Origin of the sequence: uncultured Flavobacterium sp. (assembly GCF_963974175.1) — a bacterium.
In the GTDB taxonomy this organism is placed as follows: domain Bacteria; phylum Bacteroidota; class Bacteroidia; order Flavobacteriales; family Flavobacteriaceae; genus Flavobacterium.
The window spans coordinates 461372-519042 of record NZ_CAXBBR010000003.1 but is presented as its reverse complement, the minus strand read 5'-3'; the positions used below and the strand labels follow the sequence as shown (position 1 = coordinate 519042).

Sequence of the window (57671 nt, the reverse complement as noted above, 5' to 3'; positions counted from 1 at the left end):
TAAGTATAGACTAATGGTTAATTTCTTACTTTAAGAGAAGTAGGGAAAAGGGTAGTTGCAGCTTTTACATTAAAATTAGCTTTGGAAAATAAAAAAACGGATTCTCAAAAAATAGAGATGTTGGACGGAAAATTTGTACCTATGCTTTTCAAAATTAACATGATACAATTCTATTTATGTGATGTAGACTGCCTTTCAGGGAGATCTTTAATTTTATGGGGCAAAACAATGCGATCTTGATTACTGCTTAATATTGATTACCACAATGTTTTAAAATGGAATAATTATAAATCAAAAAGGCGTCTCCTGATAGGGAGACACCTTTTTGAAAAGTAGGTTTGTTGCTTATTAGATGTTAGAAATTGTATAAGTAACATCTGCATTGTATGTACCAGCTTTAAAATCAGTAAACTCACCAACTTGCTCCAAAGCATAATTTAATTGTACACCATGTGCACCATCTCCTGTGTAAACACTTCCAATAGTATTAACCAACGTTTTTGGAGCTAGGTTATCATTATTGAAAATAACGCCACCCGTTACAGAAACTCCTTTTGAAGCATCCCCACCACCAGCAACAATTACTGGTTGTTGAGGAGTAATTCTTAAATTTGCACCTGATGGCAAAGTTCCAGAGACACTAACATCAATATGATTTAAATCGGCTGCAGCAGCTGGAACAACACTTGTATAATTAATAAACAAACTGTTATAATCCATAGTAGTAAAATCATAAGTTCCAGCCTCAGTAGCGGTTCCGTGATCTGCGTTAAGCAATATAAAAGAAGGCTCGTGAATATTGCCATTTGTGTCAAAAATGTCCAAAATTGCAATTTGAGGTACAACGTAGCTTAAGGAGTGAGAGGCACTTGCTTGGTCATTAAAATCTTGTGCACTTAGTGTTTGAAATGTTCCAACAATTAGAACTGCGAATAATACATTTAAATTTTTCATAATATATGTGTTAAGGTTATGGTGTAAAAGTACTCAGCATATCAAGTTTTATTGAGATGTTTTCGACGGTTGACCATCATCTGTCGACCAATGAAAGGTGTTTAGCTTTAAGTATAATTTTTGCAATAAAAAGCACTTCAAGAATACTATGCAAAAAAGAGGAGTACTTATAGTACGAGAATCTATAGACGTTTAATATGATTACTATAAAACTAAAAAGTCCTTTTATTATTTAATATATCCAAATAGGACTTCTTTGCAGCAGAAGTTATAAATGGACTAATGATCGAAGTATTTTGGTTTTGAATATAAAAAAGCAGCTAAGTTATAGATATAACTTAGCCGCAATAAAAAAAATGGAATTAGATTTTAGCGAAAATATTAGTGTAGTATTTTTTTCCAGATTGAGGGCAGGCTTTTATAGAAATCCCAAAATGAGTATGATCACCAACAATGTTTTGTTTATGTCCAGGACTATTTAGCCAGGCCTTAAAAGCAGCTTGTGGAGATCTGAAATTGTAGGCAACGTTTTCACTTACGTTTTTCGCTCCAAGGACTTCTATAATATTTTCAGATCGTGCGACAAAACCATTATGATTAACAACTTTATTTTCAATCATATAATTAATATGCTCTTCAGATTTAAACGAGATATGGTCTTGTAATTCCAAAGCATTTAAACCTTCATTAAGTCTATAATCGTTTATTAAATTTAGGACCTCCTTTTCATCTGAATTATATATGTATGTTTTTGTAATCTTCGCTTTTAAATCTGGTGGCGTGCTTTGTTGATCATCTACAGAACATGAACTTATTGTAAAAATAGAAAAAAGCAATAATACGGTTTGGTAAATAGTAGTTTTCATAACAGGAGTATTTAAGGGTTAAAGAATCTTAAACGACCAAGACCAAATCCGGTTTCTCTAAAAATTCTTGTAATTTGATACTCAAAATTACCATCATTGCTGCTTGAGAATTTTCTTTTTCGATGAAATACCTTTTAGTTTAGATGAAGTGCGGTAAAGACAAAGAAAAAAATTGTTGTTTTTCTAATCGAATCTATTTATAATACCCTCTGTGCTCGTCTGCGACGAGTACCTACTTAAATTGGAATATAAAATGTAGCGTTTGCAACGCGGTTCATAAAAAAGCCCTTTTGATAAATTTCAAAAGGGCTTTTCAGTATGATTATTTTTGTTGGTTTTTAGAAACCGTAATTCACTCTATTAAAAATCAGCAATCGTTAATCAATACTATTTTTTACCACAAATAGGTAAAACAGTAAAGGTCTTGAAGTATTTTCGGGCTAAGTTGTGGTATTTGAAGTTGTTGTTGAATTTAGTAACAGTTAAATTTGTGTAAATGGAGAAACAAAACTATTTTTTTGGTAGTATCAAATGATAGTATCAACGAAGCCGCCTTATGACATTACAGCAAATATTTCAAAAGAGCTTTTCAGCACGCTTGATATTGTTGTTTTGTAGAAGTCATAATTTACTCCAATTCCAAAAAAAATCAACTTTCTGAAAGGCTTGTATTGAGTTGTCATGGTATATTATTCTCAAAGTCACGTTTGTCAAATATATTTGTTGGTTTTCATTGGGAACTTCAGCCCATTATGAAGAATATGGTGCATTGGAAATAATGGTTATAGACTTAGACTTTGTTATTTCTTATCATAAATCAAGTGTTTAAAATCTTATAGTTGGTAACTTTGTGTTCAATTAATTTTAGTTGTAATTTTTTAATGAAAGGTTTGACTTGTTCAACTTTGTGGGAACAGAATTCAATTCTGCACTATCCGCTCACGAGAGTATTTACTGCATATCCGAGCGATTGGGGTTTATTACATAACAAACCTCTATTTTCTGAAGATAATGAGAACCGTGGAATTATTGAGATAAAATCAGGAGAGGAGAAGTGGGGTATAATGATTGTTCAAAATTGCAATCCTGAAAATCAATCTATTGCAAACCCTACTTTCTCAAAAAACAAACATTTTGTTACTACCACTTATTCGCATTTTGGAAAACCATCGATGGAAAAAACGAAATCAGTGGAGTGGTATCGTATATGTTTTCCTGAAAACGCTACAGAAGAGTCCAGAAAAGTGGCTATTAAAACTTTGGTTTGTTTATTTTTCGGGATTGGGAGTATGTAGTTGTAAACTAGTTAATTTGTGTGGTTTTATAGAATCAATCTAAAGCATGTACAGTGATATAAATCAAGTTTAAATATTAGTTAGCCTAAAAAGGTATAATTCTATATTTCGAGAACCTCTAAATCGAGATCTAAAAGCTTTTATTTTGGCATTGAAATAATATTCGCATTTTTATTAATTTTTAAATGAGTTCATTAATTTCATTTAGCCGATGCATTTGTACTCCTAATTATTAAAATAATTTAATGTATTTTGGTTTATTATAGATCTTGAGATTTTATTGAAAGACTTAAAGCCAAATTGTTTTACCTTTTTATGGTGTCGAGTGCAGCCTGCCAAGTCCAATAAGTTTATCGGTTGTTTTTTCAAAGATGTTTCTCAAATCCTGATCTAAATCGTAGGTTTTTTGAATAGGAGGATACAATTGAAATAATATTGTAGTGTGTTCAGTTTGATTGCTAAATAAGTATATATACTTGAAAAAAAGCTAAGTGAGTAAGTTGGTTTTATAGCATGAACCTTAAAGCTATTATTTCTTTATTCTCAGCTGCATCGCATAATCATAGGTGTCAAGTAAGGTAAATGTTATTTTTTTGGGTTCAACAAAAGATAAGTAATCTAGCATTTTTTCTTCCGTAAAACGCTGGGACCAAAATCTTTCTTTGGTAGCCGTAAAACTGTCTTTTGCATCAGTTAGTATCGTCATACCCATCTTGTGATAGGAATGTTCTTGTTTTAATCTGGTTCTTTCATTGTCAATATAACAGGCGCCAATTAATATTTCCCCTGCAGGGTTCAATAACTGATACAAATTTGAAAATATAGTTTCAAATTTTTCATTTCTTGATAGATCAAACCGCTTCTCTGATGGATTATAGCTTTCAAAATTAAAATTATTGGGATAAAAGTTGCCAGCCGTAAACCAGGTGATAATAATTAAATCATATTTTTTCTTCCATTTATCTAAATTGATGGCGTCTTCAAGATATACCGTTACTTTATCATCAATTTTTAATTCTTTTGCCGTTTGTCTTGACAGTAGCACACAAGCTTCCGCATTATCAGTTCCGTCATAGGAACCAACCATATCCCAAATTTCAGTGATACCACTAAGATGTTTTGCTATTCTGGCATTTCCAATTCCGATATCCAGGATGGACAAAGGTGTTTTCTTTTTTTGGTATAATTCTGCAATGACCTTTTTAAGTTCGACAAATTCTGCCCATTGTGCTTGAATCAGTTCTTCGGACAAATAATTTTTATCCCAAGATTTATCAAAAACATCTTTGTTGTCGTACATTTCCATTATTAGTATTTTTAGATCGTTTATGCAATTTTAAATTTGTTTTAAAATTAAATCAATTTACTGTTGTTTTAAGATTTTTATTGGCTTGTTTTAGTACAAGTTAGGGTACAGTAGTTATGTTACCATTAATTTTCATTCTTAGAGGTTCCATCTTTAGGTTTTTTTGGAATCTATAATGTATTTTTGCTATTATAAAATTTTTATTATGAAAAAAATATTTTTGTTTTTGGCGTTTATTATTTTGTCAAATTTACAAGCACAAGAACGACCTAAATTGGTTGTAGGTATTGTGGTTGATCAAATGAAAATGGAATACTTGTATCGTTTTTCGGATGATTTTTCCCCTAACGGATTTAAAAGGTTGATGGGGAACGGTTATACCTTCCAAAATATGCATTTTAATTATATGCCGACCTATACGGGACCGGGTCATGCTTCTATTTATACTGGGACAACTCCCGCAACACATGGAATCGTAGGTAATGATTGGTTCAATAGGAGTACGGAAAAAAACAGGTATTGCACCGATGATAATGCTGTTAGTGGTTTAGGTAATGGAAGCGCAGAAGAAGGAAAAATGTCACCAGCAAATTTGCAAACCACTACCATCACAGATGAATTACGTATGGCTACAAATTATAAAGGGAAAGTGATTGGACTCAGTCTTAAAGATCGTGGTGCAATTTTGCCTGCAGGGCATTTTGCCAATTGGGCTTTTTGGTACAGCAGCGGCGGGGACTTTATATCAAGTTCTTTTTATGGCGCGGCTTTACCGGAATGGGTGACTCAATTCAATAAGGAGAAGCATTATATGCCATATATTAATAAAGGTTGGGATTTATTGAAACCTAAAAGTACTTATAATGAAAGCTTGGAGGATAACAATCCTTATGAAGGTAAATTATATGGTAGCGATGCAGCCGTTTTTCCCTATGATTTAAAGTCGATGTATAATAAAAATGATGCAGGGGTGATTCGTTCTACTCCGTTTGGTAATAATCTCTTGGCGGATTTTGCCATGAAAGCCATTGAAAATGAAAAATTGGGTAAAGATGATAGTACTGATTTTTTGACCGTGAGTTTTTCATCAACAGATTACGTAGGTCACTTAGTAGGTCCTCGTGCGATGGAATTGCAAGATACTTATTTGCGATTGGATCAGACGATTGCTGAGTTTTTAGTCTATCTGGATAAAACTGTTGGTAAAGATAATTACCTGCTTTTCTTGACTGCTGATCATGCGGGCGCTGAAAATGTCAATTACCTTAAAGATAATAAATATGATGTAAAAAGTGTTAACCCAAAAGAGTTGGTTAGTTCGTTAAGGGAGTTTTCCACAAATACTTTTGGAGCGGATTTAGTTTTAAATTATTCTAATTTTAATCTCTATTTCAATAGAGAAATCATCAAAACCAAAGGATTGGAATTGTCGAAAGTAAAGCAATCTTTCAAAGACTTTTTAATGACTCAAAAGCAAGTTAAAAGAGTGTTTACGGAAGAAGAAGTTCTTGCTTCATCAGGAAGTGATTACTTTTTGGATTGTATAGCAAAAGGCTATGATGTTACTCAGAATGGAGATTTAGTAGTTTTAGATAAACCCGGTTACATCGAATACCAGGGAACTGGTACTTCACACGGTACTCCTTACAGCTATGATACGCATGTGCCACTTATATTTTATGGCTGGCACATTAAGAAGGGTGAAACACACGATAGAAAGGTTATCACACAAATTGCTCCAACACTGGCTCAAAAGATTAAGATTCCTTTTCCTAATGGTACAGAAGCTCATGTATTGTTAGAGGTTTTAGAATAAAAATAGTGCCATACAAACTTGTTGCATAAAAAAATCCCGTCTCAAATATGATTGAGACGGGATTTGTATTTTAAACTGCTGCCAGTTCTGCAGGCAACGGTATTTGATTTTTTAATAAATCTTCAAAGGTTTCATGGGCACGGATTAAATGTCCTTTTCCATTCATCCATAAAACTTCGGCTGGTCTGTATCTGGAGTTGTAATTAGATGCCATAGAATAGCAATAAGCACCTGCATTTCTAAAACTTAGTATATCTCCTTCTTTAATTTCTGAAATCCTTCTGTTGTTTGCAAAAGTATCTGTCTCGCATATGTATCCTACAACAGAGTAGAAGCGCTCTTTTCCTTTTGGATTAGAGATGTTATCAATATGGTGTTGTGAGCCATATAACATTGGACGAATTAAATGGTTGAAACCACTATCAACTCCTGCAAAAACAGTAGAGGTAGTTTGTTTTATTACATTAACTTTTACTAAGAATGATCCTGCTTCACTCACTAAGAATTTACCTGGTTCGAATATTAAAGTTAAATCTTTACCGTATTCAACGCAGAAAGCGTTGAATCTTTTCGATAGTTTTTTACCTAACTCTTCAATATCGGTTTCGATATCGTCTTTTTTATATGGTACTTTAAATCCACTTCCGAAATCTAAGAATTCAAGGTTTTTGAAATTTTTGGCAGCATCAAATAATATTTCGGCAGCATATAAGAATACTTCGATATCTAAAATATCTGAACCTGTATGCATGTGAATACCTACGATGTTCATTTTTGTATTTTCAACAATTCGAACTAAATGAGGCAACTGATGGATTGATATTCCAAATTTACTATCGATATGTCCAACAGAAATATTGGTGTTTCCACCTGCCATTACGTGCGGGTTGATACGGATGCATACGGGTACATTAGGGTGTTTAGCTCCAAATTGCTCTAATATCGATAAATTATCAATATTGATTTGAACACCCAAGGCATGTACTTCCTCAATTTCTTCAAGAGATACTCCGTTTGGCGTATAAAATATTTTTTCTGGATCATATCCGGCATGAAGTCCTAATAGAACTTCTTGTATAGATACCGTATCTAAACCAGATCCCATTTCTTTTAGTAATTGAAGGATGGCTACATTAGACAATGCTTTCATTGCGTAATTTATACGCAGATTCTCTACTTTAGAAAATGCTTTAGTTAATCTATTGTATTGTGATTTTATTTTTTCGGCATCGTAAACGTATATTGGACTTCCAAATTGCTCGGCTAATTGAAGTAGATCTTTTGATTGCATCGTTATTATTTTTTAGCAAATTTATTATTCTTTATTGATATGACAAGGGAATATTTAATTTTTAACAATTTGTAACAAAAAGTTACAAATTAAACAAATGCGTATATTTTTAGTAGTGTTGTTCTTTTTTGGGTGAGGGATAGTAGCGAAAAGCCCACAGTTGCTGAAGCTTTTGCGAAATCGACGAGGACTTGTAGCGGATAGCCCGACCAAGCAGGAACGCTAGTGGAGGCATGGTCACCCCCAAATAAAAATGGCTGTCGGAAAAACTATTCTACACTGCCCCCAAAAAGTTAGACACTATTTGGGGGTATTTTTATGGAAAGAAAAGTCAAGTATGATTATGCATTTAAACTTGAATGTGTAGAATTAGTTATCAAAGAGCATTATTCTTATGAATCTGTAGCTAATAAAAAGATTGTTACCAAGTCAAATATTGAAAAATGGGTAAGATTCTACACTCAATATGGTGAAAATGGTTTAGTACCGAGAAAGAATCGTAGTTATAGTTCTGATTTTAAATTCAAGGTATTGCATTCCATCCAGAAAGAATCTTTATCACTTCTGGATAGTTGTGTAAAATTTAATATTCCTGATGCTGCTATTATTTTAAAATGGAAAAAAGATTTTATTAACTTTGGTTTTGAAGGATTAAAACCAAAGCCAAGAGGCAGACCCATGAGTATGAGTGATTCTAAACGTAAAAAACGAAAGTCTGACAAACCATTAACTAAAGTAGAAAAGCTATTGCAAGAAATAGAATTTCTACGTTGTGAGAATGATTTACTAAAAAAGTTCCATGCCTTAATTCAAGCCGAAGAGCGAGCCAAAAAGCGCAAGCCATAATGGAATTAAGGCATAAGTATGATTTGAATTTACTTTTAAATCAAACGAATATAGCACGAAGTAGTTTTTATTATTATGAAAAACGAAGTAAATTGATTGATAAATATTTTGAAATCAAAGAGTTTATAAAACATATTTACCACAAACACAAAGGTCGCTACGGTTATAGAAGAATTACCGACGAACTCAACAATCAAGGAGTAATAATAAATCATAAAACTATTTTAAGGTTAATGAAATCTCTAGGATTAAAAAGTCTTATTAGAGTTAAAAAATACAAATCATACAAAGGAGAACAAGGGAAAATAGCTCCTAATTTATTACAAAGAAATTTTAAAGCAGCAGCACCGAACCAGAAATGGGCAACCGATATTACCGAATTTAATGTCTCAGGTAAAAAGTTGTATTTATCTCCAATTATAGATTTGTTTAATCAAGAGATAATTAGCTACGAATTAAAGGAACGACCTGTGTTTGATCAAGTAAAAGTAATGTTAGAAAAAGCATTTAAAACAATACCTAACAATACGAGTTTAACCTTACACTCCGACCAGGGATGGCAATATCAAATGCGACAATATCAACAATTGTTAAAAGAAAAAGGAATTAAACAAAGTATGTCAAGAAAGGGAAATTGCTTAGATAATGCAATCATTGAAAACTTCTTTGGAATACTAAAATCTGAATTGTTTTATCTTAAAAAATATAATTCGATAAATCAGTTAAAACAAGAAATCAAAGAGTATATATTATACTATAATAACGAAAGAATTAAATCAAATTTAAACAAAATGAGCCCGATACAATACCGAGCTCATTTTTATCAAAATTAATTATAAATTTGTCTAAACTATTGGGTGCAGTCTATTCTGACAGCCATTTTTTAGTGTTATTATGATTTATAAACTAGGTAAATCTCCATTTCCCTTCGTTGGTAAATTTGTATATCCCATCAAATAGTTATCAACTTCTCTCGCCGCCTCACGACCTTCTGAGATGGCCCAAACGATTAATGATTGTCCTCTTCTCATATCACCAGCTGTGAAAATGTGCGGTACATTTGTTTGATAATTTGTTGCTTTATAATTGCTACGCATATCTGTTTCTAAACCCAATTGATCACTTAATGTTTTTTCAGGACCAGTGAAACCAAGTGCCAATAAAGCCAAATCACAAGGCCACGTTTTCTCAGAACCTTCTTTTTCGATTAATTCAGGTCTTTGTCCTGGTGTCATTTTCCAGGCTACTTCTACAGTTTTTAATCCTACCAATTCTCCTTTTTCATTAGAAATAAATTCTTTGGTATTGATCAACCAATTTCTGTCACAACCCTCTTCATGTGAAGAAGATGTTTTTAATTGCAAAGGCCAGAAAGGCCAAGGTGTTGTCTCGCTTCTTCCTACGGGTGGTTTAGGCATGATTTCAAAATTGGTAACCGATTTAGCTCCTTGTCTGTTAGAAGTTCCTACGCAGTCAGAACCCGTATCTCCACCACCAATAACAATTACGTCCTTGCCAGTAGCTAGTATTTGATTTGGAATTACTTCTCCGTATAGCGATTTTGTTTGTTGTGTCAAGAATGTCATAGCTTGAACTACACCCGCGCTTTCAATCCCTTTTGTAGGCAGACTTCTACTTGCTGTAGATCCCCCGCATAGTACAATTGAGTCAAATTCATTCAGTTGTTCTACACTATAGTTTACACCAACATTTACATTAGTTTTAAAAACAATTCCTTCTGCTTCTAGTATTAGTACGCGTCGGTCAATAATTCCTTTTTCTAATTTAAAGTTTGGAATTCCATATCTTAATAATCCCCCGATAGCATTATCTCTTTCGAAAACAGTTACAGTGTGCCCCGCTCTGTTTAATTGTTGAGCCGCTGCTAATCCTGCAGGTCCAGAACCTATTACAGCTACTGTTTTACCTGTTCTTACGGCTGGCGTTTGTGGTTTTATCCATCCCTCTGCAAATCCTCGTTCTATTATGTTTTTTTCAATATTTTCGATTGCTACAGGCTCTTCGATGATTCCCAGCACACATGATTTTTCACATGGGGCGGGGCATAAGCGACCTGTAAATTCTGGAAAGTTATTTGTTGATTGTAAAATCTCTAAAGCACTTTGCCATTCTTCTTGATGTACCATATCATTAAAGTCAGGAATCAAATTTCCTAATGGACACGCACTATGGCAAAATGGAATTCCACAGTCCATACATCTTGATCCTTGTTCTTTAATTTTATCTTTTGCTAAAGGAATAGTGAACTCACTATAATTTGATACACGTTCCTTTACTTCTACATTACTTTCGTCAGTTCTATTGTATTCTTTAAATCCACCTATCTTTCCCATGACTATGCTATTAGTTCTTCAATTTTCTTTTCTTCTGCTAATCGTTGTAATGCTATTTTGTAATCTTTTGGCATTACTTTGATGAAATGTTTCTGTTGGCTTTCCCAATCTTCCAATATTCTTGTCGCCAATGGACTGTTAGTATACATCGAATGATTTTTGATTAAACGTCTCAGTATTATCAAGTCATCTTCTTCCAAATTTTCTAAGGCTACCATTTCCATATTGCACAATCCATTTTCGAATTGTTTTTTCTCATCAAAAACATAAGCAACACCACCACTCATACCAGCAGCAAAATTTCTTCCTGTTTTACCTAATACCACTACAGTACCTCCGGTCATGTATTCACATCCATGATCTCCAATTCCTTCTACAACTGCTGTTGCTCCAGAATTTCTTACACCAAAACGTTCTCCAGCCATACCGTTTATATATGCCTCACCAGTAATAGCACCATACAATGCTACGTTACCAATAATTATGTTTTCTTCTGGTTTAAACGTTGCAGTAGGAGGGACTTTGATAATTAATTTTCCTCCTGAAAGACCTTTACCTAAATAATCATTACAATTTCCATGAATTTTAAATGACAACCCATTAGTTGCAAAAGCACCAAAACTTTGTCCCGCAGAACCTGTAAAATCTACTAGTATGGTGTCCTCGGGTAATCCTTGTGCACCATATATTTTTGAAATTTCATTACTCAGGATGGCACCAACGGAACGGTCCGTATTTTTAATATCAAACGTAACCCTAGTTTTTTCTTTTCTATAAATAGAAGGAATCGCGGCCTTTATAATTTCAAAATCCAGAACATTATCTAATGCGTGGTCTTGAGTTGTTGTATTATGATTCGGTACAGTTTTGGCTTTCTCAGGTTTGTACAAAATTGTAGACAAATCTAAACCACTTGCTTTATAATGCTTAATGGCTTTGTTGACATTCAGTTTTTGTGATTGCCCTACCATTTCTTTTAGCGTTCTAAACCCTAATTGAGCCATGATTTCTCTCAATTCTTCAGCAATAAAATACATGAAGTTGATGATGTGTTCTGGCGTTCCTTTGAAGTTTTTTCTTAGTTCAGGATCCTGAGTTGCAATTCCTACTGGACAAGTGTTCAAATGACAAGCTCTCATCATTATACAACCTGAAGCAACTAGGGGAGCAGTGGCGAAACCAAATTCTTCCGCTCCGAGTAAAGCAGCGATGGCTACATCACGTCCTGTTTTTAACTGTCCGTCACATTCTAATACTACACGACTTCTTAAGTCATTTAGAATTAAAGTTTGTTGTGCTTCGGCAAGTCCAAGTTCCCAAGGAATACCTGTATGTTGTAATGAAGTTAATGGTGCAGCACCAGTTCCTCCGTCGTAACCTGAAATCAAAATCACATCTGCTTTTGCTTTTGCAACACCGGCAGCGATTGTTCCAACCCCTACTTCAGAAACTAACTTAACATTTACACGGGCTTCACGATTGGCATTTTTTAAATCAAATATCAATTGTGATAAATCCTCAATAGAGTAAATATCGTGATGTGGAGGAGGAGAAATTAATCCTACATATGGAGTTGAATTTCTAACCTTTGCAATCCACGGCACTACTTTTTCACCAGGTAGTTGTCCACCTTCTCCCGGTTTAGCACCTTGTGCCATTTTAATTTGGATTTCTTTGGCACTTGTCAAATAATTGATAGATACACCAAAACGTCCAGAGGCAACTTGCTTAATCGCACTATTTTTTGAATCTCCATTTAATTCTTTTTGGAAACGTTTAGGATCTTCTCCACCTTCTCCAGAATTACTTTTTCCACCGATTCTATTCATGGCAATTGCCAAGTTTTCATGGGCTTCCTGACTGATCGATCCATAAGACATGGCTCCAGTTTTGAATTTTTTTACAATTTCTGTCCAAGGCTCTACTTCGTCAATTGAAATAGGATCCAAGTTGTTAAATTCAAATAACCCTCTAATTGTCATTAGGTTTTTACTTTGGTCGTTGACCATAGTGGAGTATTCTTTATAACTTTCTGGACTGTTTAAACGTACTGCTTGTTGCAGTTTAGCAATAGTAGTAGGGTTAAACATATGTTTTTCTCCGGTTCTTCTCCATCTGTAGATACCTCCAATTTCTAGAGATAATAAGCTGGCAACTTTCGAATTAGGAAATGCTTTTTGGTATCTTTTTTTAACCTCTTTTTCAATTTCCATCAAACCGATTCCTTCGATTCTAGAAGGGGTGTATGGAAAATATTTTGAGCTAAAAGTTTTGTTTAAACCTAGAATTTCAAAAATTTGAGCAGCTCTATAGGAATGTAAGGTAGAGATACCAATTTTATTCATGATTTTTAGAATCCCTTTTGCAATTGCTTTATTGTAATTTGCAATGGCATAATCTGGTTCTATTCCTGTTATGAAACCTTTGTCTACTTGATCACGAATAATTTCATTTACCAAATAAGGGTTTATAGCACTTGCACCGTATCCAAATAACAAGGCGAAATGATGGGGTTCACGAGGTTCTGCAGATTCAATAATGATTCCGAATTTAGAACGTACTTTTAAAATATTCATCGAATGATGGATATATGAACAAGCTAATAGCATCGGTATTGGGGCCATTTTTTCACTAACGCCTCTATCAGAAAGGATAATGATGTTGTGCCCTTCTTGTACTGCTTTAAAAGTTGCTTGAACACATTTTTCCAATGCACGCTCTAGTCCATTTGCTCCTTTTTCTATTTCATATAAGGTAGAGATAGATGCTGACTTGAAATCTGGATGGTCAATGTTTCTTATTTTATCTAGATCTTCTTTTGAAATTACTGGATTCTGAATTTTTAATTTCTTGCAATGTTTTGGGTCAATGTCAAAGATGTTAAAATCTCCACCAATTGCTAAACTAACATCCGTAATAATTTCTTCACGAATTCCATCCAATGGTGGATTGGTAACCTGAGCAAATAATTGTTTGAAATAATTATATAAAAGTTGCGGTCTATCAGATAATACAGCTAATGGAGTGTCGTTCCCCATTGAACTAATTACTTCAGTCCCTTTAGACCCCATTGGGTTTATTACCGTTTTTAAATCCTCAATAGTATATCCAAACAAACGCAATCTAGTTTCAAAATCTATATTTTCAGTAGGAGTGCTATTATTAGTATAAGGTACTTGAGATAAATGCAGTAAATTTTCATCTAACCACTTTCTGTAAGGACGTTTTGTTACAATTGCATTCTTAATCTCATCATCTTCAATAATTCGACCAGCATTCATGTCAACTAGGAACATTTTTCCAGGCTCTAAGCGGCCATGTTGAACTACATCTTCTGGTTTTATATCCAGAACACCTATTTCAGATGCCATGATTACAAATCCCTCTTTTGTAAGGGTGTAACGAGAAGGGCGCAAGCCGTTTCTGTCAAGAAGTGCTCCAATTACATTTCCATCCGTAAATGGAATAGAAGCAGGGCCATCCCAAGGCTCCATAATGCAAGCATTGTACTCGTAAAAGGCTTTTTTATCATCAGACATGGTTTGATGTTTTTCCCATGCTTCAGGAACGACCATCATCATAACTTCCGGTAATGAACGCCCTGTCATTAATAAAAGTTCGACAACCATATCCATAGAAGCAGAATCTGATTTTCCGTCTAGTATTATAGGGAACAATTTTTTGATATCATCGCCAAATACATCACTTTTCATCAATTCTTCACGGGCACGCATTCTGCTTACATTTCCACGAAGGGTATTGATTTCTCCATTATGACACATGTATCTAAATGGCTGTGCCAATTCCCAAGAAGGAAATGTATTAGTAGAAAATCGTTGATGAACTAAAGCTAATCTAGTGACTAAATCATCATCAGTTAAATCAGTATAGTATCTACTGATGTCTTCCGGCATCAATAGTCCTTTATATATTATAGTAGTAGTAGAGAGACTGGAGAAATAGAACATATGACTTTCTGAAATCTTAGAATTCAGGATAGTGTGTTCGGCTATTTTTCTGGCTGCAAATAATTTGGCGTTGAATTGTTGTTCGGTTAGTTCCAAACCATTCTTACCAATAAATATTTGTTTTACTGTTGGTTCTTTTTCGGCTGCTATTTGTCCAAGGTTGGATACATCCACAGGAACATCTCTCCATCCGATTATATTCAAATTTTGATTGCGTATGGCAGTTTCAAATGTAGATTTGCAAAAATCAACTTGGTTTTTCTTTTTTGGTAAGAAAACCATTCCCACTGCATATTCTCTCGTTTCTGGAATAGTGAAGTCACATACTTTTTTAAAAAAATCATGAGGAATGTCAAAAAGAATTCCCGCTCCATCTCCAGTTCGTCCATCTGCACTCACTGCACCACGATGCTCTAATTTTATTAAGATATCGAGTGCTTTATGAATAATGTCATTAGATTTAATTCCATTTAAATTACAAATAAATCCTGCGCCACAGTTGTCATGTTCAAATTCAGGCAAATAAAGGCCTTGTTCTTTAATTTTCATGCTTTATAATTTTTTTTATACAAAAATAGAGATTTCATTAAATATAATGTAGCGTATGTAGTTAAAACGGGTTATTTTTGCAGTAAAATTATAATAACGTTTAATAAATGATAATAATCATATTTAACCGTATGTGAATTACAAAATCGACAGCCTGATTTAGTTGTAATGACGATATATTAAGATATATAATGGGTATCATCAAATTTACGGATTTAATTTCAAACGTTATAGTAACTTTTACTCCAATGTTTTAATAGACTTTTACTTTTCTTGAAATTTAAATTTTCGTGTTATTTTAAATTTATTGTTTAACTTGTAATATAAGAAATTTAAATAGGGAAAAGATTTTTCTGTTAAGATGAATTTTGCTATTTTTGTGCCACTTATATTCTGAAATAAATTCAGGATCCAGACAAATTCTATATTATGAACATACACGAATATCAAGGAAAAGAGATTTTAGCTAGTTACGGAGTTCGCATTCAGCGTGGTATCGTTGCTAATAATGCAGTTGAAGCTGTTGCTGCTGCAAAACAATTAACTACTGAAACAGGAACAAGTTGGTTTGTAATTAAAGCACAAGTTCATGCAGGTGGACGTGGAAAAGGTGGGGGAGTAAAACTTGCCAAAAACTTACAACAAGTAGAAGAGATTTCAAGTCAAATTATTGGAATGCAATTGGTTACGCCTCAAACTTCTGCAGAAGGTAAAAAAGTACACAAGGTTTTAGTTGCTGAAGATGTTTATTATCCTGGTGAAAGTGAAACTTCGGAATTTTATGTATCTGTTTTATTGAATAGAGCAACTGGTCGTAATATGATCATGTATTCTACTGAAGGTGGAATGGATATTGAAGAAGTAGCAGAACATACTCCAGATTTAATTTTTACTGAAGAAGTTGACCCTTCTGTTGGACTTCAAGGTTTTCAAGCAAGAAGAATTGCTTTTAACTTAGGTCTTTCTGGAAATGCTTTTAAAGAAATGGTAAAATTCATCGATGCTTTATATAAAGCATATATTGGTTCTGATGCATCAATGTTTGAAATCAACCCAGTTTTAAAAACATCTGACAATAAAATTTTAGCTGTAGATGCTAAAGTGAATATTGACGATAATGCTTTGTACAGACAAAAAGCTTATGCTGAGATGCGCGATATTCTTGAAGAAAATCCAATCGAAGTAGAAGCAAAAGAAGTAGGATTAAACTATGTAGATCTTGACGGTACAGTTGGATGTATGGTTAACGGAGCTGGATTAGCAATGGCAACTATGGATTTAATTAAGTATGCTGGTTTTGAGCCTGCAAACTTCCTTGACGTAGGTGGAACTGCTGATGCAAAACGTGTTGAGACTGCTTTCCGTATTATCTTAAAAGATCCTAACGTAAAAGCAATTTTAATTAATATTTTTGGAGGAATCGTTCGTTGTGACCGTGTGGCACAAGGAGTTGTTGATGCTTACAAAAATATGGGAGATGCTATTAAAGTGCCAATCATTGTTCGTTTACAAGGTACTAACGCAGCAATTGCAAAAGAATTAATTGATAATTCAGGAATGCCAATCTTATCTGCTGTTGAATTTCAAGAAGCAGCTGATCAAGTAAAAGCAGCTCTTTCTTAATTAGAAAAAGTTATATATATTAAAAAATCCTGAGTGAAAGCTCAGGATTTTTTGTTTTTTAAATCTATTTAGAGCCAATTGCTTTATAGCCTCTTAATAGAATCTTATTTTCATTGTCTAAATTTTCTTTTGTTTTCACCAAGATATTAATGATGTCAAATCGGGTTGGACTATTTCTTAAATTATAAAACTCGTTTGAATTGGTGATTTCGACTTTTAAAATATAGTTTTTATCTATTTTGAACGCTTCGTTATTATCTCTAATAAAGGCTCCATTTACCATATAAATAACATCTGTACTTTTGATTTTGGTAAATTCAGATTTAACTTGCTCTAAATTTATAAACGTATACTTTTTTGGATTTTTGAAAGTAATATGAATCTGTCCAACATAATGGTTGCTATTAATTATTGTGTCATTTTTAATAATATTTATAGAGTCTATTTCGTTAGGATCGATGTATTTCATTGTTTCTGCAGAAATTAAAGCCGAATCAAGAAACATAGCTGCTCCTTTAGTTGTATTATTTTGTCCAAAAAATAGTATCGTAATGAATAGTAATACAAGGGTTAGTAATGGTTTCATATTTAGGTAGCTAAAATATTTTACAATAAAATAAATGTACAAAAAAATCCTATTTGCAATAGTAAATAGGATTTTTTGTTTTTATTAGTTTCCGATTTGTTGGAGTTCATCAGATTCGTATATGTCAAAACCTTTTTTATTTTTTTGTGCAATTCTAAAAAGGGCTTTTGCTACGGTGTCACTTTCTATGGGTTTGTATTTTTTTATACTTCCAATAAATATAAAAGAAAATATTTTCATAAAAACAGCACCTAGTTTTTCTCCGAGTCGAAACTCTTTACGATCTCCTAGAAGTAAAGAAGGTCTCAAAATTGCGACACTTTCAAAATTCGAATTTTTCAAAAAGTCTTCTATTTCTCCTTTAGTCTTCAGATAAAAATTCCCAGAAGCTTTATCAGCACCGAGGGATGAAATAGTCAGAAATTGTTTGACGTTACTTTTCAAAGCAAAGTTGGCAAACTGCTGCGGATACACGAAATCTACCTTCCTGAAAGCTTCTTTGCTTCCCGCTTTTTTGATAGTAGTACCAATGGTACAGAAAAAATCATCACCAACAACTAAATTTTGATAGCTTTCCGGCTTATCAAAATCTATAATATGTTGTGTTAATTTGGCATGTGTCTTTCCAGTATCTCTTTTTACAAAAGTAATGACTTTATCGTAGGCTGGACTTTCTAAAAGAGTATCCAATAATTCCGAACCAATTAAGCCTGTGCTACCAATAATTAATGCAGTTTTCAAAATCGAGTTATTTTTTATTTTTTCCGAAATTGTATTTTACCTTTTCTACTACTTGCGTTTTTGAATTTCCTTTAGGGTAATCTTTTTTAGACGGTTTTTTTGTCGCAGATTTTGTTTTCGAAGGAGCTTCGTCACCTCTTGACTTTTCTTCGTCTCTTGGTTTTGCTTTAAATTCGGGTCTGTCTTTAGATCCTTCCTTTGCAGGTATTTGTGCTTTATGTTTTGCTAAAACATCATTCGGATTTTTAGGGTTTTCCTTAGTTCCACGTAAATGGATAACTAAAGCATTCAGGAAATTACGCAACACTTGGTCGCCACATTCCATATAATTTTCATGTTTTTCATCACGGAAAAAAGCACCTAATTCTGATTTAGTAATTCTAAAGTCTACTAATTCCAATATTTCAACTATTTGATCATCACGCAACATTAAGGCAACGCGTAGTTTTTTGAAGATATCGTTATTTGTCATCATATTCTATATTTTTTACAAAGGTACGTTTAAAAAGTAAGTGGTCGTAATTTTAGGTTCAGAATTGGTATTGGTTTAGAATGCTAATGATTTTGTTTAAATCATCTTCTGTGTGATTAGCTGTAAATATGATCCTATTCAGATCTTTACCATCGGTAGGATATTTAAAGTTAGTTACAATAATGTTACGGGCCTTTAAGAGTTCGTTAATTCCTTCTATTTCGGGATAGATGACAGGATATTCAGGGTTAAATGCGAAAGCTTCATTTTTTACTAATACGCTGTCAATGTATTTAAGATTGTTTTTTAGCTTTATATGTTGGCTTTTATAGATTGTTTCCGCTTCTCCTAGTGCTTCAATCAGCGCAGGACTCATTCCTGCACTTGAAACAAATGAGGGGCTATTCATTATTTGGTTAATAAAATATTTATCAGATGCAATAACACCGCCGGTAACCCCCATTGCTTTTCCTAGCGATGCGACCATTATTTTTCGTTTGATATTTTTATGATGGATAGTAGAAAAAATTCCACATCCGTTATTTCCTAAAACTCCTAAAGAATGGGATTCGTCAATGACCAAAGTAACTTCCTTATTTGATGCAATCAAATCGATAGGAGCTAAATCAACTCCTTTTATCTGAAAAGTAGTAACGGCATCAGTCAGAATCGTTATCCGTTCAATTGTACTGTCTAAAAGGCGCGGATTTAAGTCGTTTTCGATAAAAAACGGTACGCTGTTGGCTACTTTTAAGGCAGTATGAGTATTAGGAAAGTGAAAGAAGACATCTGTATGAGGGGCAAGTTCTTCAATTACTAATTTTGCGGCGAGCATTCCTGAGGAAACAGTAACTGTAGCTTGTGCATGAATATAGTCCATTAGAAATTGTTCTCCTTTTTGGTATGCAGTAAGTTGTATATTTGAATTTCTGGAACTTCCATAAGCGGAGCCCCAACGTAGTATGTTTTTAACAATCAGCTGCTGAAAATCTGTATTGGCAGGCATTCCTAAATAGGCTGTTCCGCCAAAGTATAAATAACTTTCCCCTTCAACGTCAATTATTCTGTCTGGAAACTGATTGATTTTCATTTGTAATTATTTTAAAACAACACCAGTACCGTTTAATTCAGAATAGATAATTTTTCCGTCTTTGATGGTGACGCCATTTGCTATGTCTTCCGCAAGCAATAGTGCGCCGTCCATGTCAACATAATCCAATTGTGGTAACAAATGTGCAATGGCTGAAATTCCCACTGACGATTCCGTCATGCATCCTACCATTGTTTTCAAACCCAGTTGTTTTGCTTCTTGAATCATACGTCTGGCAGGAGTTAATCCGCCGCATTTTACTAATTTGATATTTACGCCATGAAAATGATTGTGGCATTTTGCGACATCTTCTTCGATGATACAGCTTTCATCGGCTATTATTGGGAGAACAGAATGTTTGAAAACGTCCTTATGTCCTTCCCAATTATCTGCTTTCATAGGTTGCTCTAGGAATTCGACACCAAGTTTCTTTAGTTCAATTGAGTTATTGATTGTCTCCTCAACTCCCCATCCGCAGTTAGCATCAATTCTAAAAATCGAATTCGTATGTTTTCTCAGTTCCGTTACTATAGCAATGTCTTCTTTTGTTCCTAGTTTTATTTTGTAAATGGGCCAAGGCAACTCCTTCATTTTAGAAACCATTTTATCTATGGAAGCAATCCCGATGGTGTAATCGGTCAATGGATTGTTCTCTGTTGTATAGTTCCAATATTCATATAGTTTTTTTCCTTTTTTTCGAGCGTACAAATCATTGTATGCCATGTCCAAAGCGCATAGCGCAAACATATCGTCTTTTAAGTGGAAATGCATTTTATTCCAAAAATCCTCAGGGGTATCACCTTCACTGGCTTCAATAATGCTGCGAATTTTGTTCAAATCTTCCGCCATTACGGGTACAGTCGTATTGTAATATGGATTTGAAGTGGCTTCACCAAAACCTGAAAATTCACCGCTTTTTAATTCGACAATTAACGAAGGTTGGAAATCGATCGATTCTCTTGAAATCGTAAACGTATGTTTTAATTTAAGGTCGTATGCTCTTATTATTAATTCCATAATTTATTAAGGATGTGAATTTTTATGTAATTCAGTTCTGAAAACAGTCTATAAATATAATGAATTAGTTAATATCCCAACCAAAGAATGGCTTTTGTAAATCCATCACGCCATAATTTTTCGTTGTGTTGGCCTCCACTAATAATTCTCTTTTGATTCAAGTTCAAGCAGTAACAGCGCTTTGTATTTATGAGATATTCCATTTTATTTAGGTCTGATACCATATCTTCACTTTCATTGTCACCACACATGAAATATATTTTACTTTTTATTTTTTTTGTGTTTTCGGCGACATCATATATTTTATCTGAGAACCAAAATGAAGGACTGAAAACTCCCGCTTTTCCGAACACTTTTGGGTATTTTAAAATAGCGTAAAAAGAGACTAAGCCGCCAAGAGAACTACCCATTATTAAGGTGTTTTTCTTTTTTATCTTGGTTCTGTACTTTTGATCAATTTGTGGTTTTAATGTTTTGACAATAAACTCAAGATAAGCATCGGCATTTCCTCCGCCGTATTTTTCGTTTTTAAAGGGAGTTAGTTCTTCCATTCGTTTTTCATTACCATGCTCGATTCCAATAACAATTAGTTGTGCATTAATACTGTCCAGTTTTTCGTCAACATTCCATTCCCCTGCATAGGAAGTTTTTGCGTCAAATAAATTCTGGGCGTCATGCATATAGATAACTGAATATTTTTTCTTTGAGTTTTCATAATCCTTTGGAAGGTAAACCCATATTTTTTTTGTTGTTTGTAATTGTGGAGCTTCAATCATAAAGGTAGAAACTTGTTTTGAAGCAGTGCTTTCTTGAGCTATTGTGTTAGTTAGTGCAAAAAATAGTGCAAGAAGAAGGAAGAGTCGTTTGGTCATTAAGGTAATTTTTGATTTAGAAGTAATTTCGTAGCTAAAAATAGTGATTATTTTTATAATTTGATTTTGATTGCTATTTAAATCAGGAGTCTTTTATCTATATAGGCGGCTAATTCTAAGAAGTAAATTAGTCAATCTATAGAGCTTGATCTACTTGTTAGTTTGATTTAGTTCGAATTCTATTTTTTAAACTATTGAATTTAATTTCTTTTTTGGCTTGCTAGTGTAATGTTTAAATAGTTGATATTGAGTAGTTAATATTTGTTTTTAGTCGGATTTTTGTTTGTTTTTGGAATTCTTACATTGCTAAGAATCATTAACTGGCACAGTTATTGGCTTTAACCAAATAGCTAATAATTAAAATTTTGAAAAAATGAAAAATATAAAACTACTCGCAATATTAGGTATTACCTTTTTTGCATCAAGTGCGATAAATGCGCAAGTTTCAGTGGGTGTAAATATTGGATTGCCGTCAATTGTTATCTCGGGTCATTATGAGCGTGGATATGAACCACAAAGGAGGACTGTTGAACATCGCGAAGAGCGTGTCATATACGTTGATAATACAGATTATGATGATGATAGATGGTATGATGAAAGAAGATGTGAAGGTAAAAAACATCATGGGAAATGGCATAAAGACAAAAAATATAAAGGAAGAGATCACGATGATCGCTATGATGATTAATCCTTATTTTAGATAAATAGTAAAAAAGAGAACCAATTGTGGTTCTCTTTTTTTGTTTCCCCCTTATTAATTTCTATTCGGAAGTTGAGGCAAGTCTTTATAAAAAAATGGATAATCTATATTGATTTTACTAGGCTTTTGCTTTTTCTAATGAGAGTTTACTTTGATCCTTTATATTCGAAACAAAAACTTATGCTGTTGTCAAAAAAATAATATAATTAGGATAAATTGTTGAATCCCTGCTGGTTTTAGGGTTTTAATTATAAAAGCTATATTTTAGCTAAAATTAATAACTTGATGAACATGTACGAAGATAAAAAGAACTTACTTCTAGATATGATTGCTTTTTCAACGGTTGACGGTCATTTGAATAAAAAAGAATATGAATTTTTATTTTTTATTGCCAATGAATTGAATATCGAAAAAGGAGGGTTCAATGATTTAGTTCATCAAGAATTACCAGTGTTGTCTTTAAAGAATGAGTCTCGAAGGATTCAACAATTTTATAGATTGGCGCTATTAATGCATAGTGATGCTATTGCACAGGGCAAAGAGGCTACAGCGATTAAACAAATTGCAATACGTATGGGGTTGAATCCTGAGGCTGCCAAACGGGTGTTGAAAAAAATAGAAAAATCTCCCAGTACAACTATTCCAACAGATGTATTATTGAGAATTTTTAAAGAAGAACGCAGCTAGGTTAGTTGTTCTTGTAATTTTTTGATATCATCACGCAATTTAGCAGCTTGCATAAAGTCCAAATCTTTGGCTGCTTTTTCCATTGATTTTCGTTTTTCACGAATGCGCTTTTCCACTTCTGCTTTTGATAAATATTCTGTTTCTGGTTCGGCAGCCGCATTTAAAGAGAGCCCTAATTCATAATCCGCTAAAGGATTCTTAGTAAAAGCACTTTCTATTTTTTTGTTTAGTGCTTGAGGGACTTGGTTGTTCTCTGTGTTGAAATTAATTTGTTTGGTTCTACGGTAATTAGTTTCGTCAATTGTTTTTTGCATACTGGCAGTAATTTTGTCCGCATACATAATTGCTTTCCCATTGAGGTTTCTAGCAGCTCTACCGATAGTTTGCGTAAGCGAACGATGACTACGTAGAAATCCCTCTTTGTCGGCATCTAAAATGGCCACAAGCGATACTTCTGGTAAATCTAATCCTTCACGAAGTAAGTTTACCCCAATTAAAACATCAAACATTCCTTTTCTTAAGTCTTGCATGATTTCAATTCGCTCTAAAGTATCGATATCCGAGTGAATATAGCGACAACGAATAGTAACCTTTGTAAGATATTTGGCTAATTCCTCTGCCATTCTTTTGGTTAGAGTAGTTACTAGAACTCTTTCGTCAACTTCACTACGCGCATGAATTTCCTCAATTAAATCATCTATTTGATTTAAACTTGGTCGAATTTCAATTACGGGATCTAATAATCCTGTTGGTCTAATAACCTGTTCTACTACAACACCATCTGTTTTTTGCAATTCGTAATCCGCTGGAGTTGCCGAAACGTAAATGACCTGGTTTTGCATCGCTTCAAATTCCTCAAACTTCAACGGACGATTATCCATAGCAGCGGGAAGTCTGAAACCATATTCTACTAAATTTTCTTTTCGGCTTCTGTCTCCGCCATACATAGCGCTAACTTGAGAAAGGGTTACGTGGCTTTCGTCCACCACCATTAAATAGTCTTTAGGAAAATAATCTAACAAACAGAACGGTCTTGTTCCGGGTAGCCTTCCATCTAGATAACGGGAATAGTTTTCAATTCCAGAGCAATAGCCCAGTTCTCGAATCATTTCTAAATCAAAATTAGTACGCTCTTCTAATCGTTTTGCTTCTAAGTGTTTTCCTATTTCTTTGAAGTAGTCGACTTGTTTGACTAGATCTTGTTGAATTTCCCAAATAGCACCTTGCAGTACATCTGGAGAAGTCACGAACATATTGGCTGGGTAAATCGTCAGTTTTTCAAATTTTTCAAGAACTTTAGAATTTTTTGTATCGAAACTTTCGATCTCTTCAATTTCATCACCAAAGAAATGAATTCTATAGGCTTCATCAGCATAACTAGGATAAACATCTACCGTATCTCCTTTTATCCTGAAACTTCCGGGATTGAAATCAGCTTCTGTTCTGGAGTATAAGCTTTGTACCAGTTGATGTAATAATTTAGTTCTCGAAATTATTTGGCCTTTCTCAATTGGAATTAAGTTTTTCTGAAACTCAACAGGATTTCCAATACCATACAAACAAGAAACCGAGGCAACTACCAAAATATCTCTTCGCCCAGAAAGCAACGAGGCAGTTGTTGACATTCTCATTTTTTCCAGTTCTTCATTGATGGATAAATCCTTCTCAATAAAAACTCCCGTAACAGGCATAAAAGCTTCCGGCTGATAGTAATCGTAATAGGATACAAAATACTCTACTGCATTGTTTGGAAAGAATTGCTTGAATTCAGAATACAGTTGAGCCGCCAACGTTTTATTATGTGCCAAAACTAATGTGGGTCTTTGTACTTCTTGAATAACATTAGCCACAGTAAATGTTTTACCAGAACCGGTAACTCCGAGTAAATTTTGGAATTTTTCACCGTCAATAATACCTTGAGTTAATTTTTCAATGGCTTGTGGCTGGTCGCCTTTGGGCTGGTAATCGGATACTACTTGGAAATTCATTTGTATAAGAGGCAATGTTTTATAGCTGCAAAGTTACAAAGTTTATAATCATTCTAATCGAAAGTTAAAACCAAAAAAAAACCACCATGCTAAGCATGATGGTTTTTAATATAAAATCATTGTTTTACTATAAGCTGAAACTTAGTCTAGCAAAAATGAATCTTCCGTTTTGTCCAAATTGAGAAACATTTCTTGAATAAGTAAATTGGTTTGAATTTGATAAATCTACTGTTGATGGAGCAGCAGTATAATCAATTGCACCGTTTACTAATCTAGGTCTAATTGCAGTCGTTGGTCCATAATTAGTATCTGGATAAATATCAAAAATATTATTTGCACCTATAACAACTTTTGCAGATTTAGAAAAATTATATGCAACAGATAAGTCTGTTATAACTTTTCCTCCCCAAACTGGATGTTCAGTTTCCACTACTTGTCCGTTAATTAGAGCACCTTCAATTCTTCCATCTCCATTTACATCAACTGTATTTGGGTCAGTAACTTCACCAAAATATACGTTTCTCAAGAAGAAATCAAATTTATTTACAGAAAGTGAATTCGTTAAATTTGCTTTTACTCTTGGCACGGCTTCTTCTAAATAGATTCTACTAGTCTCAGAATAGTATTTGTTAACTTGTCCGTTAGCTTCTAATATTGGCGAACCATGAATGTCTCCTACTCTTTTTGTGTTAGAAATAGTTCCAGACAAATCAGTTTTTAAAGTCAATCCGTTTCCTACGGTAGCTTTATGGCTAATAACAACATCAATACCTTTTGATCTAGTGTCAATCGCATTTGCAAAGAATGTTGCTGCAGTAGCATTTGCAGAATCAAACAAAGCGTTCAGTTGAGCAGCAGGAGTTCCAGCAGCAGGAGTTCCACCTGGTCTAGAAAACTGATCAGTAAGTACTACTCTGTCATCAATATTTACGATGTAAGCATCTGCAGTTAAAGTAAGTTTTGCTTCTGGAATTTTAGCGGTAAAACCAATACTTGCACTTTGAGACTCTTCTTGTTTCAATTGAGGAATTCCTAATAATTTAGCTGCTGGCGAATCATTACTGAATGTTCCTACTTCAAATGGCACTCCACCTACGAATTGAGTAGCAGTAGAATTAAAGTAGATTTGGTGTAATGAAGGAGCTCTAAATCCTGTAGAAATTGCTCCACGTAGATTGATATTGTCTGTTAGTTTGTAACGAGAAGCTAATTTATAGTTTGTAGTTCCTCCAAAATCAGAATAGTTCTCGTAACGAAGGGCACCGTTAATCAACCATTTTTCAGTTACGTCATATTCTAAATCTGCATATACAGCGGCACTATTTCTTCCTTTGTCAACAGCATTCACAGGCTTGAACCCTGGGAAAACTTGAGATGATCCAGGTCTAACAGATCCGTAAAAATCAGTTACTTTTATGTTAGCAGCTGTTGTTCCAGTAACAATACCTCCGTTAATATCGTAGGTGTTGTAAGATTCTGGTTGTCCTTGATTTATTTTAAAATTTTCATGTCTGTATTCTCCTCCGAATGCTACATTTAATTTATCAAATTTTCTACTTACATCAAAATTGGTTGTGTTTTGAGAAAATCCTAATCCTCCAGCATCAAATTCTGTAGGAGATTTTTCTCTTAAGGTAGCATTTAATGTGTTTTCGATAGTATAATCGAAGGTATTTTGACCATAAGTGTTACTTAAATCAAAATTCCAGCTTTCAAATATTTTTCCTCTAAGTCCAGCTGCTGCTGAAACATCATTAATTGTAGAGTGTATTTCAGGTAAGAAACCATTTGGATATAAAGCAGTGTAAGCTCTTGACTGATTTGGTCTTCTATAAAAACCTGCAGCTTCACCTTCTCTGTAACTAGTACCTCCAAAAGCGTATACTTCAAGATTTTCGTTAATTGGATAAGCCCCATTTAAAAAGAATTGAGCGCTTTGTAGTGAAGATTGACCTACTTTCATATTGAAAGCACTTCTTTCTAATTTTCTATATGCTAATTCTCCCGCTGTCGCGTCAAAATTTAAAGCAGTTTGCATTTGTGAAATAGATGTCGCACCCAATATTGCAGTTTGTTGACCAGCTGTAAAATATCCTACTTGTGGAGCATAAGTCTTAATAAGACCAAGTATTTGAGTAGAATTTGGGGTGTTATTTATATTACCAAATAACGCATTAATGTTAGTTCCTGCTTCAGCAGCTCTTTGTTCAACAGCATTAAATGCACTGAATAGATTACCTGTAGCATCTTTAGCTCTACCTGTTTGCCCTCTTAATTGAAAACTTGCAGTGGCGTTAATGAAACTTTTTTCTTTACCCAAACTTGTACCGTAGTTCATGTCTATCTGAGCATTATTTCCATCGTTACCACCTCTGTGATCATTTGCTCCTTTTGAAAATTGGCTTCCCGCAAAAAGGGCAATATCAAATTTATTAGTTGCTTTTTTTACATTGATATTGATAACACCTGCAATCGCATCAGAACCGTATTGAGCTGATGCTCCATCTCTTAAAACCTCGATTTTTTCGATGGCAAAAGCCGGTATAGCATTCAAATCCGTTCCTACAGATCCTCTTCCCGGAGATCCATTTATGTTTACTAATGAAGAGGTATGTCTTCTTTTTCCGTTAACTAAAACTAAAACTTGATCTGGTCCTAAACCTCTTAATTGAGCAGGGTCAATGTGATCCGTTCCATCAGCTACAGTTGCAGTATTTGAAGTGAACGATGGGGCTACCATGTTCAAAATTTGATTTAAATTTACTTGTGCACCTTGAGAAGAAATTTCTTTCATGCTAATCACATCAATTGGTACAGCAGATTCTGTAACTGTTCTAGGTGCGCTACGAGAACCAAGTATCACTACGTCTTGCAGTGTTTCTCCACTTTCAGCTAGAGATACATTTACTGTGCTTCCAGTAACTTTTACACTTTTACTTTCAAATCCTATAAAAGAAAATTGTAAAATATCTCCGATAGCGGCAGATATTACATATTTTCCATCAGCATCTGTTGATGATCCTTTCGTTGTTCCCTTAACCAAAATTGATGTACCTGGTAAAGGTGCTTTTGTACCGTCAGTAACGACTCCTGACACTTTAATCTCTTGGGCAGTCAATCCTGCCGAAAAAATTAGGGTTAAAATAAGTAATAGTTGTTTCATGGTTTAGTTTGTTTAATTTGATTATCCAAAATTACAACTAAAAAAATCAATATGTTATTTAAATGTTAATTAATAACAAAACAGTAGTTTAATGTTGTTTTCGTTACGCATTATTGAATGTTTGTCTGTTTTCATGTTATTTTAGTGCTATATTAATTTTTTTTCTAACTATTTTTAGTGATGGAATTATGTTGATTTTTAGAGAATAAAGGCTCAGGATTTATTTTTTATTTAAAAAACGACAAGCCCTTTTTTAAATAAAAAAAGGGCTTGTCGTTTTAAACGTATTTTTTGGGATACGCAGGGTATTTACATATTTTGACCGTTTAATTTAACGGTTCAAACTTCCATTGTTTTTGTTGCGCTTCACTCAAGAAGGTCCACGCGATTATGCGGCTTGTTTTTTGGCCTTGAGCCATATCAATCGTTTTTATTTCCACAACATTGACCTTGTTCAATGTTTTATATATACTAGATAGATGGGATTGTTTTGACACTAAAGTAGTGAACCAAAAACATTGCATAGGGTATTTAGCACTTTCATATATCATTTGTGTAATGAAGCCTAGCTCTCCACCTTCACACCATAATTCTGCGTTGTGTCCCCCAAAATTTAAAACGGGCTTTGTTGCTTTATTTGCAAAATCACGAGATTCTAAATTATTCACTTTTCGCAAAGAACCTTTTGTAGCTTCTTCCTGTGATTTGTGAAAAGGCGGATTACAAATCGTGAACGCAAATTTATCTTCGGGTGTAATAATGTTTTTAAAAATAAAACGAGCTTCAGTTTGTTGTTGCAGACTTATAAAATCAACTAATTTTGGATTGGCTTCAATTATTTTACTGCAATTCTCAATCGCTTTTTCATCAATATCAGTTCCTACAAAACTCCAGCCGTATTCTACATTACCAATTATGGGGTAAATGCAGTTAGCGCCAACACCAATATCCAAACCTTGAATTGAGTTGCCTTTTGGGATTATGCCATTATTACTGCCTGCTAGTAAATCAGCGATATAATGAATGTAGTCTGCTCTTCCAGGAATGGGGGGGCAAAGATAGTTTTCTGGAATATCCCAGTTTTGAATATCGTAATAGGTGACTAATAATGCGTTATTTAAAGCTTTTACAGCTTCAGGGTCACTAAAATCAATCGTTTCAATATCGTGTTCGTTAATAGAAACATGTGCATTTAATTCTGGGCAGTTTTCTATTAAAAGTTTAAAATCGTAGCGAAATCGGTGCTGATTTCTTGGGTGTAAATTTGTTTTTTCAGTATTCTTTTTAGGTGTCATTTTTTTTATTTCAAGGCAAATATGCAGATTTCTTTTAAAATCAAGATTTGTAGCAAGTTATGTAAAAAAGTATTGCTTTAGTAATTTACTAAAGATTTGTTTTTAATTTTCTGGAATTATAAATTAATCACTGCATTCCATCATCAATAAATCTCCAGCGTCATGTTCTATAATCACAATGCCATCTTTTACTACGTGGTTGCTGCTACCTGTACGATAACCAATGGTTAAAGTGTCATTTTGCAAAGGATAAAATAAATTTTCAGAATGGATGCCAGTTACATGTCCTATTGGAATTAGTGAAATAGGTGTATTTGCAGTGTACCACTTTTCGAATCTTTTGGATAGTAAAAAAACTTTTGAATGGTCGTCCAGAATTACAATTTTTAATTTTTCGCGATAGCGAACAATATTTGTAAGGTTTGTTATCGTGTGATCCGTACGTTTTCCGGTTGCCCAAACAACGTTTACCGCAGGAATTTTTCTTTCGTACAAGTAATCAAATGCTTTTTCCAGATCTGTTTTGCTTTGGTCTGGGGTATGTACTATTTCAATAGGAAACTGAGATTTTTTGTAATATTCAGCGTCAAAATCTCGGTCAAAATCCCCTAATAAGACATCAACTTTTATATCCAATTTCATTACTCTTTCCATCGCAGAATCAAGCACAATCACTAATGGTGACCATTCTAATAATTGTCCGAGTAACTCTGGATCGCAAGAAGCGCCGTTAGCTATTATTAATGCGGGTTCTTGGTCGTCGCGAACGATGTGGTGTGAGGACATTTGAGAGAGTAGATTTCGGTTTTGTTTTTAAACTTTAAAATTAGATTGAAAGACAAACGAATTTTAGTTTTGCAAAGTTAATCAAAATCTAATAAAGGCAACTACTGTATTACGTAGGTTCGTGTGTCCGCTTCACTCACGGCAAAATAGCCTAGTGGGTAATTAGTTGTATTTGTGGTATTGATAATATTTCCTCTAACAGTTGCAGGTGGGGATTGAAAGGGTCCACCGCCATTACCTCCAGCTATACTTACTATCACGTTGATGTAATTATAATAGGCCTTAGAAATCCCGTAATGACTTACAGTGATCTCATCTCCTGTCTTTAAATCGTCATTTTGTGAAATACTGAAAAATTTGTTGCCTTGAAAGAAAGTGTCTTCATCGGCATAATAATTTTTCTTTGTTTGATTTGAATAATTGTATTGGTACAGATAGTAATTAGTTTCGTTTGCTGGATCAGTATAATAAGTTTTGATTTCAATATTTTTTCCGGTAAATCCACCTTCGTTATTTTGAACGATTTCAGAAATTGGGGATACTGATTTTAATTTTTCTGTAGCGGTATAGGTAGCTCCATTATGTACTACAGTTAGGGTATAGGTCTCATTGATTACAGGAATGAAATTACTACAAATGTATACTCCGGTAGCAGGGGTTTCGATAAAATTAAATTGGGTGTTGGAGCTGTTTGTAATAAATATAGTTGCGCCAGATACGACGGGAATTACAGAGTTGAAATAACCTGTTGTAGTCGTTAATTTTATTTTTTGCACATTTCCAGAGGTTCCTTTAAGCCAGTTGATGGATGCTTCTATAACTAGTCTTGGAGAATCAGTATCTAAATTTACGTCAATGACTTCTTCACAGCTTATTAGGAGAAAGGATAACAGTAGTATTGTATATTGAATTGCTTTTTTCATGTTATTTGTTTTTAATTTCCGTTAGGGGTCTTAAAATTTAAAATTGTAACTAACTGCGGGTACCATCCCGAAAATAGAAGTTTTTATAGTTTCATTGTTTCCGGTATCATCATTTCTTCTAAAATTAATGGAAGCGGCATTTTTCCTGTTGTATAGATTGTAAATACTAAAAACCCATTCTCCTTTCCAGTTTCTGCCCTCGTTTTTTCTCGGAGTCAAGGTGGCAGAAATATCAAGGTGATGATAGGTAGGAAGTCGGTTTTCATTTCTTAATCCATAACTTGGAACCGTAATTCCTAGGTATTCATATTGACCGTTTGGATAACTCACCGGTTGTCCAGTTTGAAGTGCAAAGTTAGCTCCAAAAGACCATTTCTCATTTAGATTATAAGAACCAGTAACCGCAACGTTATGTAGTTTGTCATAAGTTGAATTGTACCAGTTACCTCCATTTATACCTGATTCTTCTGGCGTTCTTCCAGGAGTTTGTTGCTCTGATTTTGATAAAGTGTAGGAAATCCATCCGTTTAATCTCCCTTCGTTTTTGCGAAGCATAATTTCTAATCCATAAGATCTTAACTGCCCGTTCAAAATTATTTGTTCAATGGCTTTGTTTGCAATTAGATCAGCACCATCGATATAATCCAATCTATTTTTGACCTCTTTGTAGTAGGTTTCTACTTCCAGTGAGTAGCTATCATCCTTAAAGTTTCTAAAATAACCAATAGCGACTTGGTCTGCAATTTGTGGTTTTATAAAATTATCACTAGGCATCCATACGTCTAGTGGAGTTGGCGATGATGTATTAGAGATTAATTGTAAATATTGAGTCATTCTATTATAGCTCGCTTTTATCGATTGAGCATCGTTTAGCTGATAAGAAGCTGAAAATCTAGGTTCCAGATTATTGTAACTTTGAATTACTTCATTCTTGTCGTAGAATTTTGTTCCTATAGGTGTTGCCTTTTCATAAATCTGTAAATCTGTATTGAAATTTAGAGGGCTGTCGTTTTCATAAATATTCACTGTAGATGATCCTAATCTGTAAAATTGGCTGTATCGAAGTCCGTAGGAAAGAGAAAGCCTTTTTGAAACTTCTTGAACCGCACTAATATAGACAGAGGGTTCAAATGCATATTTTTTATCCAATTGGTCGAAATTGATTCCTGAGTCGCTATTAGATGGTTTTATGGTTCCTGGATTAAAATCGTAATAGATGGCGTTTACACCATAGTTCAATTTAAATTTATCAGAAATGTAATTTTTAAAATCGTATTTTATATTGTAATTCTTAATACCAGAATCCCATTTGAATCCAACGAAATCCAAATCCAATCCATAGTAATAGTCGCTATAAATAAGGGACAGGTTTGAAAATAGTTTGTCTGAGAAAAGGTGGTTCCATCTTAGATTCAATATCGAATTACCATAAATATTGGTAAAACTTTTGTTTAATGAAAAGACATCACGTCCAAAATATCCCGATAGAAACAAGTTGTTATTTGGATTCAATTTATAACTCATTTTAGTATTTAAATCATAAAAATAAGCGGAATTATCTTTTTGATCTTCAGAAAGCTTTAAAAATAAATGAGCATAAGAACTTCGACCGCCTATCAAGAAGGAGCCTTTGTCTTTTACTAATGGTCCTTCAAGTAAAAGCCTGGACGAGATTAATCCTATACCGCCATTCATGTGAAATCCTTTGCTACTTCCGTCTTTTTGGTAAATGTCTAAAACAGAAGAAACCCGACCTCCAAAATTAGCTGGAATTCCTCCTTTATATAATTTTAAATCTTTGATGGCGTCAGGATTAAAAACAGAGAAAAAACCAAAAACATGGGAGGAATTAAATATAGTAGCTTCATCTAGTAAAATCAGATTTTGATCTGCACCACCACCACGTACATTGAATCCAGAAGCTCCTTCGCCTGCATTTGTTACTCCAGGAAGTAGTAAGAGTGATTTTAGAACATCGACTTCACCAAGGACAACTGGCATTTTCTTGATCGCGGAAATGGAAAGCTTGTTGAGACTCATTTCTGGAGAGCGAATAGCGCTACGAGGATTATTATCGGTAATGATTACTTCTTTAAGCATTTCACCGCTTTCATATAGACTGAAGTTCATTTTTTTGTTTTCAGATAATTCTATTTTTTGAGATTCAATCTGAAACCCGATGTAGCTAATTAAAACTGTGTAAGTAGCTGCCGGGAGAGTTATCGAATAAAAGCCATATTCATTTGTTGTAGTACTTGACTTGATTTCAGGAATGTAAACATTCACACCAATAAGTGTTTCGTTATTTTTTATATCTGTAATTACGCCGCTAAGTGTAAATTTCTCTTGGGAATAGGAGGAGAGCGTAAATAAGAACCCGACAATTAAGACGATAATTTTCTTGAAAAACATACTATATATTTAGAATTGCAAATTTGGTGTAACGATAAGTGAAATTCGATTAAACAAAGGTTAAAAAAATATTAATAATAAAAAAGACAACCGTTGCGGGTTGCCTTTTAAAGTATAATGTATCGTGAGTTAATTAAGCAATTTTAGCTAAAACAGCATTAAATGTTGCGCTAGGACGCATTGCTTTGCTTGTTAATTCAGGATTAGGCTGGTAATAACCACCAATATCTTGTGGTTTTCCTTGCGCTCCAATTAATTCAGAGTTAATTTTTGTTTCGTCTTCTTCCAGTTCTTTTGCAATAGGAGCAAATATAGCTTGTAATTCCGTGTCTTTGGTTTGAGCTGCTAAAGCCTCTGCCCAATACATTGCTAAATAGAAATGAGAACCACGGTTGTCTATTTGTCCAATTCTACGAGCCGGAGATTTATCGTTTTGTAAAAACTTCTCTGTAGCTTGATCTAAGGCTTCTGATAAAACCAATGCTTTTGGATTATTATAAACAGAACCTAAATGTTCTAATGAAACTGCAAGAGCTAAGAATTCTCCAAGAGAATCCCAACGTAGATAACCTTCAGAAGTGAATTGCTCAACGTGTTTTGGAGCAGATCCACCAGCACCAGTTTCAAACAAACCACCACCATTCATTAATGGAACGATTGATAACATCTTAGCTGAAGTTCCTAATTCAAGGATAGGGAATAAATCAGTTAAATAATCACGTAAAACGTTTCCTGTTACAGAGATAGTATCTAATCCTTCTTTAGTTCTTTCTAAAGTAAAAATAGTTGCTTCAATCGGATTTAAAATACGGATATCTAAACCAGTTGTATCGTGATCTTTTAAATATTTTTCTACTTTTTCAATTACTTTTCTATCATGTGCTCTGTTTTCGTCTAACCAGAATATAGTAGGTACGTTTGTAGCACGAGCTCTGTTTACGGCTAGTTTTACCCAGTCCTGAATTGGAGCGTCTTTGGCCTGACACATTCTGAAGATGTCTTTTTCTTCAACAGGCTGTTCCATTAAAACGTTTCCTTTTGTGTCAACAACGCGAACAACGCCGTCTCCAGTCATTTGGAATGTTTTATCATGTGATCCGTATTCTTCTGCTTTTTGTGCCATCAAACCTACGTTTGGTACACTTCCCATTGTTGTTGGGTCAAAAGCGCCGTTCTTTTTACAGAAATCAATAGTTGCTTCATAAACGCCAGAATAACAACGGTCCGGAATCAAAGCAATAGTGTCTTGTAATTTTCCTGCAGCATTCCACATTTGCCCAGAAGTACGAATCATTGCAGGCATAGAAGCATCTACAATAACATCTGAAGGAACGTGAAGGTTTGTAATTCCTTTATCTGAATTTACCATGGCTAAACCAGGACCATTTTCAATTGCTTGATTGATGGCAGCTTCTACTTCAGCTTGTTGGGGCTGACCTGCAATTTTTGCATAAACATCACCTAATCCATTTCTGGTGTCAATGTTTAATTGAGTAAATAAAGTTTTATATTTTTCGAATACGGTTGCAAAGAAAACTTCAACAATAGCACCAAAAATAATTGGATCTGAAATTTTCATCATCGTTGCTTTCAAGTGTACAGAAAGCAAAACGTTTTCTTTTTTAGCTTCTGCAATTGCACTAGCTACAAAGCTTTTTAAAGACTTTAAGTTCATTACTGAACTATCAATTATTTCGCCGGCCTTAAGTGGAGTACTTGCTTTTAAAACAGTAGTCGTGCCATCTTTTCCTACGAATTCAATTTTTACGTCAGTAGCCTCAGTAGTAGTTAGCGATTGTTCACTTCCGTAAAAATCACCACTTTTCATAGCTTCTACTTTTGTTTTTGAATCAGCAGACCAAGCTCCCATTGAGTGAGGATGTGCTTTTGCGAAGTTTTTAACCGCTTTAGGAGCTCTACGATCAGAGTTTCCTTCACGCAAAACTGGGTTTACTGCAGAACCTAATACTTTTGAATATTTGGCTTTAATTTCTTTGTCTGCGTCGGTTTTAGGGTCTTCAGGGAAATTTGGTATTTTATAACCATGTTTTTGTAATTCAGCAATAGCCTCTTTTAATTGAGGCACAGATGCAGAAATATTTGGTAATTTAATGATGTTTGCTTCAGCTGAAGTAGCTAGTTTTCCAAGTTCAGATAAAGAATCTTCTACTTTTTGGTCTTCATTTAAAAACTCAGGGAAGTTAGATAAAATTCTAGCGGCTAGTGAAATGTCTTTTGTTTCCATTTCAATACCTGCTGTTGCAGTAAATGCTTGTACAATTGGTAAAAAAGAATAAGTTGCCAACAAAGGCGCCTCATCAGTTAATGTGTAAACAATCTTTGATTTTTGTGTCATTTTTTTATTTTTATAATCGTATCCTTGATTAACAAGGATGTCAAATGTATGGTCTGCTTAAAATTAAGCGTAGCAAATATAAGAAAATCAGACTGAAAATTGACTCGGTTTGACACAGAAATATATGATTTTTCAGATAACTAACGTGTTCGTCTGAAAATGTTATTTTTATTATTGATTGGACAGTGTTTAAGATTTTAAAAAAAGGCATAAAAAAAGTCCCAACAGTGTTGGGACTTTTATGATAAAGAGATATTTGACTATCTTCTTTTGTCTTTAATTTTTGCTTTTTTACCAGTAAGTTCTCTGAAGTAGAAAATTCTAGCTCTACGAACTGCACCTTTTTTGTTGATTTCAACTTTTTGTAAAGCTGGCAAGTTTACAGGGAAGATACGCTCAACACCTACAGCACCTGACATTTTACGAATAGTAAAAGTTTCTGTGTTAGCAGATCCTCTTCTTTGGATAACAACTCCTTTGAAAAACTGAGTTCTAGTTTTTTCACCCTCTTTAATTTCGTAGTACACAGTGATAGTATCACCAGCTCCGAATACAGGAAAATCTTTTCTTACTACTAATTCGTCTTTAACGAATTTCATTAAATCTGCCATGATAATTTTAATTATGGTTGTGAATCAGAGCAACATACGCGGATCTCGCCAGAGGTTAGTCTAAAGTGGGCGCAAAAGTACTTAAAAAAGTTTAAAGTATAAAGTTTTTTTTAGTCTAAAGTTGAATCGTTCTGATGAAACAAGTGTAAACCTTGAACTTTAAACAAAAAAAACTACTCTTCTAACAAATCTGGACGTCTCGTTTTAGTATGCTCATAGGCCATGTCTTCGCGCCATTTGTCAATTTTGGCAAAATTACCGCTGGTTAATACTTCAGGAACTTTCCATCCATTATAGTCCGCGGGTCTGGTATATATAGGTCCCGACAATAAGCCGTCTTGAAAACTGTCTGTCAATGCTGAGGTTTCATCACTCAAAACCCCTGGAATCAATCGGATTAAAGCATCTGACAATACTAATGCACCTAATTCTCCTCCTGATAAAACATAATCACCTATAGAGATTTCTTTAGTGATAAAATGGTCACGCACGCGCTGATCCACTCCTTTATAATGGCCACATAAGATGATAATATTCTCATACATGGACATTGTGTTTGCCATTTTCTGATTTAGCGTTTCTCCGTCAGGCGACATATAGATGATCTCGTCGTAGGTTCTTTCGCTTTTCAAATGGGTAATACAGGCGTCAATCGGCTGCACTGTCATTACCATTCCGGCACCACCGCCATAAGGGTAATCATCAACACTTTTTTGTCTGTTGGTTGTGTAGTCCCGTAAATTATGAAAATGAACCTCCACTAATCCTTTGTCAATAGCACGTTTCATAATGGAAGCCTCAAACGGGCTTCTTAGCAATTCAGGTAAAACGGTAACAATATCAATGCGCATGATTTTATATCTAAGTTTGAAGGCGCAAAGGTACAAAGTTTTTTTTCAGGAGCTAATCCAGCTATTCGTTGTAAATGAAATTCGCTGAACTCCTATAAAAGGAAAAGTATGGCGGAGTAATGTTTTCCCTTTTTAAAGAAATGGAGGAATGGATTTTTACTTGTAGCGGGGCTATTAGATTGTATTTCAACAACGACCAACAATAGTTACGCGATCGTTTTAGTAACTGTTTTTTTTAACTACTTTTATGGCTAGAAATTAATAAATCTTAAAATATGCAATTTTTTTCAAAAATTAATCTGGCAAGCGCAATTCTTGTTTTTGCGGCTTCATTACAAACAAACACGATTCAGGCACAAAATAATTCGGTTAAAATGACAAATCCTCTTTTACAAAGAAGTACGCTGCAGTATCAAGCGCCCCCTTTTAATTTAATTAAAGATACGGATTTTAAACCCGCTTTTGAGTACGGTTTAGGAGTTCACGATAAAGAAATAATGGCAATTGCAGATAGTCCTGCTAAACCTAGTTTTCAAAATTCTGTACTAGCCTTAGAAACTTCGGGAATTGATTTAAAAAGAGCAATGAGTGTTTTTTATAACTTAACGGGTTCTAATACTAACCCAACTTTGCAAGCTTTACAAGCCGAATATGCGCCTATTTTTTCGGGGCATAATGATAAAATATATTTAAATAGCAAGTTGTACAAACGATTCAAAGCACTGAATCTAGCAGTTTTAAAAGGAGAAGATAAAAAATTGACTCAGTATTATTTGCAAAAATTTGAATTAGCTGGTGCTAATTTATCGGATGCCGATAAAGACAAAATGAAAAAAATCAATGAAGAGCTAGCCAGTTTGGGTACGCTTTTCGGTACTAAATTATTGATTGCCCGTAAAAATGGTGCTGTTTTGTTTGATAATGTTAAGGATTTAGATGGTTTGAGTACTAATGAAATTGCTGCTGCAAAAGCTAAAGCAACTGAGGCAGGTCATGACGGACAATATTTATTAGGATTATTGAATACAACCCAACAACCAGTTTTGCAAAGCCTAACCAATAGAGCAACTAGGGAAAAAATATTCAAATCGTCTTGGATGCGTGCTGAAAAGAATGACGATGGTGATACTCGTGAGGTATTAGAAAAAATGGCCAGATTGCGTTTGCAAAAAGCGAACTTGATGGGGAAAAAGAATTTTGCTGAGTGGAAGCTACAAGATCAAATGGCTGAAACACCAGCAAGAGCTATGGATTTGTTAGCGAAAATAGCTGCTCCAGCGGTTGCGAAAGCAAAAGTAGAAGCAAAAGAAATTCAAGATTTAATTGATGCTCAAAATGGGGGTTTTAAATTGGAACCTTGGGATTGGAATTTTTATTCGGAGCAAGTTCGTAAAGCTAAATATGATTTGGACGAAAGTCAAGTTAAACCTTATTTTGAGTTGACAACGGTCCTAGAAAAAGGAGTGTTTTTTGCAGCCCAGAAAATGTATGGAATTACCTTTAAGCAACGTAGAGACTTACCTGTATATCACCCAGATGTTGTTGCGTATGAGGTTTTTGACAATGATGGGAAATCAATGGCAATATATTATTTAGATTTCTATACAAGAGATAATAAAAATGGAGGTGCTTGGATGAATAGCTTTGTAAGTCAATCTCATTATTTAAAACAAAAACCAGTAATTGTTAACGTTTATAATTTTGCAAAACCAGTAAGCGGAACTCCTTCTTTAATTAGTTTTGATAACGTAATCACTATGTTCCATGAGTTCGGACATACATTACACGGGCTATTTGCTAATCAAAACTACACCAGTCTTTCTGGAACTTTTGTGCCACGTGATTTTGTAGAATTTCCTTCTCAAATTAATGAGCATGCCGCTTTAGATCCAGAGGTTTTAAGAAATTATGCACTTCATTATGAGACTAAAGAGGTTATTCCTCAAGAGTTAATTGATAAAATTAAAAAGGCAGAAACGTTTAACAAAGGATATGATGTTACTGAGCTTTTGGCGGCATCAACATTAGACATGAACTGGCATAGTGTAGAGAACGAAGCTGACTTTAAACCTACTTTAGTTTTTGAAAACGAAGCACTTCAAAAATACGGATTGTTAGTAAGCGAAGTGCCTACAAGATACCATACGCCTTATTTTGCTCATATTTGGAGTGGAGGTTATTCTGCAGGATATTATGCTTATACTTGGTCTAAAACTCTAGATTATAATGCTTTTGACTGGATGAAAGCAAACGGTGGTTTAACAAGAGAAAATAGTGAACGTTTTAGAAAATACATCTTATCAGTTGGGAATAGTGTAGATTTAAATAAAGCCTTCAAAGAATTCATAGGACACGATATGGAAATCGAACCTTATTTAAGAAACGCAGGGCTTTCAGATAAATAATCGTATTTTAATTTACCAATCAAAATGGCATTCGTAACGGATGCCATTTTTTTTTGCGGAGCTGCCTCCACTGCGAGTTGGGTTATTAAATTATAAAGTTTCCTTAATATTTTTCATACAAAATTCTTTATGTCTAAATTTACATTTCATCAAAATAAACGTTTAAAAGGCCAAAAATGAAATTCAAATTTATTCTTCCACTATTTTTTATAACTCTGTTTTCCTTTGCACAACAAGACCAATTAAAATGGTTAGATTTGAATTTGAGCAATTATGATTATCCATATCCAGTTCATTTTATTACCCTAAAAGTCCAACAGCAAGAACTCAAAATGGAGTATATGGATGTGAAGCCAGACAATTATAACGGAAAAAATATTGTTTTGCTTCACGGAAAAAACTTCAACGGAGCCTATTGGCAAACGACTATTGCTGCTTTAACTAAAAAAGGATTCCGAGTAATCGTACCAGACCAAATAGGTTTTGGAAAATCAACAAAACCAGATCACTTTCAATATACTTTTCAACAACTGGCACAAAACACAAAACAAATTTTAGATACACTCGGGATTGAAAAAACAGCTGTTTTAGGACATTCTATGGGTGGAATGATTGCCACTCGTTTTGCATTACTTTATCCTGAAATTACAGAGAAATTAATTCTTGAAAACCCAATAGGATTAGAAGATTGGAAACTTAAAGTGCCATATCAAAATGTAGATTGGTGGTATCAAAATGAATTGAAACAGAGTTATGCTGGAATCAAAAAATACCAATTAGATAGTTATTACGATGGTAAATGGAAACCTGAATATGATCAATGGGTTAATCTGTTGGCTGGTTGGACTTTAAATTCTGATTTTAAAAAAATAGCGTGGAATTCAGCCCTGACTTATGACATGATTTTTACACAGCCTGTTGTTTATGAATTCCAAAACATAAAAGCGCCAACACTTTTGATTATCGGAACCAGAGATAGAACTGCTTTAGGAAAGCCATTAGTAAGTGAAGAGGTTAGAAAAACAATGGGGTTATACTCCGTTCTAGGGAAAGAAACACAAAAGAAAATACCAAATTCAAAACTTGTTGAGATACCTAATATTGGGCACATGCCACATATTGAAAGTTTTGACAAATTTATTCAGCCTCTAGCTGATTTTCTAGAGAAATAATAAGTAAAGTAAAATTGCAAAATAAGAATAGTACGGATGAGAGTAAATTTATCCTAATTAATAAAACAATACATTATGAGTACAGAAAAATTAACAAACGGTCTACAAGCAACTTTAGATAATGCAAAAAACGCATGGGAAGCAAAGGCGCCAGAACAAATTAAAGAAATATACGCTGAAGGAATTGCTGACGTGACACGTCAAAATGTGGTTATAAACGCTAAGAAAAATCATGATATGGCACCTAACTTTAGCCTAACTAACGCTACAGGAAAAGAAGTGCAATTAAGTGATTATCTTAAAAAAGGACCAGTTGTTTTAACTTGGTATCGTGGCGGGTGGTGTCCTTATTGCAATATGACTTTGCATTATTTGCAAGAGCAATTGCCAAACATTCAGTTAAAAGGAGCTAATTTATTGGCTTTAACGCCTGAGTTACCTGACAAATCAATGTCTACGGTAGAAAAGCACGAATTACAATTTCAAGTATTGAGTGATGTGGGGAATAAAGTAGCGAAGGAATATGGTATCGTTTTTAAATTGACTGATGATGTAGCGGCTTCGTACCAAAAGGGGTTTGATTTACATGGATATAACGGTGACGAATCAGATGAGTTGCCTTTAGCAGCTACATATGTAATTGATCAACAAGGAAAAATTGTGTACACGTTTTTAGATGCTGAATATAGAAATAGAGCTGAAGCTGATGATATTTTGGCAGCACTTGATGCGATTCAGAAATAATACCAAACAAATTTATAATTTTGTTCAAATCCCTCCGGTATAATCTGGTCAAAGTTTTATTTATTACCCTCAAAAGTAAAAATCTTCTGGGGGTATTTTAATCAATAAAAGTAGTTTTTTTATGTTAAAATTATCTTTTGTTTAGAACAATAATCTAAATACACAACGTAATTTTGCGCGATGAATTTATCAAAGAAAAATGTCTTGTTCATGGCAGCGGCTACGGGACTTATAGTAGCGAATTTGTATTATTGCCAACCCTTAATAGTTTTAATAGCAGACGAATTTAAAATTGCTCATGCCGATGCAGGAACAATAACTTATCTTACTCAAGCTGGCTATGCTATTGGCTTGTTTTTTATGGTTCCGTTGGGAGATAAATTAGAACGTAAAACACAAATTTTATATACCACTTTTGCTTCTGTAATTGCTTTAATTATTGCCGCCACAGCGCAAAGTTATCTTATTTTAGAAATTGCCTCGCTTTTAATCGGAATCACATCTATCGTTCCGCAACTTATTTTGCCGCTTGCGGCGTCATTAAGCGCTCCCGAAGAACGAGGTAAAGTAGTAGGTACAATCATGAGCGGACTATTAGTAGGAATATTATTATCACGAACATTAAGTGGTTTTATAGGCGAGGTTTTAGGATGGCGCGCCATGTTTTGGATTGCCTCAGGATTGTGTTTGCTATTGTTTTTTATCATAAAGAAACAATTCCCTTATAATAAACCTGTTTTTAATGGTTCATACGGGCAACTGATTGGTTCGCTTTTTACTTTAATTAAAGAACAACCTTTGTTACGAGAGGCTACTTTGATTAATGTATTTAGTTTTGCTCAATTTGGGGCTTTCTGGACCACGATGGTTTTATTACTCTCGGCAGAACCGTTTAATTTTAACAGTGCGACTATTGGTTTATTCGGAATCGTTGGGGCTTCCGGAGCTTTGGCAGCTCCTTTGGTTGGGAAGCTAGGGGATAAGGGGAGTTCTAGAGTTGCGGTAGGTTACGGTTGTATATTGATCGCCTTCAGTTTTATGGTTTTCTATTTCTCAGGAACGAGTGTCATCGGAATCATTTTCGGAATTATATTTATAGATATTGGTTTACAAGGAGTCCATATATCTAATCAAACTCGCGTTTATTCGATAATGCCGGAAGCGAGAAACCGTATGAATACCGTATTTATGTCTTTTAGCTTTTTAGGAACAGCAGCGGGTTCGGCCTTTGGATTGTTTTTATGGCAATTTGGTGGCTGGCATGCGGTAAGCTTAGGCTGTTTGTTATTATCAGCATTAGCGTTGTCAGTGTATGCTTATACCTATAAATCAAAACGGAAAGCATTAGAAAGCATCAATGAATAAAAAATTAATTCGTAAATTTGCACTTCAATAAAAATTATACAACAATGGAAAATGGAATATATGCTAAATTCAACACTGCAAAGGGGTCGGTTTTAGTAAAATTAGAGCACGAATTAACACCAGGAACTGTTGGTAACTTCGTAGGATTAGCTGAAGGAAACTTAGAAAATAAAGTAAAGCCACAAGGAACAAAATTTTATAACGGATTGAAATTCCACAGAGTGATTCCTGATTTTATGGTTCAAGGTGGATGTCCACAAGGAACTGGAACTGGTGACCCTGGATATAAATTTGATGATGAATTTCACCCAAGTTTAAAACATGACAAACCGGGAATATTAGCTATGGCTAATTCAGGTCCTGGATCAAATGGTTCTCAATTTTACATTACACACGTTCCTACTTCTTGGTTAGACGGTAAGCATACTGTTTTTGGACATGTAGTAGAAGGACAAGATGTTGTTGACGCTATTGCTCAAGGGGACGCTTTGGAAAGTGTTGAAATCGTAAGAGTAGGAGAAGAAGCAGAGAAATGGAATGCTATTGAATCTTTTATTACTTTTAAGGGAGCACGTAACAAACGTGATATCGCTTTGAAAGCAGATGCTGAAGCTGCAATGGAAAAACTGGCTGCTGGGTTTGAAAAAACGGAAAGCGGGTTACGTTACCAATTCATCCAAAAAGGAGAAGGTAAAAAAGCAGAAAATGGTAAAACAGTTTCTGTACATTATACTGGACAACTTCCTGACGGAAAAGTTTTTGATAGTTCATATCCAAGAAAAAAACCAATTGAATTTCCATTAGGACAAGGGAATGTGATTGAAGGATGGGACGAAGGTATCGCTTTATTGCGTGTAGGTGATAAAGCACGTTTCGTGATCCCATCTCATTTAGGATATGGATCTCGTGGTGCTGGAGGAGCAATTCCACCAAACGCTACTTTGATCTTTGACGTAGAATTAATGGACGTTAAATAAGGTACGATTTATGAAATTAGAACAATGAAGTTTTAATTTTGTACTAAATATAAAAACCCAATTATCATTTTAGATAATTGGGTTTTTTTATGCGATAAAATGTTTTTATTAGTCAGTTTGACTTGAATAGTGATTTGTAAAAGAAAACTGTTGCCAAGTATCACATTGCTTTTCGGAGATATTTTCTTCCGGTCATTTTTATAATTTCCATGCTAAAAGTAGTAGAAGTGACTATGTGTTTTACTCTAACCTTATTTCCATTTAATATTACATCCAATACTCGGTTTCTGCTCGGGATTCAGCGTACGGTTGTACACAACGCTGTCAATTGCGCCGCGCAAATCGCTACCGCTTAAGGGAATTCCGTTTCCAGGTCTGCTGTCATCCAGTTGACCGCGATAGACTAATTTGTCCTGACTGTCATATAAAAAGAAGTCAGGAGTGCAGGCGGCTTGGTAGGCTTTGGCTACTTCCTGTGTTTCATCATACAAATAAGGAAATTCAAAATTATTTTCAAAAGCAAATTCCGTCATGAGTTCTGGCGAATCCTGTGGATAATTCACTACATCGTTACTCGAAATGGCAATAACCCCAAGTCCTTGAACCCGATAGTCATTAGCAATCATAACGACCTCTTCAATTACATGAAGGACAAACGGACAGTGATTGCACATGAATAGTACTAAGGTTCCTTTTTCCCCTTTTAAATCGGCAAAAGAAAACGACTCTGTTCCGGACTTCATGTCTTTCAAGTAAAATTCGGGCGCTTTCGTTCCTAAAGCAGTCATATTTGATGGAGTTCGTGACATTGATTAGTATTGTTTTAGATTACAGGCTTAAAGTTAAGGAAAAAGGTTTGCTTTTAGTCTTAAATGATTATTTTTAGTTTTTATAACGCATTGGAATAAAAATATAATTTATGATGGAGAATAATTTAACATGGCAAGAATTTGAAAGAGTGGAAATGTACGTGGGTACTATCGTGGAAGTTAATGATTTTCCGGAGGCTAGAAAACCGGCTTACCAACTCACCATCGATTTTGGAGAAACGATTGGGATGAGAAAAACTTCGGCACAAATTACCAAACGCTATTCTAAGACCGATTTACTCCACCGTCAGATCGTTACCGTAATTAATTTTCCAAAAAAGCAAATTGGCAAGTTCATGAGCGAATGCCTCGTTCTTGGCGCTGTCGGAGAAGAAGGAGATGTGATTCTGTTGGCTCCCGACTTTAAAATTGAAAATGGACTGCGAATCGGTTAACAAGTACATATTTCCCTTTGATTGTAAAACATAGTAAACATTATAATACTTGCTTCTATTAAAGGGTATTATTTATATAATTAAACCTTCAATTATATGAATGTTAATGCAGGCTAATTACTTTTGTAATGTGCCACTTGGCATTTTTGTACTGCCATATTATTATAAACTTACTGGGTTTTGATGGTGTTCCAGATGGCTCTTGATTGTTATGGAATTTATGCAGTCCTATTTCTACTGCGCCATAATCTTTGATGGGATATACTTCAATACTTCCTTTTACTAATTCTCTGGTTACTTTGCCACAGATATTTCTTTTCGTAGCGTCCAGAAGCTCTCGCTTTGAAGTCATCAATCCTCCTTTATCATGATAAAACTCTAGACTATCCGCATATATTGTAGCCTGCGCATCCATGTTGCAGCTGTTGTAAGCTCGAAAAAAAGTACTGTCCATACTGACAATTTCATCATACAATGCTTGGTCATCTATAGTATAAGTGTACTCTTTTTCGCGGGTAGAAAGGTGCTTCGAAGAGCAGGCGGAAAGAAAAAGAAGAATTAATAAGAAAGGAAAAAAGAAGGTTTTTATGCTTTTCATAACTTCAAAGTATTTAATATTTAGTACGTTTCAACGGTGCCGAATTTAGAAAAAGAACAGTGATTAGAGGATTTTAAAAACCATATCGTAATTCCAGTCTAGCTTTCTTGTGCGATTTGCCAGATGCTCATTTTTATTCGAGTTATGAAACCTAATTTTTCATATAATTTTACGGCGCCGATATTAGCTGCGGCAACATGTAAGAAAGGAATTTTGTGTTGCTTCAAAATAGCATTGGCAGTGTACGCCACAAGTTGTTTCGCATAGCCTTTTCCTGTGTGTTCTGGATGTGTAATAACGGCACTCACTTCTATAAAATCATCCATTTGCATGCGTTCCCCCGTTATGGCTACGAGTTGGTTGTTTTTAAAAATACCGTAATAATTACCTAAATCAGCAGTTTTAGATTTGAAATATTCTGGGTAAACGATTTTTACTAATGCCAAAAGTGCGGGTCTATGACTTCCGTCTAATTTTACAATTTCGTCAGTATAAGTCAATTTGATTTTATCACTAACGATCATTTGTAAACACAACAATTCGTCTTTAAACTGTAGTGATTTAGGTAGGTTTGGTTTGGAGCCAAATATAAAAAAAGAAGGGACTAATTTGGCGTAAGCCAATAAATCATCTTCATTATTAGAGAGTTCATTAAACGCGCCAAAAGCACAATATTCGGGATTATAAAAACGGGTTGTATTGTAATTAAATGCTAGGTTTTTATGGCTTTCCGCCAAGGAATACCAAACGGGATTATCTAGCTTATATTCTTCTTTCATAGTTTTATTTTATTATTCAATTGGTAAGCTTCCGTTTTGTCCCCATTCAGTCCATGAACCATCATAAACCGCTTTTGGGTTCGTATCTCCAATAAGTTCGTAGGCTATCAAATCAATACAAGCCGTTACGCCAGAGCCACAGCTAAAGTATAAAGCGTTATTTTGTTGCGGTAGTATTTTAGTCAATTCTTCTTTGGATAGAAATTTTCCATCACTTAATAAGTTGGAGTACGGAATATTAATTGAACTAGGAATATGTCCGCTGCGTAATCCGGCTCTTGGTTCTTTAGTTTCTCCTGAGAAACGATCACTGGAACGTGCATCTATCAAAACTGCTTCTTTTGAATCGATATTAGCTAGAATTTGCTCTGTGGTTTTCACCATTTCTGGTTTGAATTTAGATTCGAAATTCCCAACTTGATACGTTCTTTTTTCGGGTTTTTCAACTGGAAGATTTTCTTTTGCCCAAGCGGGAAGACCGCCATCAAGAACCCAGACATTATCATGTCCCATAATGGTGAATAACCACCAAGCTCGCGGACTCGTATATATTCCTAAGCTATCATAAACTACAATTTTACTGTCTTTATTAATACCTAGTTTTTTGGCCGCTTTTGCAAAAGCATCAGCATTTGGTAGTGTATTGGGTAATGGATTTGTGGTATCACTAAAATCATTTTTAATATCAAAAACGCGTGCTCCTTTTATTTGAACATCTTCAAATGGAGATTCGTCTTTGTTTTGATTTGCTTTTTGAGAGGCATCAAGTATAATTAAGTCTGCATCTTCAAGATGTTCCTTGAGCCATTGAACAGATACTATTGGGTTTTTCATGATTTTTATATTTCGTTAGGTTGTGTGTTGTTTTTTCGCTTAGTCCATTTCCAGATTTCAATCCAAAGTACCGATACGCCACTTACCCCAGCGCAAATCGCAATTTGGTGCAACTGCAATGGAAGAACATCAAAGAAACGGGCAATTAGATTGATGTATACAATCAAGGCAAGGAATAATAAGGTCAGCGAATTGGCAATCACCATCATATTGTTTTTGTTTTTCAAAGAGGAAAAAACAGAATAGTAAAACGAACGATTGACTAAGGACAGAATCACATTCGAAAAAACTAAAGTGGTAAATACCATAGTTCGTGTTAATTGTTCGTTGCCTCCATTTTGTATGGTTAATTGGTACACAAATAAAACTCCTATGGTAATCCCAATTCCTTGTACGATACTTATTCCTAATTCTTTTAGCGATAAGAAAGTACTGGCTATTGGTCTAGGTGCTTGTTGCATAGCATTTTTTTCGGCAGGTTCATTTTCATACACAATGGAACACATGGGGCCCATTACTAATTCTAAAAAAATAACGTGAACAGGTGTGAAAATATCGGGATAAATCCAACCCAAAAATAAGGGTAAGGATACTGTTAGTATTATTGGAATATGAATGGAAACGATATAGCGTATTGCTTTTTTAAGATTGGAATAGATGCGACGTCCAGCTGCAACAGCAATAATCATTTTTGATAAATCATCATCAACCAAAATCAGATCTGCGGCATCTTTTGCAATTTCAGTTCCCTTTTTTCCCATTGCAACACCTATATTGGAAGCTTTCAATGCAGGTCCGTCATTTACACCATCGCCAACCATTGCCACCACTTGCTTGTCTTTTTTTAAGACATTAACAACGGCTAGTTTTGCTTCTGGAAACATGCGGGTTAAAAGAGTTGTACCATGAATGGCTTTTAGCATTTCGACTTCATTCAGTTTCATGAACTCTTCACCTTCCATTACGCTATCGGCATTTTTAACTCCTGCTTTTTCAGCAATGGCTTTTGTAGTTAGCGCGTTATCTCCTGTTATCACTTTTACCTGTATACCAGCTTCATAAAATTGTTGAATTACGCTTTGTATGTTTGCTTTAGGAGGATCGTAAAAAACCACCAAGCCCACGAAATGAAAGGGTAATTCCTGTTGGTCTTTTGGGTAACTACTTTCTGTATAATCAGAGTATCCAACGCCAAGGATACGATACCCTTTGGATGCCAATGTAATTATTGTGTCCTGGATTTGGTTTTTTTGCTCCGTGTTGAGGTTTGATACTTTTATAATGGTTTCCGGGCCACCTTTGGCAGCAGTAATACGTTTGCCTTCCTTATTCTCAAAGACGTGCGTCATCATAGGCGGTTTTCCGTCAAGCGGATATTCATGTACCATGGAAAACTGTCTGCGGCTATCGTTGGTTGTGGTTCTTGTATATTCCTTATGCAAAGTTTTTTCCATTGGATCAAAAGGCACAGGTTCGCTTGCCCACATTGCTATTTCAATAACTTTTTTGGCCTCTTCTGTATCCCATTGCTCTTTTTCGTATAGTTTGTCGGTGCTAAAAGCGTATACGGATTGCAGACTCATTTTGTTTTGTGTCAGCGTTCCTGTTTTATCCGTACAAATGATGGTGGCACTCCCCAAGGTTTCTACAGTTCTGATTTTTTTGACTATAACACCTTCTTTCATTAATCGCCAGGATCCCAAGGCCATGAAAGTTGTAAATGCCACTGGAATTTCTTCGGGAAGAATGGACATTGCCAGGGTCAGTCCTTTTAGTAAACTGGTTAAGATATTTTGTGTTTTCCAAAAATAAACGCCCCAAACCAATAGGAAAACAGCAATACCCATGATGGCCATCACTTTTACAAATTTTTGAATCTGAACTTGTAATGGTGTAGGTGTTTCTTTGATGTTTTGTAACGAAGTACCTAGTTTTCCAACTTCGGTATTAAGGCCAATTTTAGTTACTCGGTAAACCGCTAAGCCAGAGGCTACCAAGGTGCCGCTAAAAACAGATTTCAACTCCGTTTTTTCTGATTTGAAAACAGCATAGGGTTCGCCAGTCAGTAGGGATTCATTAACAGAAAAATCATTGCTGTGTATGATTTCTCCATCCGCATTGATCGTGTTTCCTTCCTGAGCGATTACTAGATCATCGATGACAATTTCGGCAGTGGGAATTCTTGTTGGTTCTCCATTTCGTAAGACCGTGCTCAGCGGCTCATTTAGTTTTTCTAAAGATTCCATTGCAATCCGACTGCGGTTGTCCTGATAAAAAGAAATTCCAGAGACGGCAACTATAGCAGCCAGCATAAAGTAGGCTTCACTATTTTGTCCCATGATAAAATAAATGATAGCAACGGCTATTAATAATAGTAACATGGGCTCTTTGAACATGTCAAATAGGGCTATCCACCATTTGTGTTGTTGTTTGTGAGTTTGTTTGTTCTGCCCAAATTTGTCTCTAGAAGCTTGAACGTCCGCATCGGTTAAGCCTACGATATTTTCGGGAATATTAATTTTTATTGACATAGTTTCGAGAATGAATACTGCTACTCAAATATAAGATTTTTAGGGATAATATAAGTACCGTAGGCTATGGATTATGATACAAATGAGTATAATCAGGGCAAGATATTGATATTAGACTTTTTCGGTGGTCATGAAAATAAAATAAAGACCAATTAAAATACTGGCAAATGCAGTTACCAGAAAAGCGGTGTCCGCGCCAAACTGGTACCAAATCAATCCCGCCATGGAACTGGCGAGCATGGTGAAAAAGCTTTGAAAAGCAGAATAGGTACCGATAGCAGTCGCAGTATCCTTTTCGTTCGAAATATTGCTGATCCACGCCTTGGAGACACCTTCGGTTGCTGCCGCATAGATTCCATAAAGCGCAAAAATTCCAGCGAAAACATAAATGTTTTGTTTGAATCCCATGCCAAAATAGACAATCGAGAAAATACTTATCCCGAAAATCAGCATTTTCTTTAAACCAATTTTATCAGCCAATATTCCTATTGGAAAAGCAAATAAGGCATAAACGAGATTGTAAAAAATATAAACACCAATAACCAATGTGTCACTTAATCCAGATTCTTTGGCTTTAAGTAGAAGGAAAACGTCGGAACTGTTAAATAGAGTGAAAGCTAAAAGTCCGATAACGACTTTGCGGTACATAGGAGGACTTGCTTTCCAATAGCCTAAAAACGAGAAGAAAGGAGTTGCTTTTTTATCGGTAGTAATTGTGCTTTGTTTTTCCTTTAACAAAAAGGTTGCGGCTATAGCCAAAAGTCCGGGAATGAACGCAATGTAAAACAAGGTAGTATAGTTCTCAGGATAGAAGTAGAGGAAGAGTAGGGCTAATGACGGACCTAATACAGCGCCCAGTGTATCCATGGAACGATGAAAACCAAATATCTTCCCTTTCGTTTGCGGAGTGGCTTCGTCAGAGAGGATAGCGTCTCTTGCTCCGGTTCGGATTCCTTTTCCAAAACGGTCGATGGTTCGCGCAAAGAAAATCCAAAGCGGATAAATGAACAATGCCATCATGGGTTTTGAAATGGCGCTGAATGCATAACCTAGTTGTACAAACGGAACTCTTTTCGCAGTCGCATCAGAACGTTTTCCGAAGTAGCCTTTGCTTAATCCCGCAGTAGCTTCTGCAACACCTTCAAGAATCCCAATAAGTACAATGGAGAAACCTATTGACTTTAAATAAATGGGCATGATAGGATATAACATCTCACTGGCCGTATCGGTAAATAAGCTTACTAGAGACAAAATCCAGACGGTGCGGCTGATGTTTTTCAAAATAGGATCGATTGATAATTATACACTATAAATGTAAATAAAAAGTCTGAAAATCATATGACTTTCAGACTTTTATAATAATGCTTTTATTGGAACAAATTACCTTCCTAAAGGAATGCGATTACGACTTTTGAATTTCGTTTGTGTCATTTTTAACGGTAGTTTCTTCAACACCTTTTGGTCGGTGCATCACTACTTGTGGAAATGGAATTTCTATTCCTTCATCGTCAAAGGCAACTTTTAGTCTTTTACGAAGTTCTCCAGTTACTTCCCATTGTTTACTTGGTAATGTTTCGCCTAATATTTTTAGCATAATCGAAGAATCAGCAAAATCATTTACTCTTAAGAACTGCGGGGCCAGTATGATATTGTCTTTCCATAAAGGGTCATTAGCGATTTCGTTCCCTACTTTATTAATCACTGTGATAACATGCTCTAAATTCGAACTATATCCAACGCCCATATCTAAGTTAATACGGGAAAAATCTTTGGAAAGATTTGATACTTTTTTTATTTCTCCGTGAGGAATGTGGTGAACGGTTCCGTCTAAGTCTCTTAAAGTAGTTTTTCTTAAACTGATCTCTTGAACGGTACCTCCTGCATTGTCAAAATTTACAATATCACCAACGCGGTATTGATTTTCAAGAATAATAAAAAGACCAGAAATAATATCTCTGATGAGGTATTGACCTCCAAAACCAAATGCCAGTCCCACAATTCCGGCTGCTGCCAAAATAGGAGCAATTTCGACTCCAAATTCTTGAAGCACCATCAAACCCGCAATGGTCATTAAGCCAATTTTAGAAGTAGTAGTAAATATCTGGATTAGTGTGTTCTCTCTTTTTTCTTCGGCATCTTTCGAAGAAATCCCGTCAGGTCTTACAGCAATTCTTACTCCTTTTTCGATAAAAGTTATAATAACCTTATTTAGAATTAAAGAGCCTATAACAATAAATACGATTTTAAGTCCGCTGGTTAATAGCCATGGGATAATAAGTTCAGCGTATTTGTCTGTGTATTTCATTAAAATCTCCTGCATGTCTTATATTTTAAGTTGTAAATGGGTTTTGTAAATATGTAAAAAGTCCAAAAACCATCTGATTTTTGGACTTCTTGCTTAGTTAAGTAAAGTATTTAATTTAGAATTATAAATTAAATGTCATCAAAATCAATATCTGTAAAACTAGATATATTTGGCAATGCTTCGTCTGCGGTTACTTTTTCAGTAGCATATTCTTTTTTGAAATCTTTTTGGTGTCTTTCTGAAATTACTTCTTCGCCTTTGTGGTTCAAAACATAAGAAGTCATATCGCCAAGAATTTCGGCGAAAGCAGAAAAATCTTCTTTGTACAAATATATTTTATGCTTTTTGAAGTGAAACGATCCGTCTTCTTCAGTAAATTTTTTGCTCTCAGTAATCGTAATATAATAATCATCTGCTTTTGTCGCTCTTACGTCAAAGAAGTAGGTTCTTCTTCCAGCACGTAAAACTTTAGAAAATATCTCTTCTTTTTCTAACATGTCATTTTCTCTCATAATCCTTTCTCTCAATTTATGGTTGTTAAATCGTAACCAAAAATCATAAAAATATATGTATTAAACAACAATTACTGCAATTCTTTTTCTGAAAGTTGTTTTAAATATAAGGAGGCATAATAGCCCTCTTGATTTACTAACTGGTTATGAGATCCTTGTTGAATAATTTTACCTTCATCGATAATAATAATCTTGTCAGCATTCTTAGCAGAGGAAACTCTATGACTCACAATAATAGTTGTTTTGTCTTTACAGATTTCGTTTAGATTATTCAAGATTGTTTCCTCGGTTTCAGTGTCAACAGCTGATAAACAGTCGTCAAGGAGTAAGATTGGAGGGTTTTTAATAATCGCCCTGGCAATAGATACTCTCTGTTTTTGCCCTCCTGAAAGTGTAATCCCTCGTTCACCTAAAACGGTGTCGTATTGTTTGTTGAATCCTACGATATTATCATGAACCACCGCACTTTTTGCAGCAGCGATTACCTCTTCATCAGTAGCATCTTCTTTACCAAATTTTATGTTGTTCTTTATAGAATCTGAAAACAGAAAAGCATCTTGGGGAACGATCCCAATACTATTTCTCAAATCATAAAGATTTAAAAGACTAATCTCCTGATTGTCAATGGTAATTTTTCCGTCAGTTACATCGTATAGACGTGAAATTAATGAAAGAATGGTTGATTTCCCTGCCCCTGTTTTTCCAAGAATTGCTAATGTTTCCCCTTTCTTTACAGTGAAAGAGATGCCTTTAAGTGCCTTTATATTCGTGTCTTCATAAGTGTAGCTTACATTTTCGAATGAAATCGAGCCGTTTATGATTGATTTATTTGGGTTTTTATTTTTTATTTCTGGTTCGATTTTTAGGAATTCATTCAAACGTTTTTGGGAAGCTTCTGCTTCTTGAACCATAGATGAAACCCATCCTAGCGAAGCTACAGGCCAAGTAAGCATGTTGACATACAAAATAAATTCGGCGATTGTACCGATACTTTTAATTGTACCTTCAATGTACATCAATCCACCAAAGTAGATTACAACGAGATTACTGATTCCTATAAGAGCCAACATTAACGGACCGAATAAAGACTGTACTTTGGCTAAGTTTAAACTTTTGCTTTTGCTTTCTTTGGCCAATGACACCATGTTGTTTTGGTGCTGGTCTTCTAGTGAATAGGCCTTGATTACTCGGATACCTGAAAATATTTCTTGGGAGAAGCTAGATACTTTCGATAAATATTGCTGAAATACAGTACTTCTCTTATTGATTTCTGAACTCAATTTGAAAATACCGTAAGACAATAGAGGCAAAGGAAGTATCGTATATAGAGTCAGACGAGGGGAGACATTGTACATGTAGACAATGACGATTGTAAAACGGATAATCGTATTGATGGAGTACATGACGGCGGGACCAACATACATTCTCACTTTTGAAACATCCTCGCTAATGCGATTCATCAAATCTCCTGTACGGTTCTTTTTGTAAAAGTTTTGCGATAAATTTTCATATTGCCTGAAAACTTCATTTTTTAAATCAAATTCAATGTGACGGGACATAACGATTAGCGTTTGTCTCATCAGGAAAGTCAGGAAACCAGCAATTATAGTGGTAGCAATGATTAATAGAATGTTCGAAATTAACTCTTCCCGAATAACAGCTGCCGAGATGTTTTTGTCTTTAGAAAATGCTTCAATAACTTTAAAAGAACTACTGATCAATTTAGGAGTGAACAGCATGAAGATTTGCGCGATGATTGTGAAGATAATACCCAGTGAAAAACTGTATTTGTATTTGACGAAGTATTTGTTTAAATAAAGTAATTCTTTCATTTTTTTTAGATATTCTGTATTGTAATCGTTTTAATTTTATGATTTTTTTTAATTTTTCACTAATTCTCAATTTTGCTTTTATAGGCTTAAATTATTGAATTAGTAAATTTTATTAAAAATACCGATAGATATTCATTTTTTGTGTAATTTTGACTTGTCTTTTTGACAAATTCATAATTTTATCACTATAAAAATTAATACTATGGATGCAACTTTCACAACAGGAAAGGAACTTCAAAAAATGGATCCCGTTTTTGGACAATTATCATTTGATGATCACGAACAGATTGTATTTTGCAACGACAAAGATACGGGTTTAAAAGCAATTATTGGTATTCATAATTCGGTTATGGGACCCGCTTTGGGAGGAACCCGAATGTTTAATTATGCTAATGAGTGGGAAGCATTAAATGACGTATTGCGCCTTTCGCGTGGAATGACTTTTAAGGCAGCAATTACAGGACTGAATATTGGAGGAGGAAAAGCCGTTATTATGGGCGATGCCAAAACTCAGAAAACACCTGAATTGATGCGCAAGTTTGGTGAATTTGTACATGGTTTAAGCGGAAGATATATTACTGCAGAAGATGTAGGAATGGAAACCAGAGATATGGATATCGTTCGCGACGTTACTCCTTACGTTACTGGAATTTCTGAAGAAAGAGGAGGAGCAGGAAATCCTTCACCTGTTACTGCTTACGGAGTGTACATGGGAATGAAAGCGGCTGCAAAAAGTAAATTTGGATCCGATTCTCTTGCTGGTAAGAAAGTGTTAGTTCAAGGAATTGGACACGTTGGTGAAACTTTGGTTGATTATCTAACTAAAGAAGGAGCGATTGTTACGATTGCTGACATCAATGAAGAAAAACTGTATGAAGTAGGAACTAAGTACAATGCTACCATCTACACAGGAGCTGATTTATACACAGCAGATGTAGATGTCTATGCGCCTTGTGCTATGGGAGCAACTATCAATGACGTTACGGTTCACAAAATAAAAGCAAAAGTAATTGCTGGTGCCGCTAACAATCAATTAGCAAACGAAGATGTTCATGGTGCGATTTTGCAAGAGCGCGGTATTTTATATGCTCCTGATTTCTTGATTAACGCCGGTGGAATTATTAATGTTTATGCTGAATTAGCACATTACGGTAAAGAAGAAATCATGAGCAAAACAGAAAACATCTACAATACAACCTTAGAAATTATTGATTATGCTGTTGCAAATGGAATTACGACGCATCATGCGGCGCTTACCATTGCTCAAAACCGCATCGATCAAAGAAAAATAGAGAACAGTAAAAAGTAATTTATTTTTTAATAAGTTAAGAGTCACAGTTTTCAGGATAGCATTGAAAACTGTGACTTTTTTAGTATAAACGAAACAAAATTAGCAGCAAAACCTTTATTTGATGTTTTAATTTTATTTTGAAAAAGGAAATGCTTATTTTTGCAAACTAATTTAATAAAAGTTCTTACAAGGTGGTAAATAGAAGACACATTCGAGTTAAAGTCATGCAATCCATTTATGCAATGCATCAAAACGGTTCTGATAATCTAGAAAAAGAAGAAAAATTCCTTTTTTATAGTATCGACAACATTCAAGATTTATACCTTACAATGATTTCTTCCTTGACGGAAATATGTAAAAAGGAATCAGAATTTCTACATAAATCAAGTCTTAAGCATCTTGCAACTCCTGAGGAGCGTAAACCCAACGAAAAATTTATTAAGAACAGCATCTTTCAAATTCTTGCCGAAAATAATTCTCTTAGCATCGCTATGGAAACGCGTAAGATTGACGCTTGGACTTTGAATGACGATTATATTTTGTTGTTGCTTAACGCTATCAAAACAAGTAAGTTTTACACAGATTACATGAGTAACGTAGCATCTTCTTTCGAGGAAGACAAACAGCTTATTGTAGATTTGTTTATGGAAGTAATTGTGCCTAATGAAAAATTGTACGAATATCTGGAAGACGATAAACTGACTTGGATTGATGATATACCATTGGTAAACACTCAAATAATTAAGCAGTTAAAGGCAATGAAACCTATTATGGATGATAACTTTAGCGTGCCTAAAGTATACAAGGATAGTGAGGATAAAGCTTTCGTTAAAGACTTGTTTAGAAAAACAATTTTGAATGAAGCAGAGCTTGCAAAAGAGTTCGTGGACAAAACTCCAAACTGGGATAGTGATAGGATTGCTGAGGTAGACACTATTATCCTTAAAATGGCTATTTGTGAGTTTTTAAAATTCCCGTCAATTCCAGTAAAAGTGACGCTAAATGAATATTTAGAACTAGCTAAGGAGTATTCTACACCAAAAAGTAGTATTTTTATCAACGGAATTCTGGATAATTTAGTTAAAGAACTAGAAGTCAGTAAAAAATTAAATAAAACCGGTCGCGGTTTAATGTAACACTAATAATAAAAAAAAGAATTAAAAATTATGGAACAGTTAACTCAATTTGCACCTTTCTTATTAATGTTTGTAGTGATCTATTTCTTTATGATCAGACCACAACAGAAAAAAGCTAAGAACGAAAAAGAATTTGAAAGCGCTTTAAAAGTAGGAGATAAAGTCATCACTAAAAGTGGACTTCACGGTAAAGTTTCAGAGCTTGCAGAGACTACAGTTGTAATTGAAACAATGTCTGGAAAATTAAAAATGGAGCGTTCTGCAATTTCTATGGAAATGAGCGCGACACTTGCTAAAAAATAATATTTTTTTAAGGTTATAAAAAAGTCCCATTCGGAATGTAATTCTGAATGGGACTTTTTTTTAGCAATTGAAAAAGGAAATTACTTTTTACTTTTTTGCTTTTTCTTGCTCTTTTTTGCTTTTGCCTTGGCTTTTTTGTTTTTAAGCTTCGATTTTAATTTAGCTTTCTTGGCTTTGTCTTTTTTAGCTTTTTTAGCTTTAGCTT

The 57671-nt window shown here is 34.6% G+C and carries 47 protein-coding genes (1 of these 47 cut by a window edge); 16 read left to right on the top strand and 31 right to left on the bottom strand.

Annotated features, from left to right (window positions below; genetic code table 11):
• Positions 1-348: 348 nt before the first annotated feature.
• Positions 349-954, bottom strand: coding sequence for a hypothetical protein (locus AAC069_RS07375; protein ID WP_339919828.1), 606 nt, complete (start codon positions 952-954; stop codon positions 349-351).
• Positions 955-1316: 362 nt separating this feature from the next.
• Positions 1317-1820: a CAP domain-containing protein gene (locus AAC069_RS07370; RefSeq protein WP_339919827.1), complete on the bottom strand. Its 504-nt coding sequence runs from the start codon at positions 1818-1820 to the stop codon at positions 1317-1319.
• Positions 1821-2710: 890 nt separating this feature from the next.
• On the opposite strand from AAC069_RS07370, the gene AAC069_RS07365 reads away from it, so the two are divergent.
• Complete coding sequence (locus AAC069_RS07365) at positions 2711-3115, top strand: hypothetical protein (RefSeq protein ID WP_339919826.1); 405 nt, start codon at positions 2711-2713, stop codon at positions 3113-3115.
• A gap of 529 nt (positions 3116-3644) precedes the next feature.
• Here AAC069_RS07365 and AAC069_RS07360 read toward each other — a convergent pair.
• The gene (locus AAC069_RS07360) at positions 3645-4421 is read right to left on the bottom strand and encodes a hypothetical protein (RefSeq protein WP_339919825.1); all 777 of its coding nucleotides are present in this window, start codon (positions 4419-4421) and stop codon (positions 3645-3647) included.
• Positions 4422-4626: 205 nt separating this feature from the next.
• Between AAC069_RS07360 and pafA the strand changes: the two genes are divergently transcribed.
• Complete coding sequence (gene pafA / locus AAC069_RS07355; protein ID WP_339919824.1) at positions 4627-6237, top strand: alkaline phosphatase PafA; 1611 nt, start codon at positions 4627-4629, stop codon at positions 6235-6237.
• A gap of 70 nt (positions 6238-6307) precedes the next feature.
• Here pafA and lysA read toward each other — a convergent pair whose 3' ends face one another.
• Positions 6308-7528, bottom strand: a complete 1221-nt coding sequence (gene lysA, locus AAC069_RS07350) for a diaminopimelate decarboxylase (protein ID WP_339919823.1) — start codon at positions 7526-7528, stop codon at positions 6308-6310.
• Positions 7529-7846: 318 nt separating this feature from the next.
• Here lysA and AAC069_RS07345 point away from each other — a divergent pair, with 318 nt between their 5' ends.
• Both AAC069_RS07345 and AAC069_RS07340 read left to right on the top strand, forming a co-directional pair.
• Entirely contained in the window at positions 7847-8374 is a 528-nt protein-coding gene (locus tag AAC069_RS07345; protein WP_339919822.1) for a transposase, read from the top strand.
• Positions 8374-9207 carry an IS3 family transposase gene (locus AAC069_RS07340; RefSeq protein WP_339919821.1) on the top strand — a complete coding sequence of 278 codons (834 nt, stop codon included), beginning with the start codon at positions 8374-8376 and terminating at the stop codon, positions 9205-9207. Before AAC069_RS07345 ends, AAC069_RS07340 begins: the two co-directional genes overlap by 1 nt.
• A 66-nt stretch (positions 9208-9273) precedes the next feature.
• Here AAC069_RS07340 and AAC069_RS07335 read toward each other — a convergent pair whose 3' ends face one another.
• Positions 9274-10728, bottom strand: a complete 1455-nt coding sequence (locus AAC069_RS07335) for a glutamate synthase subunit beta (RefSeq protein WP_339919820.1) — start codon at positions 10726-10728, stop codon at positions 9274-9276.
• Positions 10729-10730: 2 nt separating this feature from the next.
• Positions 10731-15245 carry a glutamate synthase large subunit gene (gltB, locus tag AAC069_RS07330; RefSeq protein ID WP_339919819.1) on the bottom strand — a complete coding sequence of 1505 codons (4515 nt, stop codon included), beginning with the start codon at positions 15243-15245 and terminating at the stop codon, positions 10731-10733.
• A gap of 429 nt (positions 15246-15674) precedes the next feature.
• Between gltB and sucC the strand changes: the two genes are divergently transcribed.
• Positions 15675-16868 (top strand): ADP-forming succinate--CoA ligase subunit beta, encoded by a 1194-nt coding sequence (gene sucC, locus AAC069_RS07325; RefSeq protein WP_339919818.1) that lies wholly within the window; start codon positions 15675-15677, stop codon positions 16866-16868.
• 64 nt (positions 16869-16932) lie between these two features.
• On the opposite strand, the gene AAC069_RS07320 is transcribed toward sucC, so the two are convergent.
• From AAC069_RS07320 to AAC069_RS07295, 6 genes are all read right to left on the bottom strand, one after another.
• Complete coding sequence (locus tag AAC069_RS07320; RefSeq protein WP_339919817.1) at positions 16933-17454, bottom strand: hypothetical protein; 522 nt, start codon at positions 17452-17454, stop codon at positions 16933-16935.
• Between the two features lie 84 nt (positions 17455-17538).
• A complete protein-coding gene (locus AAC069_RS07315; RefSeq protein WP_339919816.1) occupies positions 17539-18195 on the bottom strand; it encodes an oxidoreductase in 657 nt (218 codons plus the stop codon).
• A gap of 7 nt (positions 18196-18202) precedes the next feature.
• The gene (locus AAC069_RS07310) at positions 18203-18667 is read right to left on the bottom strand and encodes a DUF1456 family protein (RefSeq protein WP_339919842.1); all 465 of its coding nucleotides are present in this window, start codon (positions 18665-18667) and stop codon (positions 18203-18205) included.
• A 58-nt stretch (positions 18668-18725) separates the two neighbouring features.
• The gene (locus AAC069_RS07305; protein ID WP_339919815.1) at positions 18726-19757 is read right to left on the bottom strand and encodes an aminotransferase class I/II-fold pyridoxal phosphate-dependent enzyme; all 1032 of its coding nucleotides are present in this window, start codon (positions 19755-19757) and stop codon (positions 18726-18728) included.
• Between the two features lie 6 nt (positions 19758-19763).
• Positions 19764-20774 carry a dipeptide epimerase gene (locus AAC069_RS07300; RefSeq protein WP_339919814.1) on the bottom strand — a complete coding sequence of 337 codons (1011 nt, stop codon included), beginning with the start codon at positions 20772-20774 and terminating at the stop codon, positions 19764-19766.
• A 68-nt stretch (positions 20775-20842) separates the two neighbouring features.
• Positions 20843-21646: an alpha/beta hydrolase-fold protein gene (locus AAC069_RS07295; protein WP_339919813.1), complete on the bottom strand. Its 804-nt coding sequence runs from the start codon at positions 21644-21646 to the stop codon at positions 20843-20845.
• A gap of 373 nt (positions 21647-22019) precedes the next feature.
• On the opposite strand from AAC069_RS07295, the gene AAC069_RS07290 reads away from it, so the two are divergent.
• The gene (locus AAC069_RS07290; RefSeq protein WP_339919812.1) at positions 22020-22334 is read left to right on the top strand and encodes a hypothetical protein; all 315 of its coding nucleotides are present in this window, start codon (positions 22020-22022) and stop codon (positions 22332-22334) included.
• Positions 22335-22631: 297 nt separating this feature from the next.
• Positions 22632-23033, top strand: coding sequence for an excinuclease ABC subunit B (locus AAC069_RS07285; protein ID WP_339919811.1), 402 nt, complete (start codon positions 22632-22634; stop codon positions 23031-23033).
• Here AAC069_RS07285 and uvrB read toward each other — a convergent pair.
• From uvrB to trmD, 9 genes are all read right to left on the bottom strand, one after another.
• A complete protein-coding gene (gene uvrB, locus AAC069_RS07280; protein ID WP_339919810.1) occupies positions 23030-25021 on the bottom strand; it encodes an excinuclease ABC subunit UvrB in 1992 nt (663 codons plus the stop codon). The two genes, AAC069_RS07285 and uvrB, sit on opposite strands and share 4 nt — an antisense overlap.
• A gap of 127 nt (positions 25022-25148) precedes the next feature.
• The gene (locus tag AAC069_RS07275) at positions 25149-28184 is read right to left on the bottom strand and encodes a TonB-dependent receptor (protein WP_339919809.1); all 3036 of its coding nucleotides are present in this window, start codon (positions 28182-28184) and stop codon (positions 25149-25151) included.
• Positions 28185-28510: 326 nt separating this feature from the next.
• A complete protein-coding gene (rlmF, locus tag AAC069_RS07270; RefSeq protein ID WP_339919808.1) occupies positions 28511-29479 on the bottom strand; it encodes a 23S rRNA (adenine(1618)-N(6))-methyltransferase RlmF in 969 nt (322 codons plus the stop codon).
• Between the two features lie 123 nt (positions 29480-29602).
• Positions 29603-30265, bottom strand: coding sequence for a thiamine diphosphokinase (locus AAC069_RS07265; protein ID WP_091090629.1), 663 nt, complete (start codon positions 30263-30265; stop codon positions 29603-29605).
• Between the two features lie 101 nt (positions 30266-30366).
• Positions 30367-31188: a DUF4249 family protein gene (locus tag AAC069_RS07260; protein WP_339919807.1), complete on the bottom strand. Its 822-nt coding sequence runs from the start codon at positions 31186-31188 to the stop codon at positions 30367-30369.
• Between the two features lie 30 nt (positions 31189-31218).
• Positions 31219-33600 (bottom strand): TonB-dependent receptor, encoded by a 2382-nt coding sequence (locus AAC069_RS07255; RefSeq protein WP_339919806.1) that lies wholly within the window; start codon positions 33598-33600, stop codon positions 31219-31221.
• Between the two features lie 133 nt (positions 33601-33733).
• Positions 33734-35956 carry an NADP-dependent isocitrate dehydrogenase gene (locus AAC069_RS07250; RefSeq protein WP_339919805.1) on the bottom strand — a complete coding sequence of 741 codons (2223 nt, stop codon included), beginning with the start codon at positions 35954-35956 and terminating at the stop codon, positions 33734-33736.
• A 260-nt stretch (positions 35957-36216) separates the two neighbouring features.
• On the bottom strand, positions 36217-36567 hold the full coding sequence (gene rplS, locus AAC069_RS07245; RefSeq protein ID WP_091090614.1) for a 50S ribosomal protein L19: 351 nt from the start codon (positions 36565-36567) through the stop codon (positions 36217-36219).
• Between the two features lie 173 nt (positions 36568-36740).
• Complete coding sequence (gene trmD, locus AAC069_RS07240) at positions 36741-37418, bottom strand: tRNA (guanosine(37)-N1)-methyltransferase TrmD (RefSeq protein WP_091090612.1); 678 nt, start codon at positions 37416-37418, stop codon at positions 36741-36743.
• Positions 37419-37693: 275 nt separating this feature from the next.
• Here trmD and AAC069_RS07235 point away from each other — a divergent pair, with 275 nt between their 5' ends.
• The 5 genes from AAC069_RS07235 to AAC069_RS07215 all read left to right on the top strand — a co-directional run bounded on the left by AAC069_RS07235 (position 37694) and on the right by AAC069_RS07215 (position 44081).
• Positions 37694-39823, top strand: coding sequence for a M3 family metallopeptidase (locus AAC069_RS07235; protein WP_339919804.1), 2130 nt, complete (start codon positions 37694-37696; stop codon positions 39821-39823).
• A 176-nt stretch (positions 39824-39999) separates the two neighbouring features.
• Positions 40000-40995: an alpha/beta hydrolase gene (locus AAC069_RS07230; RefSeq protein WP_339919803.1), complete on the top strand. Its 996-nt coding sequence runs from the start codon at positions 40000-40002 to the stop codon at positions 40993-40995.
• 75 nt (positions 40996-41070) lie between these two features.
• The gene (locus AAC069_RS07225) at positions 41071-41739 is read left to right on the top strand and encodes a peroxiredoxin-like family protein (protein ID WP_339919802.1); all 669 of its coding nucleotides are present in this window, start codon (positions 41071-41073) and stop codon (positions 41737-41739) included.
• 210 nt (positions 41740-41949) lie between these two features.
• Positions 41950-43104, top strand: coding sequence for an MFS transporter (locus AAC069_RS07220; RefSeq protein ID WP_339919801.1), 1155 nt, complete (start codon positions 41950-41952; stop codon positions 43102-43104).
• Between the two features lie 44 nt (positions 43105-43148).
• Positions 43149-44081 (top strand): peptidylprolyl isomerase, encoded by a 933-nt coding sequence (locus tag AAC069_RS07215; protein ID WP_091090594.1) that lies wholly within the window; start codon positions 43149-43151, stop codon positions 44079-44081.
• Between the two features lie 251 nt (positions 44082-44332).
• Here the strand turns inward: AAC069_RS07215 and AAC069_RS07210 are convergent, their stop codons facing one another.
• Positions 44333-44890: a thioredoxin family protein gene (locus AAC069_RS07210; protein WP_339919800.1), complete on the bottom strand. Its 558-nt coding sequence runs from the start codon at positions 44888-44890 to the stop codon at positions 44333-44335.
• A gap of 113 nt (positions 44891-45003) precedes the next feature.
• Between AAC069_RS07210 and AAC069_RS07205 the strand changes: the two genes are divergently transcribed.
• Positions 45004-45345, top strand: a complete 342-nt coding sequence (locus AAC069_RS07205; protein WP_339919841.1) for a tRNA-binding protein — start codon at positions 45004-45006, stop codon at positions 45343-45345.
• Positions 45346-45448: 103 nt separating this feature from the next.
• Here AAC069_RS07205 and AAC069_RS07200 read toward each other — a convergent pair whose 3' ends face one another.
• The 8 genes from AAC069_RS07200 to AAC069_RS07165 all read right to left on the bottom strand — a co-directional run bounded on the left by AAC069_RS07200 (position 45449) and on the right by AAC069_RS07165 (position 54736).
• Positions 45449-45943 carry a nuclear transport factor 2 family protein gene (locus AAC069_RS07200; RefSeq protein WP_339919799.1) on the bottom strand — a complete coding sequence of 165 codons (495 nt, stop codon included), beginning with the start codon at positions 45941-45943 and terminating at the stop codon, positions 45449-45451.
• 98 nt (positions 45944-46041) lie between these two features.
• Positions 46042-46722 carry a GNAT family N-acetyltransferase gene (locus tag AAC069_RS07195; RefSeq protein ID WP_339919798.1) on the bottom strand — a complete coding sequence of 227 codons (681 nt, stop codon included), beginning with the start codon at positions 46720-46722 and terminating at the stop codon, positions 46042-46044.
• Positions 46723-46734: 12 nt separating this feature from the next.
• Positions 46735-47556: a sulfurtransferase gene (locus AAC069_RS07190; RefSeq protein ID WP_339919797.1), complete on the bottom strand. Its 822-nt coding sequence runs from the start codon at positions 47554-47556 to the stop codon at positions 46735-46737.
• A gap of 5 nt (positions 47557-47561) precedes the next feature.
• Positions 47562-50087 carry a cation-translocating P-type ATPase gene (locus AAC069_RS07185; protein ID WP_339919796.1) on the bottom strand — a complete coding sequence of 842 codons (2526 nt, stop codon included), beginning with the start codon at positions 50085-50087 and terminating at the stop codon, positions 47562-47564.
• 111 nt (positions 50088-50198) lie between these two features.
• Complete coding sequence (locus tag AAC069_RS07180) at positions 50199-51368, bottom strand: MFS transporter (RefSeq protein WP_339919795.1); 1170 nt, start codon at positions 51366-51368, stop codon at positions 50199-50201.
• A 121-nt stretch (positions 51369-51489) separates the two neighbouring features.
• Positions 51490-52407 carry a mechanosensitive ion channel family protein gene (locus AAC069_RS07175; protein ID WP_339919794.1) on the bottom strand — a complete coding sequence of 306 codons (918 nt, stop codon included), beginning with the start codon at positions 52405-52407 and terminating at the stop codon, positions 51490-51492.
• A gap of 113 nt (positions 52408-52520) precedes the next feature.
• Positions 52521-52904, bottom strand: a complete 384-nt coding sequence (locus tag AAC069_RS07170; protein WP_091090563.1) for a PUR family DNA/RNA-binding protein — start codon at positions 52902-52904, stop codon at positions 52521-52523.
• 71 nt (positions 52905-52975) lie between these two features.
• Complete coding sequence (locus tag AAC069_RS07165) at positions 52976-54736, bottom strand: ABC transporter ATP-binding protein (protein WP_339919793.1); 1761 nt, start codon at positions 54734-54736, stop codon at positions 52976-52978.
• Between the two features lie 202 nt (positions 54737-54938).
• On the opposite strand from AAC069_RS07165, the gene AAC069_RS07160 reads away from it, so the two are divergent.
• From AAC069_RS07160 to yajC, 3 genes are all read left to right on the top strand, one after another.
• A complete protein-coding gene (locus tag AAC069_RS07160) occupies positions 54939-56045 on the top strand; it encodes a Glu/Leu/Phe/Val dehydrogenase (protein WP_339919792.1) in 1107 nt (368 codons plus the stop codon).
• 206 nt (positions 56046-56251) lie between these two features.
• Positions 56252-57163 carry a transcription antitermination factor NusB gene (gene nusB, locus AAC069_RS07155; RefSeq protein WP_339919840.1) on the top strand — a complete coding sequence of 304 codons (912 nt, stop codon included), beginning with the start codon at positions 56252-56254 and terminating at the stop codon, positions 57161-57163.
• A gap of 30 nt (positions 57164-57193) precedes the next feature.
• Positions 57194-57466, top strand: coding sequence for a preprotein translocase subunit YajC (yajC, locus tag AAC069_RS07150; RefSeq protein ID WP_091090549.1), 273 nt, complete (start codon positions 57194-57196; stop codon positions 57464-57466).
• Positions 57467-57546: 80 nt separating this feature from the next.
• Here the strand turns inward: yajC and AAC069_RS07145 are convergent, their stop codons facing one another.
• Positions 57547-57671: the 3' portion of a hypothetical protein gene (locus AAC069_RS07145; RefSeq protein WP_339919791.1), read on the bottom strand. It continues 283 nt past the right edge of the window; the window shows 125 of its 408 coding nt (coding positions 284-408); the start codon falls outside the window, past its right edge; it ends in the stop codon at positions 57547-57549.

Coding starts and splice junctions, on each gene's coding strand:
- AAC069_RS07375 (WP_339919828.1), bottom strand. CDS start 954: ATGAAAAATTTAAATGTATTATTCGCAGTTCTAATTGTTGGAACATTT.
- AAC069_RS07370 (WP_339919827.1), bottom strand. CDS start 1,820: ATGAAAACTACTATTTACCAAACCGTATTATTGCTTTTTTCTATTTTT.
- AAC069_RS07360 (WP_339919825.1), bottom strand. CDS start 4,421: ATGGAAATGTACGACAACAAAGATGTTTTTGATAAATCTTGGGATAAA.
- pafA (WP_339919824.1), top strand. CDS start 4,627: ATGAAAAAAATATTTTTGTTTTTGGCGTTTATTATTTTGTCAAATTTA.
- lysA (WP_339919823.1), bottom strand. CDS start 7,528: ATGCAATCAAAAGATCTACTTCAATTAGCCGAGCAATTTGGAAGTCCA.
- AAC069_RS07345 (WP_339919822.1), top strand. CDS start 7,847: ATGGAAAGAAAAGTCAAGTATGATTATGCATTTAAACTTGAATGTGTA.
- AAC069_RS07340 (WP_339919821.1), top strand. CDS start 8,374: ATGGAATTAAGGCATAAGTATGATTTGAATTTACTTTTAAATCAAACG.
- AAC069_RS07335 (WP_339919820.1), bottom strand. CDS start 10,728: ATGGGAAAGATAGGTGGATTTAAAGAATACAATAGAACTGACGAAAGT.
- gltB (WP_339919819.1), bottom strand. CDS start 15,245: ATGAAAATTAAAGAACAAGGCCTTTATTTGCCTGAATTTGAACATGAC.
- sucC (WP_339919818.1), top strand. CDS start 15,675: ATGAACATACACGAATATCAAGGAAAAGAGATTTTAGCTAGTTACGGA.
- AAC069_RS07320 (WP_339919817.1), bottom strand. CDS start 17,454: ATGAAACCATTACTAACCCTTGTATTACTATTCATTACGATACTATTT.
- AAC069_RS07310 (WP_339919842.1), bottom strand. CDS start 18,667: ATGACAAATAACGATATCTTCAAAAAACTACGCGTTGCCTTAATGTTG.
- AAC069_RS07305 (WP_339919815.1), bottom strand. CDS start 19,757: ATGAAAATCAATCAGTTTCCAGACAGAATAATTGACGTTGAAGGGGAA.
- AAC069_RS07300 (WP_339919814.1), bottom strand. CDS start 20,774: ATGGAATTAATAATAAGAGCATACGACCTTAAATTAAAACATACGTTT.
- AAC069_RS07295 (WP_339919813.1), bottom strand. CDS start 21,646: ATGACCAAACGACTCTTCCTTCTTCTTGCACTATTTTTTGCACTAACT.
- AAC069_RS07290 (WP_339919812.1), top strand. CDS start 22,020: ATGAAAAATATAAAACTACTCGCAATATTAGGTATTACCTTTTTTGCA.
- AAC069_RS07285 (WP_339919811.1), top strand. CDS start 22,632: ATGAACATGTACGAAGATAAAAAGAACTTACTTCTAGATATGATTGCT.
- uvrB (WP_339919810.1), bottom strand. CDS start 25,021: ATGAATTTCCAAGTAGTATCCGATTACCAGCCCAAAGGCGACCAGCCA.
- AAC069_RS07275 (WP_339919809.1), bottom strand. CDS start 28,184: ATGAAACAACTATTACTTATTTTAACCCTAATTTTTTCGGCAGGATTG.
- rlmF (WP_339919808.1), bottom strand. CDS start 29,479: ATGACACCTAAAAAGAATACTGAAAAAACAAATTTACACCCAAGAAAT.
- AAC069_RS07265 (WP_091090629.1), bottom strand. CDS start 30,265: ATGTCCTCACACCACATCGTTCGCGACGACCAAGAACCCGCATTAATA.
- AAC069_RS07260 (WP_339919807.1), bottom strand. CDS start 31,188: ATGAAAAAAGCAATTCAATATACAATACTACTGTTATCCTTTCTCCTA.
- AAC069_RS07255 (WP_339919806.1), bottom strand. CDS start 33,600: ATGTTTTTCAAGAAAATTATCGTCTTAATTGTCGGGTTCTTATTTACG.
- AAC069_RS07250 (WP_339919805.1), bottom strand. CDS start 35,956: ATGACACAAAAATCAAAGATTGTTTACACATTAACTGATGAGGCGCCT.
- rplS (WP_091090614.1), bottom strand. CDS start 36,567: ATGGCAGATTTAATGAAATTCGTTAAAGACGAATTAGTAGTAAGAAAA.
- trmD (WP_091090612.1), bottom strand. CDS start 37,418: ATGCGCATTGATATTGTTACCGTTTTACCTGAATTGCTAAGAAGCCCG.
- AAC069_RS07235 (WP_339919804.1), top strand. CDS start 37,694: ATGCAATTTTTTTCAAAAATTAATCTGGCAAGCGCAATTCTTGTTTTT.
- AAC069_RS07230 (WP_339919803.1), top strand. CDS start 40,000: ATGAAATTCAAATTTATTCTTCCACTATTTTTTATAACTCTGTTTTCC.
- AAC069_RS07225 (WP_339919802.1), top strand. CDS start 41,071: ATGAGTACAGAAAAATTAACAAACGGTCTACAAGCAACTTTAGATAAT.
- AAC069_RS07220 (WP_339919801.1), top strand. CDS start 41,950: ATGGCAGCGGCTACGGGACTTATAGTAGCGAATTTGTATTATTGCCAA.
- AAC069_RS07215 (WP_091090594.1), top strand. CDS start 43,149: ATGGAAAATGGAATATATGCTAAATTCAACACTGCAAAGGGGTCGGTT.
- AAC069_RS07210 (WP_339919800.1), bottom strand. CDS start 44,890: ATGTCACGAACTCCATCAAATATGACTGCTTTAGGAACGAAAGCGCCC.
- AAC069_RS07205 (WP_339919841.1), top strand. CDS start 45,004: ATGGAGAATAATTTAACATGGCAAGAATTTGAAAGAGTGGAAATGTAC.
- AAC069_RS07200 (WP_339919799.1), bottom strand. CDS start 45,943: ATGAAAAGCATAAAAACCTTCTTTTTTCCTTTCTTATTAATTCTTCTT.
- AAC069_RS07195 (WP_339919798.1), bottom strand. CDS start 46,722: ATGAAAGAAGAATATAAGCTAGATAATCCCGTTTGGTATTCCTTGGCG.
- AAC069_RS07190 (WP_339919797.1), bottom strand. CDS start 47,556: ATGAAAAACCCAATAGTATCTGTTCAATGGCTCAAGGAACATCTTGAA.
- AAC069_RS07185 (WP_339919796.1), bottom strand. CDS start 50,087: ATGTCAATAAAAATTAATATTCCCGAAAATATCGTAGGCTTAACCGAT.
- AAC069_RS07175 (WP_339919794.1), bottom strand. CDS start 52,407: ATGCAGGAGATTTTAATGAAATACACAGACAAATACGCTGAACTTATT.
- AAC069_RS07170 (WP_091090563.1), bottom strand. CDS start 52,904: ATGAGAGAAAATGACATGTTAGAAAAAGAAGAGATATTTTCTAAAGTT.
- AAC069_RS07165 (WP_339919793.1), bottom strand. CDS start 54,736: ATGAAAGAATTACTTTATTTAAACAAATACTTCGTCAAATACAAATAC.
- AAC069_RS07160 (WP_339919792.1), top strand. CDS start 54,939: ATGGATGCAACTTTCACAACAGGAAAGGAACTTCAAAAAATGGATCCC.
- nusB (WP_339919840.1), top strand. CDS start 56,252: ATGCAATCCATTTATGCAATGCATCAAAACGGTTCTGATAATCTAGAA.
- yajC (WP_091090549.1), top strand. CDS start 57,194: ATGGAACAGTTAACTCAATTTGCACCTTTCTTATTAATGTTTGTAGTG.